Raw genomic sequence first — 56996 nt, 5'->3', positions numbered from 1 at the left:
CGTCGAGGAACTGCCGGTCGAGCCGGCCCGGGCCACCGGCGAGGTCAGCTCGCCGCCTCGGCTGCGGGTCGCGCCGCCGATGCCGATCAGCGCCCCGCGGGCGCCGTTCGTGGCCTCGGTGATCGGCCTGGTGGTCGTCGGCGTGATCGGCATCCTGCTGATCAACACCAAGACCAACGAGAACTCGTTCCGGATCGCCGACCTGCAGAAGCAGGGCGCGGTCCTGGACAGCCAGCAGCAGGACCTGCAGAACCAGCTGATCGACGCGTCCAGCGTCGGCAACCTGGACGCGGCGGCCCGGCGACTCGGCCTGGTCAAGGCCGACAACCTGGCCAAGCTGCGGCTGCCCGACGGCAAGATCATCGGCGTTCTGACGCCGGTCAACGGCCGGCCGGCGGTCACCGCGCAGGATGCTAAGACGGCCGGCGCGACGGACGCCGGTGCGGGCGAGGTCGCCCCGGTGAACGGGGCTACGACCGGGACCGGCCAGGCGAACGGCGCGGTCAACGGCCAGACGACGGACGGCACCGCCAACGGCACGGCGAACGGGCAGACGACGGACGACACGGCGAACGGGCAGACGGGCGGCACGGCGAACGGGGCGACGGTGGGCAACGGCCAGACGACGAGCGGCACGGGGCAGTAAGCCACCATGTCGCCGCGATCGGACGACACACCGCGCCGGGGCGATCAGCCCCGGCGCGGTACGTCTCGTGACCTTCCCGCCGGGGACACCGGCGCGGAGGAGACCGAGGAGAACGGCCGGGGCCGCGGCTTCGGCGGCATCGGCGACGCCCGCGCCTACACCCCGCGCGGGCGCACCATGGCCGAGCGCGACCAGCGCACCCGCTCACCGCGGGCCGGCCGCACCACCGACCCGTTCCGCCCGGCGCTGCAGGTGCTCGACGGCGGCCGCCCGCAGCGCGGACGCCGCCCGGCCGAGCCGGAACCGGCGCCGGAGCAGGCGAAACCGGCCGCCAAGACCGGCACCGGCCGGAGCGGCACGAGCAAGACCGGCACGGGCCGGACCGGGGAGAAGGGTGACACCGGGCGCCGGGAGCAGCCCGACTCGCGGCCGGCGACGCCGCGCACCCGCCGCCCGGAGCCGGACGAGCTCAAGCAGCGCCGCGCCCGGACCACGACCCGCGACGGGTCGCGCACGGCCGGCCCGGCATCGGCCGGCGCGGGGTCGGGCAAAGCGGCTCGTGCGGGTTTGGCGAAGGCGGGGCGGCCCGGCACTGCGGTTGGGGCGCTCCGGCCGCGTACCGGAAAATCGCCTGGCCCGAGCCGCGCCGTGCGTGCCGTGGTCACCGAGCCGCCGAAGCTTGCTAATCCGACCCGCCGCCTGCGGCTGGGGACCGTGCTCGCGCTCTCCCTGTTCGTGATGATCGGCGTGCGGCTGGTCGTGCTGCAGGTGGCCTCGTCGCCGGGCGACGCGGCGCGGTTGATCAAGCTGCGTGAGCAGCGGATCACCGAGGTCACCCTGCCGGCGCCGCGCGGCAGCATCCTGGACCGCAACGGCACCGTGCTCGCGCACAGCGTGGAGGCGCGTTACGTGGGCGTCGACCCGGTGCTGGTCAAGGACGTGGCAAAGACCGCAGCGACGCTGTCGCCGCTACTCGGCGTGCCGCAGTCGAAGCTGGTCGAGAAGATGAAGCGGCACACCCGGCCGGGTGGTGGCGAGTCCCGCTTCGAGTTCCTGGCGCAGGGTGTGGACATCTCGATCGGCGACCGGATCGCCGGGCTGAAGCTCGGCGGCATCGTGGTCAAGCAGGACGAGCGCCGCGACGTGCCGGGCGCCGACCTGGCCGCGAACCTGATCGGCTTCACCGGCGCCGACAACTCCGGCCTGGAAGGGCTGGAGGGCCGCTACGACTCGCTGCTGCGCGGCACCCCGGGCAGCCAGGAGTTCGAGATCGGCAAGGGCGACCTGAACAAGCCGATCCCGGGCGGATATCAGAAGTACGTCGAGCCGCAGCCGGGCACGTCGATCGAGCTCACCATCGACGCCGACCTGCAGTACGAGGTGCAGCGCATCCTCTGCGAGCAGGCCACCGACTGGAAGGCGACGATCGCCGGCGCGGTGGTGCTGGACGTGCAGACCGGTGAGGTGCTCGCGCAGGCCAGCTGCCCGACCTACAACGCGGCCAAGGCGCTGGACTACACGCCGGCCGACCGGGAGGACGTGCCGAGCGCGATCGTGGCCGACCCGGGCTCGATCCACAAGGCGTTCACGATCGGCGCGGCCCTGCAGGAGGGGCTCATCACCCCTGATTCGGCGATCACCGTCGGGCCGGCGATCGAGCGTGGCGGCTATCGCTTCCAGGACAGCCACATCCAGGTCAAGGGCACCAAGATGACGATCCCCGGCATCCTGGCGCTGTCGTCCAACGTGGGCACCATCCTGATCGCCGACAAGCTCGGCAAGCAGAAGCTGTACGAGTACCAGCAGAAGTTCGGGCTGGGCCGGGCCACCGGCGAGGGCGTGGCCGGCGAGGCGACCGGCAAGATCCTCACGCCGGACGAGTGGAGCGGGTCGGCGTCCGGTTCGGTGCCGATCGGGATGAGCGTGGACGCCACCCTGATCCAGATGGCGGCCGGCTACGGGACGATCGCGAACAACGGCACCTACATCCAGCCGCACCTGATCAAGGAGATGATCTCCGGCAAGAACGGCAAGGTGACGGCGGGCGCCACGCCGGAGACGCACCAGGTCCTCGACCCGGACGTCGCCACCGAGCTGCGGACCATGATGGAGGCGGTGGTCGACACCAAGGACGCCACCGGCACCCAGGCCGCGGTCACCGGTTACCGGGTGGCCGGCAAGACCGGCACCGGCAAGCGGCTCATCGACGGGCAGTACACCAGCAGCAACTACGGCTCGTTCATCGGCATGGCGCCGGCCGAGAACCCGCGCTTCGTGATCGCGGTCTCGGCCGAGGTGGCGCACGGCACCGGTGGCGACGTGGCCGCGCCCGCCTTCAGCAAGATGATGTCATTTGCCCTGCAACACTATCGGGTGCCGCCGTCCACGACGAAGGCGCCGACATTCCGCATTCATCCGTGACCGTGGCGTTTTCAACACTCGCCAGGCACGGGGTAGGGTCTGACGCCGTGCCCGGAGTTCCCCGTCCCGAGACCGTTGCGCCGCTCAGATTGACGCGCCTGGCCGCACTGTTGCCGGCCGAGCTGAGCGGCGAGGACGCCGAGGTCACCGGGGTTACGCACAGCAGTCGTGAGGTGCGTCCGGGTGATCTTTACGCGGCGCTGGCCGGTGCGAACCGGCACGGCGCGGAGTTCGCGGCGGACGCGGCGGCGGCCGGTGCGGCCGCGGTTCTCACCGACGCCGCGGGCCGCGACGCGGCCCGCGCGACCGGCCTGCCGGTTCTGGTGGCCGGCGACCCCCGCGCGGTGCTGGGCGCCGCTTCCGCGGCGATCTACGGCGACCCCTCGGCCCGGATCACGATGATCGGCATCACGGGTACGGCGGGGAAGACCTCCACGGCTTATCTCGTCGAGTCCGGGCTGCGCGCCGCCGGGCTGACCACCGGCCTGATCGGCACCGTCGAGACGCGTCTCGGCGACCTGGTGGTGCCGAGCGTGCGCACCACCCCGGAGGCCACCGACCTGCAGGCGATCCTGGCCGCCGCGGCCGAGCGGGAGGTCACCGCGGTGGTGATGGAGGTGTCCAGCCACGCCCTCGCGGTGGGCCGGGTCAACGGCATCGGGTTCGCCGTCGGCGGATACACCAACTTCGGCCTCGACCACCTCGACTTCCACAAGGACGCGGACGACTACTTCGCGGCCAAGGCGAAGCTGTTCGACGGTCGTTGCCGGGTCGAGGTCCTCAACTACGACGAACCCGCGCTGCGGCCGCTGTTCAAGCCGGCGACGATCAGCTACTCGGCGGCCGGCGACCAGGAGGCGTCCTGGTGGGCGTCGGCGGTGCGGCCGTCCGCTTTCGGTCAGCGGTTCGTGGCCCACGGGCCGGGCGGCATCGAGGTCGAGGCCGGGGTGTCGCTGCCCGGCCGGCACAACGTCGCCAACGCGCTGCTGGCCCTCGCCTCGCTGGTGGCGGCCGGGATCGACCCCGCGGTCGCGGCGCGCGGCATCGCGGCCTGCCCGGGCGTGCCGGGGCGGCTCGAACAGGTGGACGCGCCGGGCGACGTGCTGGGCGTGGTCGATTACGCACACAAGACGGACGCGATCGTGGCGGCCCTGGGCGCGCTGCGCGAACTGGCCACCGGGCGCGGCGGGCGGGTGATCTGCCTGATCGGCGCGGGCGGCGACCGGGACAAGGGCAAGCGGCCGGCGATGGGCGCCGCGGCCGCCCGCGGCGCCGACCTGGTGATCGTCACCGACGACAACCCGCGCACCGAGGACCCGGCCGCCATCCGCGCCGCGGTTCGGGCCGGGGCCGAGGAGTCCGGCTCCGCCGCGAAGATCATCGAGGTGCCCGGCCGGCGGGCCGCCATCGACGAGGCGGTGCGCCTGGCCGGGGCCGGTGACGTCATCGCGCTGCTGGGCAAGGGGCACGAGCGCGGTCAGGAGGTCAACGGGGAGATGCTGCCGTTCGACGACCGGATCGAGCTGGCCGAGGCACTGCTCGCCGCTGCAGGGGGACATTCTTGATCCGCATGACACTGGACGAGATCGCCAAGGTCACGGGTGGGCGGCTCGTCAACTCGTCGCCGTCGCTGTCCGTCTCCGGGCCGGTCGAGTACGACTCGCGCCGCATCCGGCCGGGCGGGCTCTTCGTCGCGTTCGAGGGCGAGAAGGTCGACGGCCACGAGTTCGCCGCGACGGCCGTCGCCAAGGGGGCCGCGGCCGTGCTGAGCACGCGCGACACCGGGCAGCCGGGCGTCGTCGTCGAGGAGCCGCTCGCCGCGCTGGCCGCCCTGGCCCGCGAGGTGGTGACCCGGCTGACCGGGCTGACGGTGGTGGGGCTGACCGGTTCCTCCGGCAAGACCACCACCAAGGACTACATCGGGCAGTTGCTGTCCCGGCTCGGGCCGACCATCGCGCCGGCCGGGTCACTCAACAACGAGCTCGGCTTTCCGTACACGGTGCTGCAGGCGACCGAGGAGACCCGGTTCCTGGTCCTGGAGATGGGCGCCCGGGGTATCGGTCATATCCGTTATCTCTGCGATATCGCCCGGCCGGATGTCGGGCTGGTGCTGAACGTGGGCGCGGCGCACATCGGCGAATTCGGCTCGGTCGAGGGGACCGCGCAGGCCAAGGGCGAGCTGGTCGAGGCGCTGATCCCGGCCGGCACTGCGGTGCTCAACGCGGACGATCCGCTGGTGGCCGCGATGGCGTCGCGCACGGCCGCCCGGGTGCTGTTCACGGGGGAGTCGCCGGACGCCGCGGTGCGGGCCACCGACGTGTCGATCGACGGGGCCGGCCGGGCGTCGTACACCTTGGGCTTTGCCGGAGATGCAGGAAATATCGTGCTGAAGGTGGCGGGGCGGCATCAGGTCGCCAACACCCTCGCCGCGGCGGCGGTCGCGCTCTCGCTCGGAATGACGTTCGACGAGCTGGTCACGGCGCTCGGTGAGATCGGGATCGTGTCGAGCCGGCGGATGGACGTGTTCACCCGGCCCGACGGGGTCACGGTGATCGACGACTCGTACAACGCGAACCCGTCCTCGACGGCGGCGGCGTTGCACGCGCTCGCGACGATGGCGGGGGGCCGCCGGATCGCGGTGCTGGGTTACATGGCCGAACTGGGTCATCACGAGGTGTCCGGGCACGTGGAGGTCGGCCGGCTCGCGGCCGAGCTCGGCGTGGACCGGCTGATCGCGGTGGCCGACAACGCCCGTCCGATTCTGGACGGCGCGAGCGAGGTGGGGGACTGGACGGGAGTGGCGATCTTCGCTGAAGATCAAGCCACTGCCCTCCGTGTCGTTCGGGGGGATCTGCGAGACGGCGACGTCGTTCTCGTGAAGGGCTCCAGGTACCGCACGTGGGACGTGGTCGATGGACTGCGTCCTGAGGAGGGTCGCCCGTGAGGGCAGTAATCGTTGCGGCCGCGGTCGCGTTCATCATCTCCCTGTTCGGCACGCCGGTGGCGATTCGCGTCTTCACCGCGCTCAAGGCCGGCCAGCCGATCCGATCCATCGGGCTGGCGAGCAACCAGGGCAAGAAGGGCACGCCCACGATGGGCGGGGTGGCGTTCATCATCGCCACCGTCTTCGCCTACGTGGCCGGGCACGTCGCCCTGACCACGCTGCCCGAGCGGCAGATCGCGCAGGAGGGGCCGACCATGACGGCCCTGGTGCTGCTCGGCCTGTTCGTCTTCTGCGGCGGGGTCGGCTTCATCGACGACTTCCTCAAGGTGCGCCGGCGCAACTCCGACGGCCTGTCCGCCAAGGGCAAGCTGCTCGGCCAGGCGCTCGTCGGCACCGGGTTCGGCATCGCCGCGCTCTACGTGGCGAGCACCAACGGCCAGACCGTGGCCAGCGAGCACATCTCGTTCATCCGCGACATCAGCTGGCTGAACGTCGGCAAGGTCGGCTCGGTGATCGTGTTCGTCTTCGTCATCACCGCGATGTCGAACGGCGTGAACCTCACCGACGGCCTGGACGGCCTGGCCACCGGGGTCTCGATCCTGGTGCTGGGCGCGTACGCGCTGATCGGGTTCTGGCAGTACCGGCACTGGTGCGCGGACAGCGCGTACGCGACCGCCAACGACTACTGCTACCAGGTCCGAGATCCGCTCGAGGTCTCGATGATCGCCGCGGCGGCCGCGGCCGCCTGCGTGGGCTTCCTGTGGTGGAACACCTCCCCGGCGCGGATCTTCATGGGTGACGCCGGCGCGCTCGCGCTCGGCGGCCTGATCGGCGGCCTCGCGGTGGCCACCCGCACCACCCTGCTGTCGATCATCATCGGCGGGCTCTTCGTCATCATCACGGTGACCTGGGTGATCCAGATCGTCTCGTTCCGGACCACCGGCCGACGTGTCTTCCGGATGGTGCCGTTGCACCACCACTTCGAGCTGGCCGGATGGAGCGAGAACAACATCGTGGTCCGGTTCTGGATCGTCGCGGGCATCTGCGTGGCGATCGCCCTGGGCCTGTTCTACTCCGACTTCCTGGCGGTAATGGGATAGATATCTCTTTGCGACACGCCACGGTCATGACACGGACTCGCATGTCGCCGGACAGATGATGTGTCCATGGCGGACGACCGAACGCAGAAGGCGGCTCGCCCGTCACTCAGCCGGCAGCTGCTGCCGGCCGTGCACGGGCTGCTCGCCCGCCCGCTCTCCTCGTACTACCTGCTGATCGCGAGCTCCGGCCTGCTGCTGCTCATCGGGCTCACCATGGTGTTCTCGGCGACCAGCGTGGAGTCCTTCTACAAGAGCGGGAACGCCTACTCGGCCATCGCCAGCCAGGCGGTCTATGCGCTGCTCGGCCTGGTCGCCTTCTGGATCTGCCAGCGACTGCCCTCCGGCACCCTGCGCGACCTGGGCAAATACATCCTGGGCCTGGCCGTGGTGCTGCTCGCGATCCTCGACCTGCTCGGCGCGCTGGAGTCGGTCGGCGTGCTCAGCGCGCCCAAGCTCGGCCCGGTCCACGCGAACCTGCTCTGGCTGTACTTCGGGCCGATCGGCCTGCAGCCCGCCGAGTTCGCCAAGCTCGGCATGGTGCTCTGGGGCGCCGACGTGATCGCCCGCAAGGGCCCGGCGCTCGGCCACTGGCGGGAGCTGTCCCGGCCGCTGTTCCCGGTGATCGCCCTGCTGTTCGTCCTGGTCGGGTACAACGACCTCGGCACCATGCTGGTGCTGCTGGCGCTGATCGTCGGCCTGCTCTGGGCGGCCGGCATCCGGCTGCGGGTGTTCGCCGCGCTCGGCGTGCTCGGCCTGGCCGGCATCGGCCTGCTCATCGCGGCGGCCTCCGGCGGCGCCGGTTCCGGCTCGGCCGACGCCGAGAACTACCGGGTGGCCCGGCTCACCGACTTCCTCCAGCCGCTCGAGAAGTGCGACCTGCAGGACAACTGCTACCAGCTGATCCAGTCCCGCTCGGCGATCTTCGAGGGCGGCTGGTTCGGGGTCGGGCTGGGCAAGGGCGTGCTCAAGTGGAACTGGCTGCCCGAGGCCTCCAACGACTTCATCTTCAGCGTGGTCGCCGAGGAGCTGGGCGTGGTCGGCTGCACGGTCGTGCTGGCCCTGTTCTCCGTTTTGGCGTACACCGGTTTCCGGATCGCCCGCCGCTCCGCCGACCCGTTCCGCCGCCTGGCCGCCACCGCCATCACCACCTGGCTGGTCTCCCAGGCGGTGATCAACATCGGCGGCGTGACCGGCATGCTGCCCATCACCGGCCTGCCGCTGCCGTTCATCTCCGCAGGTGGCAGTGCCCTGGTCGTGACGCTCGCGGCGATCGGCATGCTCGCCTCGTTCGCCCGCGCCGAGCCGGACGCGGCCAAGGCCCTGAACGCCCGTCCGCCCGCCCGATGGGTACGCCTACTATGGGCCCCGCTGCCGCCGCTCCCCCCGCAACGGCAGCCGGCCCCCAAGAGTGGCCGGGCACCCGCCGGCGTCGGGGGCGAGAGGAGACGGTGATGCTGCGGTCGGTAGTGCTCGCTGGAGGAGGCACCGGCGGTCACATCTATCCGCTGCTCGCCTTCGCCGATGCGATCAGGCGCCACTACCCCGATGCCCGGATCACCACGCTGGGCAGCCCGAAGGGTATGGAGAACGAGCTGATCCCGCCGGCCGGTTACGACCTGCGGGTCATCCCGGCGTTCCAGCTCCCGCGCTCGGTCAACCTGAACCTGCTGCGGACCCCGGACCGGATGTACAAGTCGTCGCACGCGGCCGGCAAGATCCTCGACGAGGTGCAGGCCGAGGTGGTGGTGGGCTTCGGCGGGTACGTGTCGGTGCCGGCCTACCTCGCGGCCTGGCGCCGTGAGCTGCCGATCGTGATCCACGAGGTCAACGTGCCGCCGGGCGTGGCCAACCGGATGGGCATGAAGTTCACCAAGAACGTCGCGGTGGGCTTCCCCAATCAGCCGCAGGCGGCCGAGTCGCTGAAGGATGCCCGGGTGGTCGGCGTGCCACTGCGCACCGCGATCACCCACCTCGACCGAGCCGCGCTGCGCCCGCAGGCGCTCTACCAGTTCGGCCTGCGCCCCGACCTGCCGGTGCTGTTCGTCTCGGGCGGCTCGTCCGGCGCCCGCACGATCAACCTGGCGGTGGCCGCGGCGGCCAAGCGGCTGGCCCACGCCGGCATCCAGGTGCTGCACGTGCAGGGCGGCCGCAACGACCCGTTCGAGGTGCCGGCCGACCTCCCCGTGCCGTACGTGGTGGTGCCTTATCTGTCGGACATGCAGCTGGGATACGCGGCCGCCGACCTGATGCTGTGCCGGGCCGGCGCGATCACGGTGGCCGAGACGACCGCGCTCGGCGTCCCCGCCGTCTACGTGCCGTACCCCTTCAGCAACCAGGAACAGAAGCGAAATGCCCTACCGGTGGTGGAGTCGGGTGGCGGCATCCTTGTCGACAACGCCGAAATGACCCCCGAGTGGATCGAGCAGCACGTCATCCCGCTGGCACGGGACCGGCAGCGGCTCGCCATGATGGGTGCGGCCGCTTCCCGATACGGGCGGCGCGACGGCGACGAAGCGCTCTTGGAATTCGTTCTGGAAGCGGTGGCACGGAGTCGATGAAGAGGATTGGCTCGATGAAGGGGACTGGACAGTGAACACCGCGGAGATGACCCCGGCCGGCACGCTGACCGCCGAAGAACTGGGCAGTGTGCACCTCATCGGCATCGGTGGGGTCGGCATGGGCGGTCTGGCCCGGCTGCTGCTCACCAGGGGCGTGCCGGTCTCCGGCAGCGAACTGCGCGAGTGGCCGGCCCTGGCCGCGCTGCGCGCGCTGGGCGGCACCGTGCACATGTCGCACGTGGCGTCGAACCTCGACGGCGTCGACACCGTCGTCTACTCCACCGCGATCCCGCACGACCACCTCGAGCTGGTCGAGGCGCGCAAGCGCGGCCTGCGCATCCTGCACCGCTCCGAGGCGCTCGCGGCGGCGATGACCAACCGGCAGACCATCGCGGTGGCCGGCACCCACGGCAAGACCACCACCACCTCGATCATGACGGTGATCCTGCAGCACGCCGGGCAGGACCCGTCCTTCGTGATCGGCGGCGAGATCTCCGAGGCCGGCTCGAACGGGCACCACGGCACCGGGCCGCACTTCGTGGCCGAGGCCGATGAGTCCGACAAATCGTTCCTCATCTACCGGCCGCACGTCGCGATCATCACGAATATCGAGGGCGACCACCTCAACAACTGGGGCGACCTCGACGGGCTCAAGGCCGGCTTCCTGCAGTTCGCCGAGCTGACCGACGCCGACGGCTTCGTGGTGACCTGCGCCGACGACCCCGGCACCCAGGGCCTCATCGCGGCGCTGCGGGCGGCCGGCCGCACGGTTTACACGTACGGCGAGAGCGACGACGCCGACCTGCGGATCAGCGAGGTCGTCTCGACCGTGAGCGGCGTGCGTTTCCAGGCCTGGCTGGACGGCAAGCCGCTCGGCGACATCAAGCTGGCGCTGCCCGGCCGGCACATGGGCCTGAACAGCGCGGCCGCGGTGCTCACCGCGCTGCGCCTGGGCCTGCCACTCGACAAGATCACCGAGGCGCTGGCCGCGTTCCCCGGGGTGCGCCGGCGGTTCGAGCGCAAGGGCATCGTCGCCGGGGTGCGGGTCTACGACGAGTACGCGTACCACCCGACCTCGGTCAAGGCCGCGCTGAGGACCCTGCGCGAGGTGGCCGGCGACGGCCGCCTGCTGGTGGTCTTCCAGCCGTACCGGGTCTACCGCACCCGCGACCTGCAGGCCGAGCTGGCCGAGGGCCTCGCCATCGCCGACGAGGTGATCATCATGGAGGTCTTTGGGCCGGGCGAGATGCGCGCGCCCGGCGAGGGCGGGGTGTCGCTGACCGCGGCCGTCGACCTGCCGGCCGAGCACAAGGTGTTCGTGCCCGACTGGCAGGACGTGCCGGCCGAGGTGGTGCGCCGCAGCCGGCCCGGCGACGTGGTGGTGACGATGGGCGCCCCGCCGATCTCGATGATGGGCGACGAGCTGCTGGCCGCGCTGGCCGCGGAAGCACCGGAGTAGGCGACCGTGAGCGGGGGCGGCGGGCGTAACTGGCGACTGGTCCGGGCGAACACCGATGCGGTGCCGTCCTCGGCCCGGCGTTTCATGGCGCGCGCCCGCCAGCGGCGGCTGCGCGCCGTCCTGCCGTGGGCGATCGCGGCCGGCGTGGCCCTGGTGATCGGCGGCCTGGTCTGGGTCGTCTACGGCACGCCGCTGCTGAGCGTGCGCAACGTCCAGGTGGTCGGCGTCCAGTTCCTCACCCCGCTGCAGGTCGAGGAGGCCGCCGCGGTGCCGATGGAGGAGCCGCTCGCCCGGCTCGACCTGGACGCGGTCCGCGGCCGGGTGCGCGGCCTGGCCGCCGTCGACCGGGTCACGGTGCGGCGCAGCTGGCCGTCCACGCTGGTGGTCGAGGTGGTCGAGCGCACGCCGGTCGCGGCCGTGCCGACCGCGCCGGGCCGGCTGACGCTGATCGACGCGAGCGGGGTGCCGTACCGCGAGGTGTCCCGGCAGCCGGACGGCCTGCCGTTGCTGCGCACCACCACACCGGGGCCGGCCGACGTGAACACCCGCTCGGCGCTGACCGTGCTCGGCGCGCTCAGCGCCGACCTGCGCGAGCAGCTGGTGGAGATCTCGGCAGCCGCGCCCGCGCAGATCAAGCTGCAGCTGACCAAGGACCGGCTGGTGCTCTGGGGCGACGACACCGAGAGCACCCTGAAGAGCCAGGTCGCCACGGTTTTGCTGAAGAAGGCCGACAAGCAGATCGACGTCAGTGCACCGTCTGTTCCGACGATTCGCTGATCAGCACACTAAAGGGACATCAGGGCACGAACGGCGTATTTTGCCAGAGGTTACGGCCGCGTCGGATATTCGCCACGTAAGCGGCCCTCGACACGCCGCGCCGGTCCTTGGTTGACGCCTGCCCTCCGCTTACGTTGCCTCCAGAGGCCGAATGGTTGACATAACCCTAAGCCTCTAGTAGAGGGTGAGGGTTACCTCGCCCTCCCTTGTACGGCAGCGGATGTCGAGTTGCGGTTCCTCCCGGATCGCATGGGGCCCACGACATCCGCCAACCCCGAAGGGAAGGCTGAGCCCGATGACACCTCCACACAACTACCTGGCCGTAATAAAAGTGGTCGGGATCGGCGGCGGCGGCGTCAACGCCGTGAACCGCATGATCGAGGTGGGGCTCAAGGGCGTCGAGTTCATCGCGATCAACACCGACGCGCAGGCTCTGCTGATGAGTGACGCCGACGTGAAGCTCGATGTCGGCCGGGAGCTCACCCGCGGCCTCGGCGCCGGCGCCCAGCCCGACGTCGGCAAGAACGCCGCCGAGGACCACCGCGACGAGATCGAAGAGGTGCTCAAGGGCGCCGACATGGTCTTCGTGACCTGCGGCGAGGGCGGTGGCACCGGCACCGGTGGCGCCCCCGTGGTCGCCAACATCGCCCGCAAGCTCGGCGCGCTCACCATCGGCGTCGTCACCCGGCCGTTCTCGTTCGAGGGCAAGCGCCGCCAGGTGCAGGCCGAGACCGGCATCGAAGAGCTGCGTAACCAGTGCGACACGCTCATCGTGATCCCGAACGACCGGCTGCTCGCTCTCGGTGACCGCGGCATCAGCATGATGGACGCGTTCCGTCAGGCCGACCAGGTCCTGCTCTCCGGTGTTCAGGGCATCACCGACCTGATCACCACGCCGGGTCTGATCAACCTGGACTTCGCCGACGTCAAGAGCGTCATGAGCAACGCGGGCAGCGCGCTCATGGGCATCGGCAGCGCCCGCGGCGACAACCGCGCGGTCGAGGCGGCCGAGCGGGCCATCTCCAGCCCGCTGCTGGAGCAGAGCATGGACGGCGCGCGCGGCGTGCTGCTCTCCATCGCCGGCGGTTCCGACCTCGGCCTGTTCGAGATCAACGACGCGGCCCAGCTCGTCACCGACGCGGCCCACCCGGACGCGAACATCATCTTCGGCGCGGTCATCGACGACGCTCTCGGCGACGAGGTGCGGGTCACCGTCATCGCGGCCGGGTTCGACGGCGGCACCCCGTCGTACAAGCCGGTCGAGACGTCCCGCAAGGTCGCGCCGGTGCAGTCGCCGCCGCCGGCGCCGGTGATCACACCGCAGGCGCCGCCGGCACAGACCCCGCGCCGGGTCCTGTTCGACGACGTGGACGTGCCGGACTTCCTCAAGAACGGCTCCTGAGGGCCCCGGTGACCGACGCGGTGACCGGCGCCGCGCGGCGTGCGCAGCTCGCCGCTTCCCTCACCGAGGTGCGGGAGCGGATAGCGCACGCCTGCACGGCGGCCGGTCGCCCACCGGACGCGGCCGCGCTGGTGGCGGTCACCAAGACGTATCCGGCGAGTGACGTCGTCCTGCTGGCCGGGCTCGGCGTCACCGACGTGGGGGAGAGCCGCGACCAGGAGGCGGCGCCCAAGGCGGACGAGGCTCGCGCGGCCGGCGCGACGCCCCGCTGGCACTTCATCGGCCAACTGCAGCGAAACAAGGCCAAATCAGTTGCCGGGTACGCCGATGTCGTCGAGTCGGTCGACTCGCAACGACTGGTGACGGCGCTCGATCGAGCGGCCGCCGGCCGTCCGGAACCGATCGAGATCCTGATTCAGGTGAGCATCGACGAGGATCCGACCAGGGGCGGCGCGGCCGGCGACGACCTGTGGCGGATATCCGACGCGGTGGCCGACGCGACGGCCCTGCGGCTCGGTGGCGTGATGGCGGTCGCGCCGCGGGACTGGGATCCGGACCGGGCGTTCGAGCGGCTGGCCGTCCTCTCCGGGCAATTGGTGGAGCGGCATCCGGCCGCGACGGCGATCTCGGCGGGCATGAGCGGCGACCTGGAAGCGGCTGTCCGGCACGGCGCGACACACGTCCGGATCGGCACTTCTTTGCTCGGAATGCGAAACCTGCTGCGGTAGCCTTGCGGCGGGCAGCAAACTACATAGGTGTTGTTTAACGCACGCCGCTCCGCATCGGACGGTCAGCGTGCGCTAGGGGGGAATGCGGTACGCCGAGGGGGCGCGGGCCGCGTGGCGGACAAGGTGGGGGACATGGCAGGTCGGGACAGTTTCGCCCGGATGCGGAATGGGGTGGGGGCATGAGCGAGCGCAGCGAGCGAATCGGCAAGCTCAGTGCGGACCTTGCTCTTGGCAGCTCGGAGCGAAGCGAGGAGCTGGCATGAGCGCTATTCGGAAGGCGGGCGTCTGGCTGGGCCTGGTCGAGGAGGACGACGACCGCGACTACGTCGAGCACGACTACCGCGAGCCCTCCTACCGCAACCGCGACCGCGATCGTGACCGCTACTCGAGCTCCCGCTACGAGGATGAGGACGACGAGGCCGACGAGGAGGAGCGGGCCGTGCCGCGTGCCCGCACCGAGCGCCCCCGGGTCTCCGAGCGGCTGTCCCGTGCCGACCTCGACCACGATCGGGTGGATTCGACCGAGCGCGCTCGGGTGCGTTCCATCACCCGCCCGAGCACGTCGAGCGAGCCGGACGCTCCGCTGAGCTACGCCTCCCGCGACAACCTGGCCCTGGCCCCGCAGCAGGCGCACCAGCCGCAGCCGCAGGCCCGCCCGATCGAGGAGGAGCAGCGGTACCAGATCACCACGCTGCACCCCACCACCTACCGTGAGGCGCGCACGATCGGTGAGCACTTCCGTGACGGTGTGCCGGTCATCATCAATCTCACCGAGATGGATGAGGGAGATGCCCGCCGACTGGTCGACTTCGCGGCCGGTCTAGCGTTCGGTCTTAGGGGTACGATCGAGCGCGTGACCAACCGGGTTTTCCTGCTCTCGCCGGCGAATGTCCAGGTCACCGCAGAGGACAAGGCCAAGATCGCTGAGGGTGGGTTCTTCAACCAGAGCTGACCCGGCACAGCTCACCCGACTGGGGGACCCTCAGACGTGCTGTCGATCCTGTTCCAAATCCTCTACCTTGTGGTCTATCTTTTCGTCCTGGTCCTGCTGGCCAGGTTCGTTCTGTCCGCGGTGCTCCAGTACGGACGGCGGTGGCAGCCCGGCAGGGGCGCGTCGGCGACTCTTGAAACGGTGTGGAGCGTCACTGACCCACCCCTCAAGGCGTTGAGGCGTGTGATCCCACCGCTGCGCATTGGTAACGTGAGCTTGGACCTGGCTTCCATCGTGCTGCTGGTTATCCTGTTCGTGCTCATGGAGTTCGTGCTCAAAAGCTTGATCAACACCTACAGCTAGACAGCAGCCCCCACCGCGGCCGCGACTGACCCGAGGAGTTTCGATGCCGCTGACCCCGGCCGACGTGCACAACGTCGCCTTCAAGAAGCCCCCGATCGGCAAGCGGGGGTACGACGAGGAGGAGGTCGACGCCTTCCTTGACGAGGTCGAGCGCGAGCTCGCCCGTCTGATCGAGGAGAACAACGAGCTGCGCGCCCAGGTGGAGCGCGGCGGCCGGGGTGGCGCGCCAGCCGTCTCGGGTGCCGACCCCCGTCTCGCCGCCGAGCTCAACGATGTCAAGGCGCAGCTGGACCGCGTCCAGCGGGACAAGGCGCAGGCCGAGCAGGCCGCTCGCCAGATGCAGGCCGAGCTGGAGCAGGTCCGGGCCCAGGGCCCGGTCGGCGCGCCCGCCGGCGGCACCGGCGACGGCGAGCAGCAGGCCCTGCGGGTGCTGATGATGGCCCAGCGCACGGCGGACGACCACGTGTCCGACGCTCGTCGCGAGGCCGACAAGCTTCTCTCCGACGCCCGGTCGAAGGCGGAAGAGGTCACCCGCGAGGCCCGTGCCAAGGCCGACGCGCTCGAGCGCGACGCGCGCCAGCGCCACCAGGAGGCCATGGGTGGTCTGGACGCCAAGCGCTCCGCGTTGCAGAAGCACATCGAGGAGCTCAAGCAGTTCGAGCGGGAGTACCGCACTCGACTGAAGGCGTACCTGGAGAGCCAGCTCCGCGACCTCGACGGTCGCGGCCAGGGTCTCGAGGCGGAGATGACGCGTGCCGACTCGGCCCGTGCGGTCGGCGGTTCCGGCGGTCTCGCCGCGGCCGGCCTCGCCGGGTCGTACGGCGGTTCGCGCACCGGCGCCATCGAGTCCGGACGCTGACCCACCAAACCCCCCGCCGCACTTCGACGAGGATGAGCCATGATCGTTGCTAGTTTGCTGCTCATCCTCGTCGCGGTGATGCTGCTTGTGTTGGGCCTCACCGGCGGTTCGAGCAACTTCCTGATCAGCTCGATCGTGGCCAGCCTGCTGGCCGCCGTCGCGCTGGTCATCGGCGCGCGCCAGAACGCCGGCGCCCGCCGCGCCGCGGCCGAGGCCGCTCCCGGCTCCGACGATTTTGCCGCCCCGCCCGAGCCGTTCGCAGCCGAACCGGCCGAACCGGCCGGCTTCGGCCCGTTCGCCGCCGAGCCGGAGTTCGCCGCCGATCCCCAGTTCGCCGCCGATCCCCAGTTCGCCGCGGAGCCGGAGTTCGCCGCCGAGCAGGACCGGCGCGAGTTCGCCGCCGAGCAGCAGGATCGGCGCGAGACCGTCCAGTTCGAGACGACCGCGGCCGCCGATGATCTCGATCGGCCCTACCTCGACGAGCCCTACGCCGACGACGCCTATCAGGCCGGTCGCCGGGACGCCGCCGCCGGCATGACCGCCGGCGCCTCGGGTGCGCGTCCCGCCGACGACCAGCCCGCCGAGCCCGACTACGAGCGCGCGGCCGACGTGATCAACTCCGCACGCAGCGAGAGCCCCGGTGAGAACGCCTGGCGCCGGGCCGACGCGCACGCCGAGCCGGCCGGCCCCGATCTGATCGATGAGGAGCTCGGCGAGGCCGACGAGGATGATCCGGCCGACGAGCCGTTGCCCCAGGTGGTGGCCCCCGCCGACGCGGTCCGGGTGGCCCGGCTGGACGCCGAGGTGCTGGTCGTCGACGGCCGCCCGCGCTACCACGTCGCCGACTGCCAGTTCCTGATCGGCAAGCTGAGCGAGCCGATCCCGGCCAACGAAGCGGTCGAGCTGGGCTTCAGCCCGTGCGGCCTGTGCCGCCCGGTCGACCGCCTGGTGGCGGCGGCCACCCGTCACTGAGGGAAACCCTCACCTGCACAATGGGGCATGGTCAACCGGCGCGCTGCTGAGAACGCGGAGCTCTCGATCGCCGTCCGGGTGCGCCCCGGCGCTGGCCGGGACCGGGTCGGCGGGCGTTACGAGGGTCCGCACGGGCCGGCACTGATCGTCGCGGTGGGCGCGCCGGCGGTCGACGGCAAGGCCACCGAGGCGGTGCGGCGTGCGCTTGCCGGCGCCCTCGGCGTACGCCCGGCGGCGGTGACGCTGAAGATCGGCGCGACCAGCCGGGACAAGATCTTCACGGTGGCCACGGCCGGCGACGAGACCCTCGCCCGCCTGGTCGCCCTGCGTGACGGCGCCGGATCGGCGTGACCGGCCACCTCGATCTGGCGCTGCTCGTCGGGGCCGCGGTGCTGCTGGTGGCGGTGTTCGCGGTGCGGGCCTCCACCCGCCTCGGTGTGCCCAGCCTGCTGGTCTACCTCGGGATCGGCATGATCATCGGGGAGGCCGGGCTCGGCATCCGCTTCGACGACGCCGAACTGACCCGCACGCTCGGCTTCTGTGCCCTCATCATGATCATCGCGGAGGGCGGCCTGACCGCCCGGTGGAGCGCGCTGCGACCGGTTCTCGGCCTGTCCGCCTCGCTGGCCACCGTGGGCGTGGCGGTCAGCGTCCTCGTCGTGGGCGTCGCAGCCCACCTCATCCTTGGTCTGAATTGGCGATTGGCGCTGCTTTACGGCGCCGTCCTCTCCTCGACCGACGCCGCCGCCGTCTTCGCCACGCTGCGGCGCCTGCGGCTGCCGCCGCGGCTGGTCACCACCCTGGAGGCCGAGTCCGGCCTCAACGACGCCCCGGTGGTGCTGCTGGTCATCCTGCTGAGCGCCACCGGGGGCGGCGGCCACCCCTGGTGGTACGAGTTCCTGATCGTCGCGTACGAGCTGGCCGCGGGCGCCGCGATCGGGTATGCGGTGGGCGCGGCCGGGAAGTGGACGCTGCGGCACGCCGCCCTGCCGTCGGCCGGCCTCTACCCGATCGCCGCGGTCGGCCTGACCGTCCTCGCCTACGCCGCCGGCGCCGTCGCCCACGCCTCCGGGTTCCTCGCCGTCTACGTGGCCGGCGTGGTGCTCGGCAACGGCCGCCTGCCGCACCGCCGGGCCGTGCTCGGCTTCGCCGACGGCCTCGCCTGGATCGCCCAGATCGGCCTGTTCGTGCTGCTCGGCCTGCTCGCCTCGCCCGGCCGGCTGCCCGGCGCGGTGGTGCCGGCCCTGGTCGTCGGTCTGGCCCTGGTGCTGCTGGCCCGGCCGCTCTCGGTGCTCGTCGCGGCGGTGCTGGCCCGGCCGGTGCGCGGCCCGCGCCGGCCGGGAAACCGGGTCGGCTGGCGCGGCACCGCGTTCCTGTCCTGGGCCGGGCTGCGCGGAGCGGTGCCGATCGTGCTGGCCACGATCCCGCTCTCGGCCGGCACGCCGGGCGCGGACGGCCTGTTCGACACGGTCTTCGTGCTGGTCTTCATCTTCACGCTGCTGCAGGCGGGCACGCTCGGCCGGGCCGCGAAGCTTCTCGGGGTGACCGCGCCGGCCGAGCCGCACGAGATCCACGTGGAGACCGCGCCGCTGGAGAACATGCACGCCGACCTGCTCCAGCTCGACGTGGCGCCCGGGTCGCGGCTGTCCGGGGTCTACATCGACGAGCTGCGCCTGCCGGTGGGCGCCTCGGTGACCCTGGTCGTGCGCGACGGCGCCGGGTTCGTGCCCGGCCCGGACACCCGGCTGCGCACCGGGGACGCCCTGCTCATCGTGGCCACCGCGGCGGCCCGGGACGTGGCCGAGCGGCGGCTGCGGGCGGTGAGCCGGCGCGGCCGGCTGGCCCGCTGGTTCGGCGAGGACGGCCGGGAGGATCCGGGCTAGATCACGAGTGGTCGGGTATCCGACGGGGGAACTGCGGCCTTTGCCGGATCAAGATCGGCCGGTCTTGTTGTCGCCGCCGGATACGTTCCGTATCCTTGCGAACCTCCGGAGTGCGCGGCTGGTAATCAGCCGCGCCGTTTGTGCAGGTGGGGCAAGATCTAACGGCGTGCCGGCGCCGGAGATGGGTAATTCCGGTCCAAGCGGCGCCGGGTCGAACACGACCGGCGCCGCATCACGAGACAGACCGCTGATCGCCGCGCCGGGGGGTGTGGCTGAGGGAGCGACGATGGCCAAGGCAACCGAAACCGCGAGCACCGCCAAGGCCGCCACGAAGCGGTCCCGCAGCGCCGCCGAGACCGAGAAGATTCGGGTCGCGCTGACCGAACGGCTCGACGAGCTGCAGCTGGAGTACGACACGTCGATCACCGAGCTCACCGAGCTCCAACGGGACCGGCTCGCCGACTCGGCCGGTGACGACGACGCCGACACCGGCACCAAGACGCTCGAGCGTGAGCAGGAGATCACTCTCGCGAACAATCTGCTCGAGCGGATCAATCAGGTGGAACGCGCCATCGACCGGCTCGGCGAGGGCAACTACGGTTGGTGCGAGCGGTGCGGCAACGCGATCCCGGTCGAGCGACTGGCGGCGTTCCCCTCCGCGACTCTTTGTGTGCATTGCAAGCAGTTGGAGGAACGACGCTGAACGCCGACGAGGCAGCGGGCACGACGGCCGTGGGCGAGCCGGAGGCGGGTCCCCGGCCCGGCTTCAGCGGCCGGGCCGTCGCGGTGCTGGGCGCGACCGCGGTGATCGCCGTGGCGCTCGACCAGTGGGTCAAATGGCTCTCCACCGAGCACCTCACCGAGGGCGAGCCGGTGCGCATCCTGGGCGGGCTGATCTATCTGTCGCTGCTGCGCAACAGCGGGGCGGCGTTCAGCATGGGCGAGAACCACACCTGGGTCTTCCCGGTGATCACCCTGGTGGTGATCGGCTGGATCGGTTACATGGCCACCCGGCTGCGGTCGGTGCCGTGGGCGATCTCGCTCGGCCTGGTGCTGGGCGGGGCCTTCGGCAACCTCGGCGACCGGCTGTTCCGCGCGCCCGGCCCGTTCCACGGGCACGTGGTCGACATGATCAGCCTCTTCGCGCCGTACGCGGAGAAGTTCGCGGTCTTCAACATCGCCGACAGTTGCCTGAGTGTGGGCGTCTGCCTCGCCGTACTCCTGGAATTGACCGGACGTCAGCGGGACGGCCGTCGCGCCGTCCGCAAGAAAGCGGAGCCCGCAGCGTGACCGTTCGTTCCCTGCCGGTGCCCGACGGGTTGGACGGCATGCGGCTCGACCAGGCCGTCTCGAGACTGTTCGGGCTGTCCCGCACCGCCGCGGCGCTGCTGGTCGAGGCCGGTGACGCGCTCGTCGACGGTTACCCCCGGCCGAAGTCCGACAAGGTCGCCGCCGGTTCCTGGCTCGAGGTCACGCTGCCCGCACCGATCCCGCCGCCGACCGTGGTGGCCGAACCGGTCACCGGGCTGACCATCGTCTACAGCGACGACGACATCGTGGTGGTGGACAAGCCGGTCGGCGTGGCCGCGCACCCGAGCCCCGGCTGGACCGGGCCGACCGTGGTCGGCGGCCTGGCCGGGATGGGGCAAAATGTCGCCACCAGCGGCGCGGCCGAGCGGCAGGGCGTCGTGCACCGGCTCGACGTCGGCACCACCGGGCTGATGGTGGTGGCCAAGAGCGAGATCGCCTACAGCGTGCTGAAGCGGGCCTTCAAGGAGCGCGAGGTCGACAAGCGTTACCACGCGGTGGTCCAGGGGCACCTCGATCCGCTGCGCGGCACCATCGACGCGCCGATCGACCGGCACCCCACCGCGGATTACAAGTACGCGGTGATGAACTCCGGCAAGCTGAGCGTCACCCACTACGACACGCTCGAGGCGTTCCGGTCGGCCAGCCTGATCGACGTGAAGCTGGAGACCGGCCGCACCCACCAGATCCGGGTGCACTTCTCGGCGATGCGGCATCCGTGCGCCGGCGATCTCACTTACGGCGCCGACCCCACCCTGGCTGCGAAGCTTCATCTGAACAGACAGTGGTTGCACGCCCGAGAATTGGGGTTCCTCCATCCCCGAACGCACGATGAGGTCCGGTTCGTCAGCGACTACCCTGAAGATCTCAAGTTCGCGCTTGACGTCCTTCAGGACGGAAGCTGATTTTCGGGGGAAACAGTCACGTGGGACCCGCGGACCCTGCGCGGGAGCCGATCGTGGACCGCGCGGCAGTGTTACGGATCGTCGGCGGCATGGCCGTCGTGCTGGCGGCTGCCGTGCTGGTGCTCGGCGTCATCTGGGCCACCCGCAACGACGTGGTGCTTCCCGGCGAGGATGATCCGGGCGACGTCGTCCGGGTCGGTGTCGTGCAGGGACAGACGGTCGGTGGTTATCTGCAGTCCACCCACACCGAGCTGGCCACCCTCACCGATCCCACCGGGCCGGCCGCCGGCGACACCTGGGCGCTGGTGAGCCTGTCCGAATACGTGGCGCCCGGCGCGCTCGCCGGCATCCTCGACGGCGCCCCGGTGGCGCAGGTCTACACCCGGGTGCCGCTGGCCGGGCAGCACACCCAGGTGGTGCGCATCCCGGTCTATCAGCTGCCCGGCGACGTGCTCGCCGGGATGCTCGGCGCCGCCCTGCAGCGCGACCAGGAAGAGGCGGAGTACCGCCAGCTCGGCCAGCGCCTCGGCGACGACGACGCGAACCAGCAGCGGGTCCGGGCGGCGTACGAGTCGGCCGCGCACACCGCCCGCACCGAGGCGCAGGCCTACCGGTCGGGCTGCTCCTGCGCGTTCGCGGCGGTCGTGCGGGCCACGCCGGCCGCGTTGCAGGCGGTCGCCGGCCGGCCCGGCGTGCGCGCCGTCGACCCGGCGCCCGAGGTGCGACGGCTCGATCGGGCCGAGTTCCGGCCGCCGTTGCCGGAGCAGGAGGGCACGATTCCGGCGGATCCGAGCGGATCTCCGATTCCTGTGCCAAACGACGGTTCGGCCATTGCCTCGCGGACGCCCGCGCCGATACTGTCTGCGTCCGGAGCGCCTGTGACATCCACCTCATCGGCCGCCTTCAAACCCTCGCCTGATTCGTCGGCCACGGCACCGGAGGAGCGCACTGCCGTGCCTTCAGCTACAGACGTGAGTGCTGCTCAGGGTGCGCCGGGCCCGTGACGATCACATCTCGAGAGCCGTCTGTCCGTTAAGTTCTCGTCCGCGAAACGTACGGATGGCCATCCGAGCGCGACCGTTGTGCCGTTGTTCGATCAAGGAGACCGACCAGGGTTGGTCGCTCGGGCAGTGGCCCGAATAGGGTTCGCTCCGTAGCCTGTCAGGGGCGAAGAACCAACCGCCGTTTCACCGTAGGTAGTGCAGGGAGGACGAGCCGTGGATGGGACCGAGACCGGCTGGGGCCGGCCTGCGGAACCAGCCCCGCGTTGGCGGGCGCTGCTCGACCGTGCCCGGCACGGCGCACGCGCCGCCGCCGAGGAGACCCCGGCCGAGCCGGAGCGCGAGATGCCACCGGCGCCGCCGCAACAGTTCGGCCAGCCCCTGCCCAGCCGCCGGCCGTACAATCCGCTCGATCCGCGCCCGGCCCAGCAGCCCGGCTACGAGCAGCGCCCGCCCGAGCCGCAGCGCCCGCCGGAGCAGCAGTTCGAGCCCCGGCCGATGCCGCAGCGGCCGATCAACCCGCTCGACCCGCGGCACCAGGCCCGGCAGGCCCCGCCGCCGCCGGCCCCGATCCCTGCGCACCCCGGTCCCCAGCCGGAGACCAACGGCCGCCGCGGTGTCCCGGAGCAGCCGCACAGCTTCTTCAGCCCGGCCCCGGCGCCGGCCCGGTCCACTCCGGTGGCCCCGCCCGCGCCGCCGGCCCCGCTGGCCCCGCCGCAGCGCGACTACCCGCAGATCCGGGCCTCCGCCGTGGCGCCCGTGCGGCCGTCCCCGGCCCCCGTGCCGGCGCCCGCCCCGACCTCGCCGGCCGGCGCCCGCATCGAGTGGCGGCAGACCGAGCCCGCCGGTGAGATGGACCGGGCCGTCGCGGTGCTGCGCCGCAAGCTCGGCAAGCCGCGGGTGCTGGCCTTCGCCAACCCCAAGGGCGGCGTGCACAAGACCACCGCCACCGTGCTGGCCGCGGCCACCATCGGCAGCGTCCGCGGCCGCGGCGTGCTCGCCTGGGACGACAACGAGCTGCGTGGCACGCTCGGCCTGCGGGCCGGCAGCGCCCGGCACGCCCGCACCATCAAGCACCTGCTCGCCGACCTGATGAGCATCGAGAACCTGCACGGTGACGGTCTGCTCAGCGAGCTCGACGCCTACCTGAGGCACGCCTCCGACGGGTCGTACGACGTGCTCGCCGGCGAGGAGAACCCGCGCTTCGCCCAGCGGCTCGACCAGGGCACCGTGCGCCGGGTGATGGACCTGCTGCGCCGCACCCACGACGTGATCTGCGTCGACACCGGCAACAACGTGGAGAGCGTCAACTGGCAGACCGTGATGCGCCAGGCCGACCAACTGGTGATCACCACGGTGCCCCGCGAGGACGCGGCGTTCACCGCCGACTGGATGCTCGACGTGCTCGACGAGAGCGGCATGGGTGACCTGGTCGCCAACGCCGTGACGTTGATCTCCTGCCCGTCGCCGGGGCCGCTGCCGATGCTGGCCGATTTCGCCAAGCATTTCGCCACCCGCACCCGTGGCGTCGCGGTCGTGCCATACGACCCGTCTCTCGAGGTCGGCTCCTCGATCGAGTACCAGGACCTCCAGCCGGAGACCAAGCAGGCGTGGCTCAAGGCGGCGTCCATGATGATCGAGCCGTTCGCCGAATGAACTCCGCGCGCCCCTCGAATCTTGTCGGTGGGTCGGACTAAAGTCGCTCGGGTCGTCACAACTTAAGGGGGCCCCGGGTGTCTGACTCGTTCGTGCATCTCCACGTGCACACCGAGTATTCGATGCTCGACGGAGCCGCCCGGGTCAAAGACCTGCTGGGCGAGGCGGCGCGGCTGGGCATGCCGGGCGCGGCCATCACCGACCACGGCAACATGCACGGGGCGTTCGACTTCTACACCCAGGCGAAAGCGGCCGGGGTGACCCCGGTGATCGGCGTCGAGGCCTATGTCGCCCCCGAGTCCCGGCTGACCAAGAGCCGCATCAAGTGGGGCCGCCCGGAGCAGAAGGGCGACGACGTCTCCGGCAACGGCGCCTACACCCACATGACCATGTGGGCGCGCAACGCGGTCGGCCTGAAGAATCTGTTCCGGCTCAACTCGCGCGCCTCGATGGAGGGCCAGCTCGGCAAATACCCGCGGATGGACTTCGACATCATCGCGGAGCACGCCGAGGGCATCATGGGCACCACCGGCTGCCCGTCCGGCGTCGTGCAGACCCGGCTGCGGCTCGGCCACTTCGACGAGGCGCTCGCCTCGGCCGCGCGCTACCAGGAGGCGCTCGGCAAGGACAACTACTTCCTCGAGATCATGGACCACGGTCTCGAGATCGAGAAGCGGGTGCGCGACGGCCTGCTCGAGATCGGCAAGAGGCTCAACATCCGGCCGCTGGTCACCAACGACTCGCACTACACCTTCGAGGAGCAGGCCGCCGCCCACGACGTGCTGCTGTGCGTGCAGACCGGCAGCAACGTGGCCGACCCCAACCGGTTCCGCTTCGACGGCAACGGCTATTTCGTCAAGTCGGCCGACCAGATGCGCGCGGTCGACTCCTCCGACGCGTGGCAGGAGGGCTGCCGCACCACGCTGCTGGTGGCCGAGAAGGTCGACATCACCGGCATGTTCACCTTCAAGAACCTGATGCCCCGATTCCCGATCCCGGAGGGCTACACCGAGGAGGAATACTTCCGCCACGTGGCGTACGAGGGGCTCCGCCGCCGCTTCCCGGACGGCATCCCGGAGACACACGTAACCCAGGCGGAGTACGAGCTCGGCATCATCATCCAGATGGGCTTCCCGTCCTACTTCCTCGTGGTCGCCGACTTCATCCAGTGGTCGAAGAACAACGGCATCGCGGTCGGCCCGGGTCGTGGCTCCGCCGCGGGCTCCCTGGTGGCCTACGCGATGGGCATCACCGACCTCGACCCGCTGCCGCACGGCCTGATCTTCGAGCGGTTCCTCAACCCCGAGCGCATCTCGATGCCCGATGTCGACATCGACTTCGACGAGCGCCGGCGCGCCGAGGTCATCAAGTACGTCACCGACCGCTGGGGCGAGGACAAGGTCGCGCAGATCGCGACGTTCGGCACGATCAAGGCGAAGGCCGCGATCAAGGACTCGGCCCGGGTGCTGGGTTACCCGTACTCGGTGGGCGACCAGATCACCAAGGCCATGCCGCCCGACGTGATGGGCAAGGGCATCACGCTCGGCGGCATCTTCAACAAGGACGACAAGCGGTACAGCGAGGCCGGCGAGGTCCGCTCGCTCTACGAGCAGAACCCCGACGTCAAGAAGGTGATCGACACCGCGCGCGGGATCGAGGGCCTGATCCGGCAGACCGGTGTGCACGCGGCCGGCGTGATCATGTCGGCCGAGCCGATCATCGACCACATCCCGCTGATGCGCCGGGCATCGGACGGCGTGATCATCACGCAGTTCGACTACCCGACCTGCGAGACGCTCGGCCTGCTCAAGATGGACTTCCTGGGCCTGCGAAACCTGACGATCCTCGACGACGCGGTCAAGAACATCAAGCTCAACCACAGCATGGAGATGGACCTTCTCCAGCTGCCGCTGGACGATCCGGCGGCCTACGAGCTGCTGGCCCGGGGCGACACGCTCGGCGTCTTCCAGCTCGACGGCGGGCCGATGCGGTCGCTGCTGCGGCTGATGAAGCCCGACAACTTCGAGGACATCTCCGCCGTCCTGGCGCTCTACCGGCCCGGCCCGATGGGCGTCGAGTCGCACACCAACTACGCGCTCCGGAAAAACAAGCTGCAGGAGATCACGCCGATCCACCCGCAGCTCGAGGAGCCGCTGCGGGAGATCCTCGAGCCGACCTACGGCCTGATCGTCTATCAGGAGCAGGTGCAGCGCGCCGCGCAGATCCTGGCCGGCTACACCCTCGGCCAGGCCGACCTGCTCCGCCGGGCGATGGGTAAGAAGAAGAAGGAGATCCTCGACAAGGAGTACGGCCCGTTCCGCGACGGCTGCCGCGAGCACGGCTACTCCGACGAGGCGATCAAGGCGGTGTGGGACGTCCTGGTCCCGTTCGCCGGCTACGCGTTCAACAAGGCCCACTCGGCGGCATATGGTCTGGTGTCCTACTGGACGGCCTACCTGAAGGCGCACTACCCGGCCGAATACATGGGTGGTCTGCTCACCAGCGTCGGCGACGACAAGGACAAGATGGCGATGTACCTGGCCGAGTGCCGGCGCATGGGCATCCAGGTCCTGCCGCCCGACGTCAACCAGTCCGCCGGCCCGTTCACCCCGGTCGGCACGGACATCCGGTTCGGTCTCGCGGCCGTCCGCAACGTCGGCCACAACGTGGTCGAGGCGATCGCCCGCTGCCGCAAGGAAAAGGGTGAATACCAGGACTTCTACGACTTCCTGTCGAAGGTGGACGCGGTCGCCTGCAACAAGAAGACGATTGAATCGCTGATCAAGGCGGGCGCGTTCGACTCGATGGGGCACAGCCGCAAGGGCCTGCTCGCCGTGCACGCCGAGGCGATCGACGCGTACGCGGACGTCAAGCGCAACGAGGCGGCCGGCCAGTTCGACCTGTTCGGCGCGTTCGGCGACACCGAGGGCGGCAGCGCGGCGACGGTGGCCATGCCGACCATCACCGACAGCGAGTGGGACAAGCGCGACAAGCTGGCCTTCGAGCGCGAGATGCTCGGCCTCTACGTCTCCGACCACCCGCTCGCCGGCCTCGAGCAGCTGCTGGCGAACGCGGCCGACACCACCATCGCCGCCCTCAACGAGGAAGGCTCCGTCCCCGACGGCCAGATCGTCACGCTGGCCGGCATCCTCACCGGCGTGCAGCGGCGGATCACCAAGCAGGGCCGCGCGTGGGCGTCGGCCACCCTGGAGGACCTGGCCGGCGGCGTCGAGGCGCTGTTCTTCCCGAACACCTACGAGGTGATCGGGCAGTACATCGCCGAGGACGCCATCGTCGTGGTCAAGGGCCGGGTCGACCGGCGTGACGACACGCCGCGCATCATGGCGATGGACATGTCGCTGCCCGACGTCACCCACAACCCGGACAGCAAGCCGATCGTCCTCACCATGCCGATCACCCGGTGCACCCCGCCGCTGGTGAGCGAGCTGAAGGAGATCCTGACCAGCCACCCCGGCGACGCCGAGGTGCACGTCAACCTGCAGAACGGCAGCCGCACCACGGTCCTGCGCCTCGGCGCCGTCCGGGTCGCGCCCACCCCCGCGCTGCGCGCCGACCTCAAGACGATCCTCGGCCCCTCCGCGGTCGCCTGACCACCGGACACCTGGCAGGATCGTAGGGTGAATCCGAACCAGGAGCCGCAGGGCTACGGCCTGGCCCATCCGTCCGGCCCGGAGGCCGGTCCCGAGCTCGAGGCCGAGGCCGGCCCGGCACCGTTGCGGTGGTGGGCGATGAGCCGCACCCCGCGCCGGCCGTGGCGGCGCACGGCGGCGGTCGCCGTTCTCACCGCAGCCGCGCTGTTCGTGCTCGGGGCCCCGTTCGGCCTCCTGTGGGCGTGGCTGGCGCCGTCCGTGCCGGTCCTGCAGACCGGCAACACCCTCGGCGGCATCGTCATCAACGACAACGCGCCCGAGGAGTATGTGGCCGCCGACGGCTGGTACACGTTGCTCGGACTGGGCTTCGGCCTGCTCGTCGCGATCGTCGTCTGGCTGCTGCTGCGCCGCGACCGGGGTCCGTTCCTGCTGCTCGGCGTGGTGGCCGGCACCCTCGGCGCCGGTTACCTGATCGGCCCGTGGATCGGCGAGATGGTCGGGCGCTCCGATTACCAGCACTGGAGCGAGACCGCCACGAAGGGCGCGGCCTACTTCGCCCCGCCCGAGGTGCACTCGACCGGGCCGCTGCTGGTGCCGGCGTTCGCCGCGGCGATCATGCTGACCCTGCTGTCCGGCTGGTCGAACGACCCCGACCTCGACCAGCCCGGCGCGAAGCCCGGTTACGGCCCGAACACCGCCGCCGAAGACGCCTGGGCGTCCCCGGAGCCGCTGGTCGAGGAAGCGGAGCCGGGCCGGCCCACGATCAGCTAAGGCCGGCGGTCAGTTAGGGCTGGCCGGCCGGGCCAGGTCGGAGAGCGGCACCGGCACCGCCCGCACCCGGGCCAGCAGCCCGGCCTCGCGGTTGAGCAGTTTCAGCTCGGTGCGCAGCCGGCTCGCCGTGTCGGGCGCCGCCAGCAGCAGTTGGCGCTCGTCGGTGGTCAGCTGGGCGGTCGCGGCGATCAGGTGGGACAGCACGGTCGGGTCGCCGGGGACCGCGTCGAGCACCTCGGAGTCGGGGCGCAGCAGGTCGAGGTAGGTGCGGAAGGCGGCCAGGGCGCGCGGCGCCAGCGCGGCGGCGACCTCGTCGGCCGACTCGTCCGGCAGCCACTCGACGGCGGCCGTCAGGTAGGGCTCGGCGCCCTGCTGGACGTCGGTGATCGAGAAGCGGCGGCGGCCGACGGTCATGATGTCGAAGCGCCCGTCCGGCAGCTCGGTCACCTGACGCAGCTCGGCGGTGCACCCGACCGGGTAAAGATCTTCGACCCGCACCGGGGCCACCTCGGGCTCCGGGTCGTCGTCGGAGGCCGGGGACGGCGCCTCGACCCCCCGGCGCAGCGTGACCACGCCGAACTCGTGCGGGCCGTCCTCGGGGCTGGCCACCAGCTCACGGACGAGCGAGCGGTAACGCTCCTCGAAGATGTGAAGCGGAAGCACAAGGCCGGGAAACAGCACCGTACCCAGCGGGAATACTGGTAGCCGGTCGCTCACGACCTCAGCCTATCGGCCGCCCCATCATGGTCAACCCTGACGCTGCCGCGTGCCGGATGTCTCAAGCCCTGGGCCCGGGCAACGGTCGGCTGGGGCGGCCGCCGGCGCGCCGCCTAGGATTGTCGCGTGCTGAAACTGACTGACCTGCGTGGCTCTGGCCGGGATCCCCGGGGCATCCTGCCCCGGGCTCAGCTCGACGTGTCGGTGGCCGTCGAGCGGATCCGGCCGGTGGTCGAGGCGGTCCATCAGCGCGGTTTCGACGCGATCCGGGAATACACCACGAAGTTCGACGGCGTCGACCTCCAGCGCCTGCGGGTGCCGGTGGAGGCCATCACGGCCGCCGGTGAGTCCCTCGAGCCGGAGATCCGCGAGGCGCTGCTCGAGTCGATCAAGCGGGCCCGCAAGGTGCACCGCGACCAGCGGCGACAGGACATCACCACCCAGGTGGTCGACGGCGGCTCGGTCACCGAGCGCTGGGTCCCGGTGCGCCGGGTCGGCCTCTACGTGCCCGGCGGCCTGGCGGTCTATCCGTCGACCGTGGTGATGAACGTGGTGCCCGCCCAGGAGGCCGGCGTCGACGCGCTGGTCGTGGCGTCCCCGCCGCAGAAGGAAAACGGCGGCCTGCCGGACGCCCGGGTGCTCGCCGCGTGCGCGCTGCTCGGCGTCGACGAGGTCTACGGGGTCGGTGGCGCCCAGGCGGTCGCGATGCTGGGCTACGGCTCGGACGGCGCCGGCGAGGGCGACCGGTGCGAGCCGGTCGACGTGATCACCGGGCCCGGCAACATCTGGGTCACCGCGGCCAAGCGGCTGCTGCAGGGCACGGTCGGCATCGACGCCGAGGCCGGGCCGACCGAGATCGCCATCCTCGCCGACGACACCGCCGACCCGCGGCACGTCGCGGCCGACCTGATCAGTCAGGCCGAGCACGACCCGCTCGCCGCCAGTGTGCTGGTCACCGACTCCGAGACGCTGATCGCGTCGGTCGAGGCCGAGCTCACCCACCTGGTCGCGGCGACCAAGCACGCCGAGCGGGTGCGCACCTCGCTCACCGGCGAGCAGTCCGGCGTCGTGCTGGTCGACGACCTCGAGCAGGGTCTGGCGGTGGTGGACGCCTACGCGGCGGAGCACCTGGAGATCCAGACGCGCGACGCCCGGCAGTGGGCCATGCGGGTCCGCAACGCCGGTGCGATCTTCGTGGGCGCCTGGTCGCCGGTGTCGCTCGGCGACTACGCGGCCGGCTCCAACCATGTGCTGCCCACCGCGGGCTGCGCGCGGCACTCCTCGGGCCTGTCGGTGCAGTCGTTCCTGCGCGGCATCCACGTCATCGAGTACGCCGAGGCCGCCCTGAAGGACGTCGCGAAGCACGTGGTCACGCTGGCCAACGCGGAAGATCTGCCGGCGCACGGCGAGGCCGTCCAGGCCAGGTTCCCGGCATGAGGATCGAGGATCTGCCGATCCGGGACGACCTGCGGGGCCAGACGCCGTACGGCGCGCCGCAGCTCGACGTCGCGGTCCGGCTGAACACGAACGAGAACTCGTACCCGCTGCCCGACGAGGTGGTGGAGGCGATCGGCAAGGCCGTGCAGGCCGAGCTGCGCGACCTCAACCGCTACCCGGACCGGGACGCGGTCGCCCTGCGCGCCGCCCTCGCCGACTACCTCGGGCACGGGCTGACGGTGGCGAACGTGTGGGCCGCCAACGGCTCGAACGAGGTGCAGCAGCAGCTACTTCAGGCGTTCGGCGGGCCGGGGCGCAAAGCGCTCGGATTCGGCCCGTCCTATTCGATGCACCCGCTGCTCGCGCTGGGCAGCGGCACCGAGTGGATCGGCGCGCTGCGCGACCCCGACTTCGGGCTGTCACCGGCGGCGGCCGTCGCGAAGATCGAGGAGCACGACCCCGACCTGGTCTTCCTCTGCTCGCCCAACAACCCGACCGGCACCGCTCTCGACCCCGCGGTGGTCACCGCGGTGCTCGAGCGGGCGCGCGGCGTCGTGCTGGTGGACGAGGCGTACGCGGAGTTCGCCCGGCCCGGCACGCCGAGCGCCCTCGCGCTGCTGCCCGAGCACCCGCGGCTGATCGTGAGCCGGACGATGAGCAAGGCGTTCGGGTTCGCCGGCGGCCGGCTCGGTTATTTCGCCGCGCACCCGGCGGTTGTCGAGGCCGTCCAGCTCGTGCGTCTCCCGTACCACCTCAGTTCCTTGACGCAGGCGGCCGCACGCGCCGCAGTGGCGCAACGTGACGCTCTGCTCGCGACGGTCGAGGCGATCAAGGAGCAGCGTGACCGGATCGTCGCCACGCTGCGTGAGCGTGGCTTCCAGGTGGCCGACAGCGACGCCAACTTCGTGCTGTTCGAGGTGGGTGGCGACCAGAAAGTCGCTTGGCAAAAACTGCTCGACCGCGGTGTATTGGTCCGCGACGTCGGCCTGCCGGGCTGGTTGCGGGTAACCGCCGGTACACCTGATGAAACTCAAGCATTCCTGGAGGCGCTGCGATGAGCCGGACCGCGCGGGTTGAACGCGTCACCAAGGAGACCAAGGTGCTGGTCGAGATCGACCTCGACGGCGCCGGCCAGGGTGACCTGAACACCGGGGTCGGGTTCTACGACCACATGCTCAACCAGCTCGCCAAGCACGGCGGTTTCGATCTGACCGTGCGCACCGAGGGCGACCTGGAGATCGACGCGCACCACACCATGGAGGACACGGCCATCGCCCTCGGCGAGGCCTTCTCCCAGGCGCTGGGCGACAAGGCCGGCATCCGGCGGTACGGCTCGGCCACCATCCCGATGGACGAGGTGCTCTGCCGGGCCGCCGTCGACCTGTCCGGCCGCCCGTACGTGGTGCACGACGAGCCGGAGCTGGCGCCCTACATCGGCCCGGTCTACCCGACCAGCATGACCCGGCACATCTTCGAGTCGTTCGGCTTCGCGGCCAAGGTGACCCTGCACGTCAGCGTGCTGCGGGCGGCCCGCGACGGCGGCAAGCCGGACGCGCACCACGTGGTCGAGGCGCAGTTCAAGGCGTTCTCCCGGGCGCTGCGTGAGGCCGTCGAGATCGACCCGCGCAACGCCGGCGCGCTGCCGTCGACGAAGGGCGTGCTCTGATGGCGGTGGCCTGCTTCATCGTTGCCGGGTTCCTGGTCGGCGGCGTGATCCAGCTGGCGAGGTCGGGCGCCACCAGGTTCAGCGTGGGCCTGGTCGGCGTGCTCGCCGTCCTCGCGGTCGCGGGCGGCGTCGCCTGGATGATCCCGGGGGGCGACTCGTGACATCGGTGGTGATCCTCGACTACGGCTCGGGCAACCTGCGGTCGGCCGAGCGGGCGGTGGCCCGCACCGGCGCCGACGTGACCGTCACCAGCGATCTCTCGGCGGCGGCCGCCGCCGACGGCCTGTTCGTGCCGGGCGTGGGCGCCTACGCGGCGTGCATGGCCGGGATCGAGGCGCTCGGCGCCGGGCCGGTGATCGCCGAGCGGGTCGCGGCCGGGAAACCGGTGATCGGGGTCTGCGTCGGCATGCAGATCCTGTTCGACTCGGGCGTCGAGCACGGGGTCGAGACCAAGGGCCTGGGCCTGCTCCCGGGCGTGGTCAGCAAGCTCGAGGCGACGCGGATCCCGCACATGGGCTGGAACACTGTCGACATTCCCGAAAAATCGGACTTGTTCGACGGGCTGAGCAGGGATGCCCGGTTCTACTTCGTCCACTCGTACGCGGCCCGGGATCTTGAGGCTCTGAAAAGAGCCGGCGCCGAGGTGACCACCGCGACCCATGACCAGCCCTTCGCCGCCGCGGTCGAGCTCGGCAGTCTGACTGCCGCCCAGTTCCACCCGGAGAAGTCGGCCGACGCCGGTTTTGAGCTGCTGCGCAACTGGGTGGCTGGGCTCTAGAGGTGTCGAAGGAACGGGCGCGGCGGCGCGCCGAGCGCCTCGCCGTCCTGGAGAAGGAGAAGGCCGCCCGCGCCCGCAAGGTGGCCCGCCGGCAACGTCGCCGGGAGGTGGTCCGCAAGCTGACCCCGCGCGTGGGCCGGCCCGGCCGCATCTATCGGAGCAGCACCCGCGAACGCATCGGGATGGCCCTGGTGCCGCTGCTCGCCATCGCCGCGGTCTGGCTGCTGGTGCCGGACGTGCCGCTGCGCATCGTGCTGTCCATCATGATCGTCATCGCCCTGCCGGTCCTGGTCGTCCTCGTCCGAGGCCGGCGGGCCTGATTTCCGTCAAGGAGAAACCGTGACCCTCGAGTTGCTGCCCGCCGTCGACGTCGCCGACGGCCAGGCCGTCCGCCTCGTGCAGGGCGCCGCCGGTTCCGAGACCGCCTACGGCGATCCGCTCGAAGCCGCGCTGGCCTGGCAGAACGACGGGGCCGAGTGGGTGCATCTGGTCGACCTGGACGCGGCGTTCGGGCGCGGCTCGAACGCGGCGCTGCTCGCGGACGTGGTGCGGCGGCTCGACGTCAAGGTGGAGCTGTCCGGCGGCATCCGCGACGACGAGTCGCTCACCCGGGCCCTCGCGACCGGCGCGGCCCGGGTCAACATCGGCACCGCCGCCCTGGAGGACCCCCAGTGGTGCGACCGGATCTGCGGCGAGTACGGCGACCGGGTCGCGATCGGCCTCGACGTGCGCGGCCGCACCCTGGCCGCGCGTGGCTGGACCAAGGACGGCGGCGACCTCTACGAGGTGCTCGCGCGGCTCGACAAGGCGGGCGCGTCCCGTTATGTGGTCACCGACATCACCAAGGACGGCACCATGCGCGGGCCCAACCTGGACCTGCTGCGTGAGGTGTGCGCGGCCACCGACAAGCCGATCATCGCGAGCGGCGGCGTGTCCACCCTGGACGACCTGCGCGCGCTGGCCACCCTCGAGCCGGTCGGGGTGGAGGGCGTGATCGCCGGCAAGGCGCTCTATGCCGGCGCGTTCACCGTGGCCGAGGCCCTAGCGGTGCTGGGCCCACGCTGATCGGAGAGCCTGCTCGGCCGCTTTGATGGCCGGGCGGGCCGCCGCGGCCTCGCGCCAGGCGACGACGATCCGGCGGCGGGGCTCCGGGGTGAGACGGACGACCCGGACACCCTCGGGGAGCGCCGGCCGCGCGAGCCGCGGGATGACCGCCACCCCGAGCCCGGCCGCGATCAGCGTCAGCTGGGTCTCGAACTCGACCACGTGGAAGTCGGGCTGGACCCCGGGCTGCACCCGGACCAGCCACTCGTGGCAGATGTCGCCCATCTTCGACGCGATCCACCGCTCGTCGCGGCACTTCGCGAGCGTCGTCGTGCCGGTGAGGCGGTGGCCGCTCGGCACGATCAGGTCGGCCACGTCCCAGCCGAGTTCGACGTGCGCGATGCCGGCCGGGTAGCGCAGCGCCACCTCGGGCCAGTCGTCCAGCACCGCGAGGTCGACGTGGCCGCGATGCAGCGCCTCCAGGCCCTCGTGCGGGTTGACCTCGATCAGCCCGGTGGCCAGTTGCGGATGCTCGGACGCGAGCCGGTGCAGCGCCCACGGCATCAGGGCCCGGCACGCGGTGGCGAACGCGGCCACGGTGAGCCGCCCGGTCACCGTGTCGCGGTGGGCGGCCAGGGCCGCCTCGGCCTCGTCGACGGTGGCGAGGACCCGCTCGGCGTGCCGGGCGAGGACCTGCCCGGCCTCGGTCAGGCGCAGGCCGCGCCCGTCCTTCTCGACCAGCGTGGCGCCGGTCTCCCGCTCGAGCTTGGCGAGCTGCTGCGACACCGCCGAGGGCGTGCAGTGCAGCGCCTGGCCGGCCGCCAGGACCGTCTTGTAGCTGGCCACGGCGTGCAGAGCGCGCAGCCGACCCAGATCAATCATGTAGTGAAGCTACAACATGGGTGAAGAACTATTCGATGGTGCTTAACGGTTTCGTCTTGAAAAGTGGAGACATGAAACCGAGAGACGTCGCCCTGGCGGTGGCCGTCATGGCGATCTGGGGCGTCAACTTCGTCGCCATCGAGACCGGCCTCGACCACTTCCCGCCGCTGCTGTTCAACGCGCTGCGCTTCACTCTCGCCGCGTTCCCGGCGCTGTTCTTCGCCGGCCGCCCGCAGGTGCCGTGGCGGTGGATCGTGGCGGTCGGGCTGATCCTCGGGGTCACCAAGTTCTCGCTGCTGTTCGCGGGCATGGCGGCCGGGATGCCGGCCGGCCTCAGCTCGCTGGTCCTGCAGAGCCAGGCGCTCTTCACCGTGCTGTTCGCGGTGGTGCTGCTGCGCGAACGCCCGCGCCCGGTGCAGATCGCCGGGCTCGCCGTCGCCCTGGCCGGCGTCGTCGTGGTGGCCACCCGGACGGGCGCGAACTTCGGCGCGTTCCTGCTGATCATCGGGGCGGCCGCGGCGTGGGGCCTGTCGAACATCGCCACCCGCAAGGCGTCCCCGCCGGACACGCTGCGCTTCATGGTCTGGGTCAGCGCGGTGGCGAGCGGGCCTCTCCTGGTGCTCTCGCTGCTCATCGACGGCCCGGCGGCCGACCTCGCCGCGCTGCGCGCGATCGACGGCAAGGCCATCGGAGCTTTGGCGTACGTCGCGCTGATCTCGACACTTGCGGGCTTCGGCGCCTGGGGCTACCTACTGAAGCGGTACGGCGCCACGACCGTTGCGCCCTTTTCCATGCTCGTCCCGCTGTTCGGCATGGCGTCGGCCGTCCTGGTGCTCGGTGAGCACCTGCACCCGACCGACCTGATCGGCGGCGTCCTGGTGATCGGCGGCATCCTGATCGGCCTGGCCCGGGCACCGGCGGCCCGGCCCGCGCTGGTTAGGGTGGATGCATGACGGTGGCGGTGCGGGTGATCCCTTGTCTCGACGTGGACGCGGGGCGGGTGGTCAAGGGGGTCAACTTCGTCGACCTGCGTGACGCCGGCGACCCGGTCGAGCTGGCCGCCGCCTACGACGCGGCCGGCGCCGACGAGCTCACCTTCCTCGACGTGACCGCCTCCTCCGACGATCGCGGCACCATGCTCGACGTGGTGCGGCGCACCGCGGAGAGCGTGTTCATCCCGCTGACCGTGGGCGGCGGCGTGCGCTCGCCGGAAAATGTCGACGTGCTGCTGCGGGCCGGCGCCGACAAGGTGGGGGTCAACACCGCGGCGATCGCCCGGCCGGCGCTGATCTCGGAGATCGCCGAGCGGTTCGGCAACCAGGTGCTGGTGCTCTCGCTCGACGTGCGCCGGTCGGCCTCCCAGCCCAGCGGGTGGGAGGTCACCACGCACGGCGGCCGGCGCAGCGCCGATCTCGACGCGATCGAGTGGGCGCGCGCCGTGGCCGAGCTGGGTGCGGGGGAGATCCTGCTCAACTCGATGGACGCGGACGGCACCAAGGCCGGGTTCGACATCGAGCTCATTCGGGCGGTGCGGGCGGTGGTCGACATTCCGGTCATCGCGAGCGGCGGGGCGGGAACGGTCGAGCACTTCCCGCCGGCGGTCGAGGCGGGGGCCGACGCGGTGCTGGCGGCCAGCGTCTTCCACTTCGGCGACCTCCGCATCGGCGAGGTCAAGGACAGCCTGCGGGCGGCCGGCCACCCGGTGCGCTGACTTTTCCTTATCGCCCGTCGGCGAGCCGCAGCGAATATTCGCGGACGGCCGTGTTGTAGGTGCGCTCGTCGAGCGCCCAGTCCGACTCGCCCGGCGTGGTCGCCCGGTTGAGCTGCGCCTGCAGCGTCATCACCGCGGAGGACAGGCCGCTGAACGGGCGGGTGCGCCACAGCTGCTCACCGGCCGGAGCGACCTCGATGATGTCGTCCTCGACCATGATCAGGCCGGCGCCGGCCAGGCGGCGCACCGACTCCTCGAGCTCGGGGCGGCTCGGCACGGAGTGGTGCAGGAAATCGGCGGCGGCGAGCACGTCGGCCAGGCTGGCCCCGGTCACCGGCAGGGCGGCATGCATCGCCCGGTCACGCTCGAGGCGCTCGGCGATGACTGCGGACACGAAGATCCAAGCATCGTTCCACTGCCAGCCGCCAGCCCCCATGTCGCAATGATGCCGCGCCGCGGGCCGCCCGGGAAGGAAATGTGTCCGGATGATCACCTCCCGGCGCCGGTCAGTCCACAGTGGCCAATCTCTCCGGGCGCGTTACCGGCACCATGCACAGCGGCAGGAAGAGGTGCACGAGCGGGCCGATGGCCAGGGCGTACCCGATCGTGCCGACTCCGGCCGTGCCGCCGAGCAGGAAACCGGCGCCGAGGACGATCAGCTCGATAGCCGTCCGGACCAGACGGATCGATAGTTTCGGGAATCGGTGCACGATGCCGGTCATCAGGCCGTCGCGCGGGCCGGTGCCGAAGCGGCTGCCGATGTAAAGCCCGGTCGCCAGGCCGTTGACCAGGATGCCGCCGACCAGGTAACCCACCCGGGCCGGGATGCCGTGCCCGGCCGGGAGCACCGCGAGGGCGCCGTCAACCGCGAAGCCGACGACGAACAGGTTGGCGATGGTGCCGAAGCCGGGACGCTGCCGGAGCGGGATCCAGAGCAGCAGGATCGGCACGCCGAGCAGGATCACGACCCAGCCGAAGCTGATCCCGGTCACCTCCGACAGCCCTTGGTGGAAGACGTCCCAGGGGGTGAGACCCAGGTCGGACTTCACCATCATGGCCATGCTCACGCCGTACAGCACCAGGCCGGTGAAGAGCTGGATCAGCCGCCTCGTGAGACGTCGATCTCCGTTGCCAGTTCGGGTCATGAGTGCCACTCTGAAGGCCAATTGCCCTCGGCTGAAGAGCCAATTTCTGGGAGGTGGCTGTGACGAGCACCGTAAGAGGCTCACAACTGGCCCGCCTGCTCGGTCAGTGGCACTCCCTGCCGGGCCGGCACCGCAGCCCCGACTACGCCGCTCTCGCCGCCGCCGTGCGCGGCCTGCTCAGCGACGGGCGGCTGCCGCTCGGCGTGCGCCTGCCCGCCGAGCGGGAGCTGGCCGAGGCCCTCGCGGTCAGCCGCACCACGGTCAGCGCCGCCTACCGGACCCTGCGGGAGACCGGGCACCTGACCAGCCGGCGTGGGGCCGGCAGCTGGACCACCCTGCCGAACGGGCACCGGGTGGCCACCTCCGGCCTGTGGGCGGCGGGCGACGACCGCGACATCATCGACCTCGGCGTGGCCGCCCACCGGGCGCCCGACGAGCTGCTCGCCGCGGCCCGGGCCGCCGTCGAGGACCTGCCGCGTTACCTGGGCAGCGCCGGTTACCACCCGACCGGGCTGGTCGAGCTGCGCGAGGCGGTCGCGGCCGGTTACACCGCCCGTGGGGTCGCGACCAGCGCCGAGCAGATCCTGATCACCGCGGGCACCCAGCAGGCGCTCGACCTGGTGCTGCGGATGTCCGTGCCGGCCGGCTCGCCGGTGCTGGTCGAGGCGCCCACCTACCCGAACGCGCTCGCCGCGCTGGCCGCCCGGCGGGCCCGGATCGCCACCCACGGCCTCGACACCGCCACCGGGTGGGACGCCGAGATGCTGCTGGGCGCCCTGCGGCAGGGGCGGCCGCGCTGCGCGTATGTGATTCCCGAGTTCCACAACCCCACCGGCCACCTGATGGACGCTGATCTGCGCGAGCGGCTGGTGGCCACCGCGCACACGGCCGGCACCGAGCTGATCGTCGACGAGTCGTTCGTGGACCTGCCGCTCGACGGCGGCGAGATGCCACCGCCGGTGGCCGTCTTCGACCGGCACTCCCGGGTCGTCTCGATCGGCGGGATGAGCAAGGCCTACTGGGGCGGCCTGCGGATCGGCTGGGTGCGGGCCTCGGCGCCGTTCGTGCAGCGCCTCGCGGCCATCCGGGTCGGCGTCGACATGGCCAGCCCGGTGCTGGAGCAGCTGGTCGGGGTGCGGTTGCTGGAGCAGTCCCAGCGCATCGTCGCGGCCCGCCGGGCCGAGCTGCGGTCCCGGCGGGACGTGCTGATCGCGGCCCTGCGCGAGCATCTGCCCGAGTGGACCTTCACGGTGCCGGGCGGCGGGGTGATGCTCTGGGCCGAGCTGGACGGGCCGATCTCCAGCGCCCTGGCCCGGGCCGCCGAGGACGTCGACGTCCGGCTCGCGCCGGGGCCGCGGTTCGGCCTCGACGGCACCCTCGAACGGTATCTGCGGTTGCCGTTCACCCTGCCGGAAGGTGTTCTGGTCGAGGCGGTGAAGCGGATCGCGTCGGTCCGCTACGACCTCGACCGCAGCTCCCGGCCGTCCTGGCGGGCCCCCGCCGTCATCGCCTGAGAGGGTCAGCGGGTCTGCTCCAGCCACGACGCGTAGAGCTTGGCGTAGATCGAGCCCTCCTCGGCGACCAGGGCCGCGTGCGGGCCGCGCTGCACCACCCGGCCGGCGTCGACCACGATCACCTCGTCGGCGGACTGGGCGGTGGACAGGCGGTGCGCGATCGCGACGGTGGTGCGGCCGCGGGTGACGGTGTCCAGGGCGCGCTGCAACCGCACCTCCGTCGCCGGGTCCACCGCGCTGGTGGCTTCGTCGAGGACGAGCAGGTCGGGGTCGGCGACGTACGCCCGGACCAGTGCGACCAGCTGCCGCTCGCCCACGCTGAGCGCCTCGCCGCGCTCGCCCACCGGGGTCTGCAGGCCGGCCGGCAGGCCGTCGGCCCAATCGGCCAGGCCGAGTTCGGCGAAGGCTGCCGACAGTTCGTCGTCGCTCAGCTCCGGTGCGGCGAACCGGACGTTTTCCGCGATGGTCGCGTCGAACAGGAAGCCGTCCTGCGGGACCATCACCACCCGGGACCGCAGCGAGGAGAACTTCACTGAGGTCAGCGGGGTGCCGGACAGCAGCACCTCGCCGGACGCCGGGTCCATCAGCCGGGTCAGCAGCTTCGCGAACGTGGTCTTGCCGCTGCCGGTCTCGCCGACCACCGCGACCTTCTTGCGGGCGGCCAGCGTCAGGTCGACGTCGGCCAGCACGATCGGCCCGCCGGGGTAGCGGAACGACACGTCGGCGAAGCGCACCGACAGCGGGCCCGGCGGCAGCTCGACGCCCCGGTCGTCGGGGTCGGCGACGTCCGGCTCCAGGTCGAGCACGTCGAGCACACGGCGCCAGCCGGCCACCGCGTTCTGCGCCTCGTTGAGCATGTCGGTGGCGATCTGCACCGGCTGGATGAACAGGGTGACGAGGAACAGGAACGCGGTCAGCTCGCCGACGCTGAGACCGCCGTCCACGCCCATCAGGGTGCCGATCACGACTACCGCGGCCAGGGCCAGACCGGCGCCGATCTCGCCCGAGGAGAAGCTGGTCACGCTGGTGCGCAGGGCCTTCTGCTGGGCGGAGCGCAGGCTTTCGATCGAGGTGTCCAGGCGCTGCCCGGTGCGGCCGCCGACGCCGTACGCCCGGATGACCGTCGCGCCGACGACGCTCTCCGCGACCGCGCCCAGCATGACGCCGGTCCGCTCGCGGACCGAGCGGTAGACCGCGGCGAGCCGCTTCTGGAAGAGCCGGATGATCACCACGGACGGACCGAAGGCGAGCAGTACGACGATGGTGAGCTGCCACGAGTAGAAGAGCATGACCAGCGTCGACACCAGCAGCTGGCCGGAGGAGAGCAGCAGCTGCACGCCGCCGAACTGCAGGAACAGGGAGATCTGGTCGACGTCGCTGGTCACCCGGGACACCATCGAGCCGCGCCGCTCGGACTGCTGGTGCAGCATCGACAGATCGTGGATGTGCCGGAACGTCCGGGACCGCAGGGCGCCGAGCGCGGTCTCGCTGACCGTGAACAGCCGGCGGGTCATCAGGTAACCGGCGATCGTGGAGATCACCAGCGCGACGAAGGTGATCGCCACGACCCGGATGACGAAGCCGAGGTCGGGGCCGCCGGCGCCGCGGATGCCGTGGTCGATGCCCTGCTGGACGGCGATCGGGACGGCGACCCGGCCACCCATCTGCACGAGGGCGAGCGCGATCGTGCCGGCCATGCCGGGGCGCAGCTCGGGGGAGAGCGACAGCCCCCGCTTCACCGTGGCGAGCGTGCCTTCCGCGGTGGTCATGCTGCGCTCACCTTTGGCCTGCCCTTCTGGCCCTCGCCTGCGACGCCGTTGCTCGGCGCGGCCGGGTGCCGCTCGGTGCAGGCGTTCATGCCTCGACCCTTTCCTGCTCGGCCTTCTCGTACGCGGTGACCAGGTCGGCGTAGCCCTCGTTGGTGGCGAGCAGGTCGGCGTGCGTGCCGGTGGCCACCACCTTGCCCTGCACCAGGTAGACGACCTCGTCGGCGAGCGCGATCGTGGCCCGGCGGTACGCGACCACCAGGATCGACGCGCCCGCGTCCCCGGAGCGCAGCGACCCGAGGATGGCCGCCTCCACGCGGGGGTCGACGGCGCTGGTCGCGTCGTCGAGGATCAGCAGCCGGGGATGGCCGGCGAGGGCCCGGGCCAGGGTGATCCGCTGGCGCTGGCCGCCGGAGAGCGAGGTGCCGCGCTCGCCGACCGCGGTGTCCAAGCCGTCGGGCAGCTTCTCGACGAAGCCATCGGCCTGGGCCAGGCGCAGCGCCGACCAGGCGTCGGCGTCGTCGAGGCCGTCGCGTTCGAGGTTGACGTTGCCGCGCACGGTGTCATCGAAGACGAACGGGATCTGCGGGACCAGCGCCGCGGCCCGGGCCAGCCCGGCCTCGGTCAGGTCCGGGGCCGGGACGTCGTCGATCGTGATCGTGCCGTCCGCCGGGTCGATCAGGCGGATGGCGAGGGACGCGATGGTGGACTTGCCCGATCCGGTCGGCCCCACCAGGGCAACGGTCTTGCCGGCCGGCACTTCGAAGCTGACATCGTGCAGGACGAGCGGGCCGTCGTCGTACCGGAAATCGATGTGGTGGAATTGAAGTTTTGCCGGATTTGTCGCAACAAGCTCGCGGGTCCCGTAGCGCAAATCGCCCGTTGCTGATAAAACGGCCTGCACCCGCTCCCAGCCCGCCACACTTCGCGGCAACTCGGCGACCACCCAGCCGATCGCCCGCACCGGGAAGGCCAGCACGGTGAACAGGAACGACACCGTGACCAGCTCGCTCACGCTGATCGCGCCGTTCTCCAGGCGCCAGGCGCCGAGCAGCAGCACGGCCAGCGTGCCGACGCTGGGCAGGCTGTCCATCACCGGGTCGAACAGGCCGCGCAGCCGGCCGACCGAGATCAGCGCGTCACGCAGCTCGGCCACGAAGACCGCGAAGCGCTGCGACTCGTCCTCCTCGCGGCCCATCGTCTTGACGACCAGGGCGCCGTCGAAGCTCTCGTGCGCCACCGCGCTGACCTTCGCGCGCATCTGCTGGGCGCGGATCTGCCGGGGCGACATGTAGCGCGAGTAGATGACGTTGAGCCCGAACAGCGACGGGAACAGCGCGACGCCGACCAGGGCGAGCACCCAGTCGGTGAGGAACAGCGCGATCACCGCCGCGAAGACCATGACGATGGTGCCGACCGCGAACGGGAACGGCGCGATCGGCACGAACGCGGCCTCGACGTCGGAGTTGGCGTTGGACAGCAGCGTGCCGGTGGCGTGCTTCTGATGCCAGGCCGGTGGCAGCGACAGGTAGCGGCGGGTCACCGCGCGGCGGTAGCGGGCCTGCAGCCGGAACTGCATGAAGCCGGCCCCGAGGCGGCGGCCGAAGATGCTGGCCACCCGCAGCACGCTGAGGCCGAGGAAGATCGCGGCGACCAGCACGAGCGACCCGGTGCTCGCCCGATGGTCGGCGAACGCGGGCACGACGACATCGCCGATCACGCCGCCCACCAGGTACGAGTTGGCGATGATCAGCAATCCGAAGACGCTGCTGCCGACCGCCCCGATGGTGAACAGGCGCGGCTCGGTCCGGATCGCCTGGCCGAGCACCCGCAGACCCCGTCCCAGCACGTCGCGGCTGGCCCTGCTGTGGCTCATTTCCTACCTGACTGGTAAGGGTGTGCCGGTAGAACCGGCCTTACCGACCCATCCTGCCGAACGGCCGCCGTCGTTTACACATGTGACCATGTGTCTACCATCACGTTCGTGACTGCCTTTGCTAAGAGCGAGCGTCATCAACTCGCCGATCTCCTGCTCCGGCTCGGCCCGGACGCACCGACCCTGTGTGCCGGCTGGACCACCCGTGACCTGGCCGCGCACCTGGTGGTGCGGGAGCGGCGACCTGATTCGGCCATCGGCATGCTGGTGCCGCCGCTACGCGAGCGGGGCGAACAGATCCGGCTGGCCAAGGCGGCCGAGCCGTTCGAGCTCGTCGTCGACCAGGTGCGCAATCCGCCCTGGTGGAGCCCGGTCAGCAACCCGCTGGTCGACGAGCTGGCCAACGCCGGTGAGTTCTTCATCCACCACGAGGACGTCCGGCGCGCCGCCGACGGCTGGGAGCCGCGCGACCTGAGCCGGGAGCAGGACGCGGCGCTGTGGCGCGGCGCCCAGTTCGCCGGGAAGATGGCCCTGCGCCGGGTGAAGATCCCGGCTCGGGTGGTCGAGTCCGGTGGCCTGGGCGAGTTCACGGTCGGGCCGGATCCGCAGGTCACGGTGCGTGGCTCGGCCGGCGAGCTGGCCCTGTTCCTGTCCGGCCGGCAGGGTGCGGCCCGGGTGGAGACGGACGGCCCCGACGAGCGGTTGCGGACGGTCCGCCTGGGTCTCTGATTGGCCCAACCGGATGCGGCGGAATTGGTCCGAACAGCGAGCCAATTTCGCCGTACGTTCGCGGTATGAAGCTTTCCGTGGCGCAGGGGACCGCGCTCAGCGTCGGCGCCGTCCTCGGCACCGGCGTGATCTCCATGCCCGCCCTCGCCGCCGAGGCGGCCGGACCGGCCTCGCTGGTCGCCTGGCTCGCCCTGATCCTGCTGTCGGCCCCGCTCGCCTGGACGTTCGCGGTGCTCGGCGCCCGCCACCCGGACAGCGGCGGCGTCTCGACCTACGTCCGGCTGGCGTTCGGGCCGAGCGCGGCCGCCGCCGTCGGCTGGTGTTTCTACTTCGCGGTGCCACTGGGCGCGCCCGCCGCGGCCGCGTTCGCCGGCGGTTACGTGGCCGACGTCGTCGGCGGCGGCGACACCACCGTGCTGATCACGTTCCTGTTCGTGGTCGGCCTGGTCTACGTCATGAACTGGTTCGGGCTGCGGATCTCCGGCCGGGTGCAGCTGGTGCTGACCGGCGTCCTGGCCGTGCTGCTGCTGATCACCGTGGTGACCGCGCTGCCGCACGCCCGGATCGGCAACCTGACCCCGTTCGCGCCGCACGGCTGGGCCGGGATCGGGGTGGCCGCGGCCGTGCTGGTGTGGGGTTTCGCCGGCTGGGAGGCGGTGTCGTCGCTGTCGCCCGACTACCGCAACCCGCGCCGGGACGTGCCACGGGCGACCGCGGTGGCGGTGGTCGTGGTCGGCGGCCTCTATCTCGCGGTCGCGGTGACCAGCGTGCTGGTGCTCGGGCCGGCGCTGGGGGACAGCCGGGCGCCGCTCGCCGACCTGCTCGCCGTCGGTGTCGGCGGGCCGGTGCGGGCGATCACCGCCGTGGTCGCGGTGCTGCTCACCATCGGGGCGGTCAATGCGTACCTGGCCGGGGCGTCCCGGCTCGGCACGGCCCTGGCCCGGGACGGCGCCCTGCCCGCCCGGGTCTTCGGCACCCAGCGCCGCTCGTTGACGTTCGTCCTGTTCGCCAGCCTCGGCTCGGTCCTGCTGCCGTTCCCGCTGCACACCTCGATGCTGCTGGTCACCGGCTGCTTCACGCTGGTCTACGTGCTCGGCACGGCGGCCGCGCTGCGACTGCTGCCGCGCGGCGCGTCCCGCGCCTGGGCGGCCGTCGCGTTCGTGGCGGTGATCGGGCTGCTCGTGCTCACCGGGCCGCCGGCGCTGCTGAGCCTGGTGGTGGCGGCCGGCGCGATCGGCTATCAGGCGTGGCGGGCCAGGAGGTCCGCGAAGATCGCGAGCCCCTCGTCGATCAGCGACGGGTCGGTCGCGCCGAACCCGAACACGAAGCCGGCCTGCGAGGTGGCGTAGGAGTATTCGGCCAGGTCCTCCACCGCCACACCGGCCGCGGCACACGCGGCGACCACCGGCGCCGCTTGAGTTCCGGCGTCCAGCAGTGCGGTCACGTGCAGGCCGGCCGCCGACGGCAGCACCGCGAGGCCGGGCATCGCGGCCAGCGCGGCGGCGATCCGGGCGTGCCGGCGGCCGTACTCACGGCCGGCCCGGCGCACGTGCCGGGCCAGCTGGCCGTCGTCGATGAACCGGGCCAGCGCGGCCTGGATCGGCGGGGAGCCGTAACCGTCGCCGAGCTGGCGGGCCGCGGCGAGGGCGTCCCGCAGCCCCGGCGGGGCCAGCACGAAACCGGTGCGCATCGACGGCAGCATGCTCTTGGAGAACGTGCCCGCGTAGATCACCCGGCCGGCCGTGTCCAGGCTGTGGAGCGGCTCGAGCGGCCGGGCCCGGTAGCGGAACTCGCTGTCGTAGTCGTCCTCGACGATCGCGGCGGCCCGCCGGCGCGCCCAGTCCAGCAGCTCGCGGCGGCGGGCCAGGCTCATCGCCCGGCCCAGCGGGAACTGGTGCGACGGGGTCGCGTAGACCAGCCGGCAGCCGGCCGGCAGCGCCGTCACCACCAGGCCCTGCTCGTCGACCGGCACGCACGCGACCCGGCAGCCGAGCGACTCGAACAGCATCCGGGCCGGCGGATAGCCCGGATCCTCGACCGCCACCGCGTCACCCGGTCGCAGCAGCACCCGGGCGATCAGGTCGAGCGCGTGCTGGGTGCCGTTGGTGATCACCACGTCGTCGGGGCCGGCCCGCAGCGACCGCGACACGCCCAGGTAGCGGGCGATCGCCGCGCGCAGGGCCGGATGCCCGGCCGGCGACGCGTACATGGCCGGGTTGTTCGCGCCGAGCCGCATTTCCGCGGTCACCAGGCGCCGCCAGGTGTCGAACGGGAACAACGTCGCGTCCGGGATGCCGGTGCGGAAGTCGTATCGCGGTGGCCGCTGATCGCCGCTGGTGGGGCGCGGTTTCCACGGCTCGCGGGGCCGCAGCGGGTCGGCCGGCGCCCGGCGCGGGCCGGGGGCCGCCGGGGTCGGCGCGACGAACGTGCCGGAACCCACCCGGGACACCAGGTAGCCCTCGGCGCCGAGGCGCTCGTAGGCGGTGGCCACGCTGCCGCGGGACACGCCGAGGTCGGCGGCCAGCGCCCGGGTCGGCGGCAGCCGGTGCCCCGCCGGGAGCCGGCCGTCCACGATGGCGGCCCGCAGCGCCCGGTAGACGAGCACCGTCTTCTCGCCGTTGCCGCCGGGTTCGAGAACGAGATCCACTCGCCCATTCTGGTATGAGCAAGGCGATATGCCGGCGTACGGCCGGACGCCACCTAATCTGTTGATCATGCGGAGCGGCGGTCGCCGCATTGGCGGGCCACGAGCCCGTAGGCGGCCGCCGACCGACTTGCGAGAATCGGTTCCGGTAAATATGTTGCGCTAGGTGACCGGGCTGCTACCCATCGGTGCCGAACGGTGAGCGGCCTGTGGCGTAACCGGGAGTTCAATCTCCTCTGGACCAGCCAGTCGCTCTCCGACCTCGGCGCGTCGATCGCGCAGCTCGCGGTCCCTTTGCTCGTGCTGGAGCTGACCGGCTCGCCGGTCAAGGCGGGCGTGGTCGGCACCACCGCACTCCTCGCCCGGCTCGCCGCCCGGCTGCCCGCCGGTGTCCTCGCCGACCGGATCGACCGTCGGCGCACGCTGCTGTTCTGCGATCTCGTCCGGCTGCTCGCGTTCGCCGCGCTCGCCGCCGCGATCGCCACCGGCCGGGCCGGCCTCGCCGTGATCATCGTGGTGGCGGTGCTCGACGCCGTCGGCAACGCCCTGTTCAGCACGGTCGAGTACGCCTCGCTGCGCAGCATCGTCCCGCCGGTGCAACTGCCGGCCGCGGTGGCCCGCAACGAGGCCCGGGCCTACGGCGCGTCGCTCGCCGGCCCGCCGCTGGGTGGCCTGCTCTTCGGTGTCGCGCCGTTCCTGCCCTTCCTCGGCAACGCGGTGTCCTATCTGTTCTCGCTGACCGGCGTCGCGCTGATCCGCCGGCCGATGCAGGCGCGCCGCGACCCCGACCCGCCCGGGCACGCGGCCGCGCTGGCCGAGGGGCTGCGCTTCGTCTTCGGCAACCCGTTCCTGCGGGCCGTGCTGGCCATCGCCGCGCCGTTGAACTTCGCGCTCAACGGCGCGGTCTTCACCATCATCGTCACGCTGCAGCAGCACCAGGTGCGGCCGGGCGTGATCGGCCTGACCGAGACGATCGTCGGGGCCGGCGGCCTGGCCGGCGCGCTGGCGGCGCCCGGCCTGCAGCGGTGGTTCCCGTTCCCGCGGCTGATCCGCTCGATCTGCTGGGCGTCGGCCGCCGTGCTGATCCCCAGCGCCTGGCTGACCACCAGCGTGGCCGCCGCGGTGCCGCTCGCCCTGGTCATCTTCATCGGGCCGGCCTGCAACGCGGCGCTCTTCGGCTATCAGGCCGCGATCACCCCGGACCACCTGCAGGGCCGGGTGCTCAGCGTGATCTTCATGTCCGCGATGTCGGCGTCGGCCGCCGCGCCGCTGCTGGCCGGGCTGATCGTGACGGCCTGGGGCAGTCAGGTCGCGATCGGCGTCTTCGCGGCGGCGGTGGCCGGGTCGGCGCTGATCGCGAGCCTGGCCGCGGGCATCCGCGACATGAAGCCGATCGACCAGGTCAGCGCCGTCTGGCCAGCTCGGACCGATCGATGAAGCAGCCGGCGCCGACCGGTCGCGTACAGGCAAATGCCCCGGCGATCGCCGCGTCGCGCAGGCATTCCTCGTCGCCGTCACCGGCCAGCCAGGCCGCCAGGAAGGCGGCGGCGAAGGCGTCGCCGGCGCCGTTGGTGTCGGTGACCGGCGCGCCCGGGTCCGCCGCCGGCTGATGCACGGCGCCGTCCCGGGTGTGCAGCGTGGCGCCCCGCGCGCCGTCGGTGACCAGCACCCGCGTCGCCACGCCCTCGGTCAGGATCCGCTCGGCGGCGCCGCCGGCGAGTTGCACGGCGCTCACGAAGACGAGATCGGCGCCGAGCGCGAAGTCCAGCTGATGGGGATTGGTGCCGTCCCAGTCATGCAGATCGGTGGAAATCGTCAAATTCAACGCGCGCAGCTCGGGAAGGAGGTGCCGCCCAAAATCCATGATCGTCAGGTGCACGTGCCCGAATTGTCCGAGGAGTGGCTCGTAGAGCGACGGCGGCAACCGGAATCCGGGCACGTCCCGGCCGTCATAGATGGAGAGCCGGCGGCCGTCCGGGGCCATCAGGTTGACGGCGCGCCGGGTTCCCGCCGGCGACACCGCCGTGTGCAGGGGAATTCCCCACTCGGCGAACGCCGCCGCCACCCGTCGCCCGGCGTCGTCATTGCCGATCGTGTCGGCCACCGCGACCGGCACGCCCAGCGTGTGCAGCGCGAGCGCCACGCAGGTGCCGGTGTGCGACACGTCGTCGTGGATGGGGCCGGTGGGCCGGGCCGAGTCCGCCCCGAGCACCGGCAACCCGGCCACCGGGACGACGGTATCGATCCCGGTTCCACCCACCACGAGAACGCCCATGCAATCGGACGTTACCGGCCAGTCGGTCGATAGACTCGTCGGTACTGGCTCTCCGGCCGCACTTTCAATACCCTCCGGTAACTAGTACGCAATAATCCCCCAGTCCAGGTTCGTAAGGCGGCGCCCGATGGCTCTCGACGTTCCCTACCGCTCGATCCCCGACATGTTCTTCAAGCGCGTGGCGGCGACCCCGAACGGTCAGGCGTTCGCGACGCCCAACGCCGACGACACCGGCATGGTCTGGCACACCTGGTCCGAGGTGGGGGAGCGGGCCACGCGCATCGCCGCCGGCCTGCGGGCGCTGGGTGTGGGCCTGGAGGACCGGGTCTCGATCCTGGCCGGCACCAGTTACGAGTGGATCCTGGCCGACCTCGGCATCAACTGCGCCGGCGCCGCGACCACCACGGTCTACCCGACCACCGAGCCGGAGGACGCGAGCTACATCATCGCCGACTCCGGTTCCCGGGTGCTGATCGCGGAAAATCCGAAGCAGGCCCTCAAGATCTCCGGCGCCACCACCAGCGTCACCCACGTGGTGCTGCTCGCCGGGCAGGCCGACGCCGGCGCCACCCCGCCGCAGCTGACCCTGGCCGAGCTGGAGGAGCGCGGCGAGGCCGCGCTGCGCGACAACCCGAAGCTGATCGAGCAGGTCCTCGACGAGGTCGGCCCCGACCACCTGGCCACCCTGATCTACACCTCCGGCACCACCGGCAAGCCCAAGGGCGTGCAGCTGCTGCACTACGGGTGGACCTGGGAGGGTGTCGCGCAGGAGGACCTGGGCCTGTTCGAGGCCACCGACCTGCAATACCTCTGGCTGCCGCTGTCCCACTCGTTCGGCAAGACGCTGCTGTGCGGCATCATCCACGTGGGCGTGCCGACTTATGTCGACGGCCGCGTCGACAAGCTGGTCGACATGCTCTCGGTGGTCAAGCCGACGCTGATGTGCGCGGCGCCCCGCATCTTCGAGAAGGTCTACAACAAGACCGTCACCACCGCGCTCGGTGGCGGCGGCGCCAAGGCCAAGATCTTCACCTGGGCGGTCGGCGTCGGGAAGCAGAAGGTCGCGCTCGACCAGGCCGGCAAGCCGGTGCCGGCCGGCCTGAAACTGAAATACGGCGTGGCCGAGCGCCTGGTCTTCTCGAAGCTCCAGGAGCGGCTCGGCGGCCGGCTGCGGGTGCTGGTCAGCGGCTCGGCGCCGCTGAGCCGGGACATCGCCGAGTTCTTCGCGGCCGCCAACCTTCCGATCATGGAGGGGTACGGCATGACCGAGAGCAGCGCCGCCAACTTCGTGAACCGGGCCGGCAAGCTCAAGATCGGCTCGGTCGGCCAGGCGCTCGGCGATCTGGAGTGCAAGATCGACTCGGACGGCGAGATCCTGCTCCGCGGCGCGCCGGTGATGCGGGGTTACCACAACCTGCCGAAGGAGACCGAGGAGACGTTCACCTCCGACGGCTTCCTGCGCACCGGCGACATCGGCGAGCTCGACGCCGACGGCTACCTCCGCGTCACCGACCGCAAGAAAGACCTGGTCAAGACGTCCGGCGGCAAATACATCGCCCCCTCGGCGATCGAGGGCATGTTCAAGGCCGTGTGCCCGTACACCTCACAGGCCGTGGTGGTCGGCCAGGCCCGCAACTTCGTCACGATGCTGATCTCGCTCGACGAGGACGCGATCGTCTCGTGGGCGGCGGGCGGCCCGCTCGACGGCAAGAGCTACGCCGAGATCTGCACCGCCGCCGAGACCCAGCAGCTGATCGATGGTTATGTCGCGGAGCTCAACGGCAAGCTCAACAAGTGGGAGACGGTGAAGAAGTTCGCCATCCTCCCGCGTGACCTGAGCATCGAGGCCGGCGAGATCACCCCGTCCATGAAGATCAAGCGGCGCAGCGTGGAGTCCAACTTCTCCGCCGAGATCGACAAGATGTACGAGGGCAGCCTCGCCCAGATCTGACGCTTGTGTGGGCCTCCGCGGAGGCCCCCACAAGAACCATCAGCGAGCGTAGAACTCGACCACGAGCTGCTCGTCGCACATCACCGGGATCTCCTTGCGCTCCGGCAGCCGCAGCACCGTGGCGCGCAGGTCCTCGAGCGCGGTCGAGAGATACGGCGCCGTCGGTCCGTCCAGGTGCGCGCCGGCCGCGGCGATCTGGAACGGCGGCTTCTGCCGGCTCTTCTCCTTCACCTGCACGACCTGGCCCGGCTTGAGCCGGTAGGCCGGCCGGTCGACCTTCTCGCCGTCGACCGTGAAGTGGCCGTGCACGACGAGCTGGCGGGCCTGGTAGATCGTGCGGGCCATGCCGGACCGGACGACGATCGCGTCGAGCCGGCGCTCGAGCAGGGTGACCATGGTCTCGCCGGTCTTGCCCTCGGCGCGGTGGGCGTCGTCGTACGCCCGGCGCATCTGGGTCTCGCTGATGTTGTACTGGTGCCGCAGGCGCTGCTTCTCCAGCAGGCGAACCTGGTAGTCGGAGGCCTTACGCCGCGAGCGCCCGTGCACGCCCGGCGGGAACGGCCGCTTCTCGAAGTACTTCACGCACTTCGGCGTCAGCGGTATGCCGAGGGCACGGGAAAGCTTGGCTTTAGGCCTTGAGTTGTTCATGAAGTCTCCGGGAGTCTCTTGCGCTCGAGGCAGGTGTTACGGTTAGCCTCACCTTACTAAGGCAAGCCTAACCGTTGCTCGGAGGTACCACGCATGCAGCCCAGCCACGCCGAGGTCGCACGGACCCTCGCTGCCGGGCACCTGCCCGCCGTCGCGCACGTCGCCTGCGGGCCCGGGCCACTCCCGGTGCGCCACGTGACCGACGCGCACGGCCGGGTGCTGCTGCTGTCGCCCGCCGACGGCGCGTTCGCCCTGGCCACCCGCCCGCAGCCGGGCGCCGACGACATCGCGATGGTCCTCGACATCACCGACGTGCCGCCGATGGCCGGCTCGCCCGCACTGGGCCGGGTGTGGGTTTCCGGCTGGGTCACCACCGTCGAGGGGGACGAGCTGCGCCAGGCCGTCCTCGACTACGCCGACGTCGACGCCACCGGCGACCTGCTCGACGTGGGCGACACCAAGGTGCTGCACCGGATGGACATCGCCGAGGTGCGTTACGAGCGCAACGAGAACCTGGTCGACGTCGACCCCGACGAGTTCGCCGAGGCCACCCCCGACCCGCTGCGGCAGATCGAGTTCGACCTGATCGCCGATCTGGCCGACCACCACCTCGACGAGATGAGCGCCTACGTGCGCCGCCAGCTCGGTTCGGCGTTCCAGCCGAAGAGCGAGCCGCGGGTGGTGCGGCTGGACCGTTACGGCTTCATGGTCCGCCTCGACGACAAGCTGGCCCGGCTCGGCTTCCCGCGCCCGGTGACCGACCGGCACGACCTGGCGCACCTGCTTCACCCGGTGCTCTGCCACCGCTGCGGTCACTAAATTTTGGGCAGCGGCCCGTCCAGGAAGCGCTGCACGTTCGGCCCGATCGCGGCGACCAGCACCTCGGGGTCGAGGCCGGCCAGCGGCTCGATCTTCAGGACGTACCGCGTCACCATCAGCCCGGCGATCTGGGTGGCCACGAGACCCGACCGCAGGGGCGCCTCGGCCGGGTCGTCGATCAGCTCGCTCACGGCCCGGCGCAGGATCTGGGTGACCACGAACTCGCGCAGCAGCCGCGCCGTCCACTCGTTGCTCAGCGCCGAGCGGAAGACGGCGAGGGCCGCGGCCCCGGCCGGCGAGTCCCACACGCTCAGCGCCAGCCGGACCAGTCGCTCACCGGCGGCGTCCCGCGGGCCGGAAAGTGCCTGCGGGATCAGCTCACCCGGGTTGATCGGCGCGTTCATCACCGCGAGGAACAGCTTCTCCTTGGTGCCGAAATAGTGGTGCACCAGGGCCGGATCGACGCCGGCGTCACCCGCGATGGCGCGGATCGACGCCCCGTCGTAACCCTTCTCGGCGAATGCCTGGCGGGCGGCCTCCAGAATGGACGACCGGGTGTCCTGATTGCCCGGCCGACGCCCGCTGCGCTTCACCAATCAAGACTCCTAAGCTGTGCGCCGCCGCAGCGTGGCGGCGGCCAGGATCAGTGCCACCAGCGCCGCGCCGGCCACGATGACCAGGTCGCGCCACATCGTGGCGTCGGCGTCGGCGCGGGTCAGTGCCTCGACCGCATAGGTGAGCGGCAGCGCGTCGCTGATCGCCTGGAGCCAGCCGGCCATCTGACCGCGCGGCACGAACAGCCCGCACAGCAGGATCTGCGGCACGACCACCACCGGTAGGAACTGTACGGCCTGGAACTCGGTGCGGGCGAAGGCGCTGCACAGCAGGCCGAGCGCCACCCCGAGCACGGCGTCGACCACCGCGATCAGCAGCACCAGGCCGGTGTTCGTCGTGGTGTCCAGCCCGAGCAGCCAGTAGGCGACGCCGGTCGCGACCGCCCCCTGCACGGCCGCCGCGAGGGAGAAGGCCAGCCCGTACCCGAAAAGCAGGTCGGTCTTGCGCAGCGGCGTGGTGAGCAGCCGTTCGAGGGTGCCGCTGGTGCGCTCGCGCAGCATCGCGATGCTGGTCACCAGGAACATGATGGTGAACGGGAAGATCCCCAGCATGACCAGGGCGACCCGGTCGAAGGTGCGCGGCGCGTCGGAGTACATGAAATAGAGGAGCGCCAGCAGCACCGACGGCACCACCAGCAGCAGGGCCACGGTCCGCCGGTCGTGCCGCAGTTGCCGCAGGATGCGCCCGGCGGTGCTGAGCGCGATCATGCCGCCACCTCCGCCTGCTCGCGGATGAGCCGCAGGAAGGCCTCCTCGAGATCGTCGGTGCCCGCGGATGCCCGGATCGCGGCCGGCGTGCCGTCACCGATCAGCAGCCCGTCCCGGATGAGCAGCAGCCGGTCGCAGCGCCCGGCCTCGTCCATCACATGGCTGGACACCAGCAGCGTGGTGCCGCCGGCGGCCAGCGCGTGGAACCTCTCCCACAGATCGGCCCGCAGCACCGGATCCTGCCCCACGGTCGGCTCGTCGAGCACCAGCAGCCGCGGCTTGCCGATCATCGCGCACGCGAGCGACGCCCGGCTGCGCTGCCCACCGGAAAGATTCCCGACGAGCTGCCCCGCCGCGCCACCCAGCCCGACACCGGCGACGGCTTCCTCGGCCGCGGCCGCCCCGAGCCCGTAGAGCGAGGCGAAATACCGCGCATTTTCCCGCACCGTCAGATCCGCATAGACGCTCGGCGCCTGCGTCACATAACCCACGCTGCGGCGCAGCGCGGCACTCCCGGCCGGCTCACCGAGCACGGTCACCGTCCCGGATCTCACGATCTGCACCCCGACCACCGCCCGGATCAGCGTGGTCTTCCCGCTTCCGCTCGGCCCGAGCAGCCCGGTCACACTGCCCGCCGGCACGTCGCAGCTGATCCCGTGCAACACCCGCCGCCGTCCTCGCTCCACCACGAGATCACGGACTTCGATCATCACGTCCTCCAATTTCATCACGCGTTGAGTTCAACGCTAGATGAATTCCACGACCAGAAGAAGACCCCATCGCAAATACGGCCTGGCCCAGCCCCGTGACCACCGAAAAGCCAGGACCCCGGCCCCGGCCGCCGCGGCCCACCGGCCCGCCGCGTCCCCGGCCTTCCCCAGCCAAGCTCCGCCCCGGCGACGACACCGCAGCCGCCGCCGAGTCATGCCAGGTCGCGGCCGTCGGGGTGAGTTCGGTGTCGTGCTGGGCCGCCGGTTCGCGGTTGCCGAAGTCAGTTCGGCGTCGCCGGCTCGCGTCGGCCGCGGGTCAGTTCCGTGGCGTGCTGGGCCGCCGGTGCGCTGCCGGCGCGGTCAGTTCCGTGTCGTGCTGGCCTGCAGGTTCTCGATCGCCACGTCCAGCGCCGCCTCGAGGTTGCCGATCTCACCGGTGCTCAGGAAGACGACCACGCCACCCTGGATGCCGGCGATCAGCGCGGCCGCCGCCCGCCCGGCGTCGACCGAGGACGCGATCGCGCCGGTCGACTGCATCGCCCGGATCCCCGTGACGACGGCCTCCTGCCAGCGCCGGAGCAACTCCCGGGTGACCGCCTGGGCGCCGGGGGAGCGGCCGCTCATCTGCCCGAGCAGCGAGTTGAGCGGGCACTCCGGCCCCTGCGCCAGATAGCGCCGCACCACGCTGTCCCGCCACGCCTGCCAGGACGGCCAGGAGGTGAGCTCACCGAGCATCGGCTGCTGGTCCTCGAGCACCTGATCGGCCTCGTGCCGGGCCACCGCCAGGAGCAACTCCTCCTTGCCACCCGGAAAGTAGTGGAACAGCTGACTCTTGCTGGTGCGGGTGCGGGCCATCACGTCCTCGAGCCGGGTAGCGGCGGCCCCCCGTTCCCGAATCTCCGCAGCCGCCCCGACAACGATGCGCGTGCGCGTCTGCTCCCCCTTGCGGGTCAGCACGGTCATGGACAGCCCTCCACTTCTGGACTTGCGAGTCCAATCCTAGCGACGCAGTCTGGTCCTCGCGAGGCGCGACCAGGTCTTGTCGGCGGCGCGACCAGGTCTTGTCGGCGGCGCGACCAGGGTCGTGTCGGCGGCGCGACCAGGTCTTGTCGGCGGCGCGACCAGGGTCGTGTCGGCGGCGCGACCTCGGCCCGGCCGGTGGCGCGTCTGGGGTCTTGCCGACGGCGAGGCCTGGGTCTTGCCGTCGGCGTGATCCGCGCCTCGCGGAAGCAGATTGACGAATGGAGACAGCACCATGACCGCATCCCTGAACGGCCGGACCGCTCTGGTCACCGGCTCCACCGATGGCATCGGCGCCGCCATCGCCCGCACCCTCGCTGACGCCGGCGCGCACGTCGTGGTGAGTGGGCGGGACTCTGCCCGCGGCGAGAAGGTGGTGGCCGGCATCGCCGAGCGCGGCGGCAGCGCCACCTTCGTGCGGGCCGATCTGGCCGAGGGCGGCCCGGCCGTGCGCGCCCTGGCCGACGCGGCCGGCCCGGTCGACATCCTGGTCAACAACGCCGCCCTGCTGATCACCCCGGCGCCGACCGCCGACGTGCCCGAGGAACTGATCGACCGGGCCCTCGCGGTCAACGTGAAGGCGGCGTTCCTACTCACCGGCGTGATCGCCCCGGCCATGGCGGCGCGCGGCGGCGGCGCCATCGTCAACATGGGCTCGATCAACGGCCTCGGCGGCACCGCGCACTCCGCGCTCTACAGCGTCACCAAGGCCGCGATGCACTCACTGACCATGTCGTTCGCCGACGAATACGCCTCCCAGGGCGTCCGCGTCAACGCCGTCGCCCCTGGCCCGACCATGACCGACAAGGTGGCCGGCATGGGCGAGCACATCACCGCCATGGTGGCCCGCTTCCCGTCCCGGCGGGCCAACACCCCCGACGAGGTCGCCCGGGCCGTGCTCTTCCTGGCCGGCGACGACGCCGCGAACGTCCACGGCGCCGTCCTCCCGGTCGACGGCGGGGCCGCCGCGAAAGCCCTCTGACGACCACCCGAGCCCGAAGGCCACGCGCGCAGCCCCGACCCCAATTTCCTGAAATCCTGGAAATCGGTGTGATGCCGGGCGTGGCAGATTCTCTAGAGCGCCAGGATGCGGTCGAGGAACTCGCGGTAGCCCCGCATCGCCATCCGCATGCTCTCGGTGTCCGGGGTGACGTTGCCGCGCAGCGGGTCCAGCTCGTCGCGCTCGGCCAGCAGCGCCTCGGTCAGCTCGTTGACCGCGTCGGTGAGCAGGTCGTGCGCCCGGGTCAGCGCCCGGACCGGGTCGTCGACGAACTCGGCCTTCACCTCGTGCCAGGCGGCCCGGAAGTGCCGGGTGGCGTCGTCGTCCCAGAAGGCGATGTGCCCGGCCTCGACGTCGCCGGGGCGCATCGGCTGGTCGTCGAAGCCCTCGTCGTCGTCGATGTCCGGCGCGGCGCGGCGGCCGCGGCGGGCCGGCTCGGCGTCCTCGAGGGTGTTCGAGCGGCGCGGCGCCGGCGGGCGCAGGTCCTCGTCCCACGCGCGGCGGGCGGCCTCCTCGGCGGCGGTGCGCACGGCGGCGACGGCCTCGGCCGCGGACGGCCGCGGCGCGCCCGGGTCGAAGGTCTCGGCCGGCACGGACGGCGGCGTCACGGTCGGCCGCAGGCCGTCCAGCTCGATGGCCGGCTTCACCGGCGCGGACGCCTGCGCCGGCCCGGAGACTTGGACCGGCGCGGAGTTCTGGGCCGACCCGAACGTCGAGGCGGATCCGAACGTCGGAGTCGCTCCGAAAGTCGGGGTCGCTCCAGAAGTCGGAGCCGATCCGAACGTCCCGGTCGAGCCGGAAGTCGGAGCCGATCCGAACGTCCCGGTCGAGCCGGAAGTCGGAGTCGACCCGAACGTCGGGGTCCCGCCGGAATTAGGGGCTGAGCCGGGAGTCGGAGTCGACCCGAATGTCGGGGTCGCGCCGGAAGTCGGGGCTGAGCCGGGAGCCGGGGTCGACCCGAATGTCGGGGTCGCGCCGGAAGTCGGGGCTGAGCCGGGAGCCGGGGTCGACCCGAATGTCGGGGTCGCGCCGGAAGTCGGGGCTGAG

Annotated in this window: 53 protein-coding genes and 1 pseudogene (1 of these 54 cut by a window edge); 40 read left to right on the top strand and 14 right to left on the bottom strand. The window is 71.5% G+C overall.

Annotated elements, in window-relative coordinates:
* The 24 genes and pseudogenes from AB0E90_RS04675 to AB0E90_RS04560 all read left to right on the top strand — a co-directional run.
* Positions 1–646, top strand: the 3' portion of a protein-coding gene (locus tag AB0E90_RS04675) for a hypothetical protein (protein ID WP_360399086.1). The gene continues 365 nt to the left of window position 1, outside the view; the window shows 646 of its 1011 coding nt (coding positions 366–1011); its start codon lies beyond the left edge, outside the window; it ends in the stop codon at positions 644–646.
* 6 nt (positions 647–652) lie between these two features.
* Positions 653–3067: a penicillin-binding transpeptidase domain-containing protein gene (locus AB0E90_RS04670; protein WP_360399083.1), complete on the top strand. Its 2415-nt coding sequence runs from the start codon at positions 653–655 to the stop codon at positions 3065–3067.
* 47 nt (positions 3068–3114) lie between these two features.
* Positions 3115–4632 carry a UDP-N-acetylmuramoyl-L-alanyl-D-glutamate--2,6-diaminopimelate ligase gene (locus tag AB0E90_RS04665; RefSeq protein ID WP_360399080.1) on the top strand — a complete coding sequence of 506 codons (1518 nt, stop codon included), beginning with the start codon at positions 3115–3117 and terminating at the stop codon, positions 4630–4632.
* A complete protein-coding gene (murF, locus tag AB0E90_RS04660) occupies positions 4629–6011 on the top strand; it encodes a UDP-N-acetylmuramoyl-tripeptide--D-alanyl-D-alanine ligase (RefSeq protein ID WP_360399077.1) in 1383 nt (460 codons plus the stop codon). The genes AB0E90_RS04665 and murF overlap by 4 nt, the downstream gene beginning before the upstream one ends.
* Positions 6008–7111, top strand: coding sequence for a phospho-N-acetylmuramoyl-pentapeptide-transferase (gene mraY, locus AB0E90_RS04655; protein ID WP_360399074.1), 1104 nt, complete (start codon positions 6008–6010; stop codon positions 7109–7111). Before murF ends, mraY begins: the two co-directional genes overlap by 4 nt.
* Before the next feature lie 66 nt (positions 7112–7177).
* The gene (locus AB0E90_RS04650; protein WP_360399071.1) at positions 7178–8563 is read left to right on the top strand and encodes a putative peptidoglycan glycosyltransferase FtsW; all 1386 of its coding nucleotides are present in this window, start codon (positions 7178–7180) and stop codon (positions 8561–8563) included.
* A complete protein-coding gene (murG, locus tag AB0E90_RS04645) occupies positions 8563–9669 on the top strand; it encodes an undecaprenyldiphospho-muramoylpentapeptide beta-N-acetylglucosaminyltransferase (protein ID WP_360399068.1) in 1107 nt (368 codons plus the stop codon). Before AB0E90_RS04650 ends, murG begins: the two co-directional genes overlap by 1 nt.
* A 31-nt stretch (positions 9670–9700) precedes the next feature.
* Complete coding sequence (murC, locus tag AB0E90_RS04640; RefSeq protein ID WP_360399065.1) at positions 9701–11128, top strand: UDP-N-acetylmuramate--L-alanine ligase; 1428 nt, start codon at positions 9701–9703, stop codon at positions 11126–11128.
* A 6-nt stretch (positions 11129–11134) separates the two neighbouring features.
* A complete protein-coding gene (locus tag AB0E90_RS04635; RefSeq protein ID WP_360399062.1) occupies positions 11135–11905 on the top strand; it encodes an FtsQ-type POTRA domain-containing protein in 771 nt (256 codons plus the stop codon).
* A gap of 295 nt (positions 11906–12200) precedes the next feature.
* Entirely contained in the window at positions 12201–13307 is a 1107-nt protein-coding gene (gene ftsZ, locus AB0E90_RS04630) for a cell division protein FtsZ (protein WP_360399059.1), read from the top strand.
* 8 nt (positions 13308–13315) lie between these two features.
* Entirely contained in the window at positions 13316–14035 is a 720-nt protein-coding gene (locus AB0E90_RS04625; RefSeq protein WP_360399056.1) for a YggS family pyridoxal phosphate-dependent enzyme, read from the top strand.
* A gap of 259 nt (positions 14036–14294) precedes the next feature.
* Entirely contained in the window at positions 14295–14987 is a 693-nt protein-coding gene (locus tag AB0E90_RS04620) for a cell division protein SepF (protein WP_360399053.1), read from the top strand.
* Between the two features lie 36 nt (positions 14988–15023).
* Positions 15024–15329 (top strand): YggT family protein, encoded by a 306-nt coding sequence (locus AB0E90_RS04615; RefSeq protein WP_360399050.1) that lies wholly within the window; start codon positions 15024–15026, stop codon positions 15327–15329.
* A gap of 43 nt (positions 15330–15372) precedes the next feature.
* On the top strand, positions 15373–16188 hold the full coding sequence (locus AB0E90_RS04610) for a DivIVA domain-containing protein (protein WP_360399047.1): 816 nt from the start codon (positions 15373–15375) through the stop codon (positions 16186–16188).
* Between the two features lie 39 nt (positions 16189–16227).
* Positions 16228–16407, top strand: a pseudogene (locus AB0E90_RS04605) (hypothetical protein); the annotation flags it as partial.
* 780 nt (positions 16408–17187) lie between these two features.
* Positions 17188–17511 (top strand): DUF167 domain-containing protein, encoded by a 324-nt coding sequence (locus AB0E90_RS04600; RefSeq protein ID WP_360399044.1) that lies wholly within the window; start codon positions 17188–17190, stop codon positions 17509–17511.
* The gene (locus tag AB0E90_RS04595) at positions 17508–19043 is read left to right on the top strand and encodes a potassium/proton antiporter (protein WP_360399041.1); all 1536 of its coding nucleotides are present in this window, start codon (positions 17508–17510) and stop codon (positions 19041–19043) included. Before AB0E90_RS04600 ends, AB0E90_RS04595 begins: the two co-directional genes overlap by 4 nt.
* A 286-nt stretch (positions 19044–19329) precedes the next feature.
* On the top strand, positions 19330–19746 hold the full coding sequence (locus tag AB0E90_RS04590) for a TraR/DksA family transcriptional regulator (protein ID WP_360399038.1): 417 nt from the start codon (positions 19330–19332) through the stop codon (positions 19744–19746).
* A gap of 29 nt (positions 19747–19775) precedes the next feature.
* On the top strand, positions 19776–20333 hold the full coding sequence (lspA, locus tag AB0E90_RS04585; protein ID WP_360399486.1) for a signal peptidase II: 558 nt from the start codon (positions 19776–19778) through the stop codon (positions 20331–20333).
* Between the two features lie 38 nt (positions 20334–20371).
* Positions 20372–21256: an RluA family pseudouridine synthase gene (locus AB0E90_RS04580; RefSeq protein WP_360399483.1), complete on the top strand. Its 885-nt coding sequence runs from the start codon at positions 20372–20374 to the stop codon at positions 21254–21256.
* 53 nt (positions 21257–21309) lie between these two features.
* On the top strand, positions 21310–22260 hold the full coding sequence (locus tag AB0E90_RS04575) for a hypothetical protein (protein WP_360399035.1): 951 nt from the start codon (positions 21310–21312) through the stop codon (positions 22258–22260).
* Between the two features lie 213 nt (positions 22261–22473).
* A complete protein-coding gene (locus AB0E90_RS04570) occupies positions 22474–23913 on the top strand; it encodes an AAA family ATPase (protein ID WP_360399032.1) in 1440 nt (479 codons plus the stop codon).
* A 77-nt stretch (positions 23914–23990) separates the two neighbouring features.
* Complete coding sequence (gene dnaE, locus AB0E90_RS04565; RefSeq protein ID WP_360399029.1) at positions 23991–27524, top strand: DNA polymerase III subunit alpha; 3534 nt, start codon at positions 23991–23993, stop codon at positions 27522–27524.
* Positions 27525–27551: 27 nt separating this feature from the next.
* Positions 27552–28295: a hypothetical protein gene (locus AB0E90_RS04560; protein WP_360399026.1), complete on the top strand. Its 744-nt coding sequence runs from the start codon at positions 27552–27554 to the stop codon at positions 28293–28295.
* A 9-nt stretch (positions 28296–28304) separates the two neighbouring features.
* Here the strand turns inward: AB0E90_RS04560 and AB0E90_RS04555 are convergent, their stop codons facing one another.
* Positions 28305–29012: an LON peptidase substrate-binding domain-containing protein gene (locus AB0E90_RS04555; RefSeq protein ID WP_360399023.1), complete on the bottom strand. Its 708-nt coding sequence runs from the start codon at positions 29010–29012 to the stop codon at positions 28305–28307.
* A 126-nt stretch (positions 29013–29138) separates the two neighbouring features.
* Between AB0E90_RS04555 and hisD the strand changes: the two genes are divergently transcribed.
* From hisD to priA, 7 genes are read left to right on the top strand one after another with little or no spacing between them, the layout of a single operon-like run.
* Positions 29139–30449, top strand: coding sequence for a histidinol dehydrogenase (gene hisD, locus AB0E90_RS04550; RefSeq protein ID WP_360399020.1), 1311 nt, complete (start codon positions 29139–29141; stop codon positions 30447–30449).
* Positions 30446–31507 (top strand): histidinol-phosphate transaminase, encoded by a 1062-nt coding sequence (locus AB0E90_RS04545; RefSeq protein ID WP_360399017.1) that lies wholly within the window; start codon positions 30446–30448, stop codon positions 31505–31507. The genes hisD and AB0E90_RS04545 overlap by 4 nt, the downstream gene beginning before the upstream one ends.
* Entirely contained in the window at positions 31504–32115 is a 612-nt protein-coding gene (hisB, locus tag AB0E90_RS04540; RefSeq protein WP_360399014.1) for an imidazoleglycerol-phosphate dehydratase HisB, read from the top strand. The genes AB0E90_RS04545 and hisB overlap by 4 nt, the downstream gene beginning before the upstream one ends.
* Entirely contained in the window at positions 32115–32276 is a 162-nt protein-coding gene (locus AB0E90_RS04535) for a hypothetical protein (RefSeq protein ID WP_360399011.1), read from the top strand. Before hisB ends, AB0E90_RS04535 begins: the two co-directional genes overlap by 1 nt.
* On the top strand, positions 32273–32893 hold the full coding sequence (gene hisH / locus AB0E90_RS04530) for an imidazole glycerol phosphate synthase subunit HisH (RefSeq protein ID WP_360399008.1): 621 nt from the start codon (positions 32273–32275) through the stop codon (positions 32891–32893). The genes AB0E90_RS04535 and hisH overlap by 4 nt, the downstream gene beginning before the upstream one ends.
* 2 nt (positions 32894–32895) lie before the next feature.
* Positions 32896–33213: a hypothetical protein gene (locus tag AB0E90_RS04525; protein WP_360399005.1), complete on the top strand. Its 318-nt coding sequence runs from the start codon at positions 32896–32898 to the stop codon at positions 33211–33213.
* Positions 33214–33232: 19 nt separating this feature from the next.
* Positions 33233–33958, top strand: a complete 726-nt coding sequence (gene priA, locus AB0E90_RS04520; protein ID WP_360399002.1) for a bifunctional 1-(5-phosphoribosyl)-5-((5-phosphoribosylamino)methylideneamino)imidazole-4-carboxamide isomerase/phosphoribosylanthranilate isomerase PriA — start codon at positions 33233–33235, stop codon at positions 33956–33958.
* On the opposite strand, the gene AB0E90_RS04515 is transcribed toward priA, so the two are convergent.
* On the bottom strand, positions 33935–34819 hold the full coding sequence (locus tag AB0E90_RS04515; RefSeq protein ID WP_360398999.1) for a LysR substrate-binding domain-containing protein: 885 nt from the start codon (positions 34817–34819) through the stop codon (positions 33935–33937). The two genes, priA and AB0E90_RS04515, sit on opposite strands and share 24 nt — an antisense overlap.
* A gap of 71 nt (positions 34820–34890) precedes the next feature.
* Between AB0E90_RS04515 and AB0E90_RS04510 the strand changes: the two genes are divergently transcribed.
* Both AB0E90_RS04510 and hisF read left to right on the top strand, forming a co-directional pair.
* Entirely contained in the window at positions 34891–35772 is an 882-nt protein-coding gene (locus AB0E90_RS04510; RefSeq protein WP_360398996.1) for an EamA family transporter, read from the top strand.
* A complete protein-coding gene (hisF, locus tag AB0E90_RS04505; protein WP_360398993.1) occupies positions 35769–36530 on the top strand; it encodes an imidazole glycerol phosphate synthase subunit HisF in 762 nt (253 codons plus the stop codon). The genes AB0E90_RS04510 and hisF overlap by 4 nt, the downstream gene beginning before the upstream one ends.
* Positions 36531–36537: 7 nt before the next feature.
* Here the strand turns inward: hisF and AB0E90_RS04500 are convergent, their stop codons facing one another.
* Together AB0E90_RS04500 and AB0E90_RS04495 are read right to left on the bottom strand one after the other, a co-directional pair.
* Entirely contained in the window at positions 36538–36966 is a 429-nt protein-coding gene (locus AB0E90_RS04500; protein WP_360398990.1) for a hypothetical protein, read from the bottom strand.
* A gap of 70 nt (positions 36967–37036) precedes the next feature.
* The gene (locus AB0E90_RS04495; RefSeq protein ID WP_360398987.1) at positions 37037–37675 is read right to left on the bottom strand and encodes a hypothetical protein; all 639 of its coding nucleotides are present in this window, start codon (positions 37673–37675) and stop codon (positions 37037–37039) included.
* A gap of 59 nt (positions 37676–37734) precedes the next feature.
* Here AB0E90_RS04495 and AB0E90_RS04490 point away from each other — a divergent pair, with 59 nt between their 5' ends.
* On the top strand, positions 37735–39189 hold the full coding sequence (locus AB0E90_RS04490; protein ID WP_360398984.1) for a PLP-dependent aminotransferase family protein: 1455 nt from the start codon (positions 37735–37737) through the stop codon (positions 39187–39189).
* A gap of 5 nt (positions 39190–39194) precedes the next feature.
* Here AB0E90_RS04490 and AB0E90_RS04485 read toward each other — a convergent pair whose 3' ends face one another.
* Positions 39195–40958, bottom strand: coding sequence for an ABC transporter ATP-binding protein (locus AB0E90_RS04485; protein WP_360398981.1), 1764 nt, complete (start codon positions 40956–40958; stop codon positions 39195–39197).
* A gap of 85 nt (positions 40959–41043) precedes the next feature.
* Positions 41044–42831 carry an ABC transporter ATP-binding protein gene (locus AB0E90_RS04480; RefSeq protein WP_360398978.1) on the bottom strand — a complete coding sequence of 596 codons (1788 nt, stop codon included), beginning with the start codon at positions 42829–42831 and terminating at the stop codon, positions 41044–41046.
* A 108-nt stretch (positions 42832–42939) separates the two neighbouring features.
* Here AB0E90_RS04480 and AB0E90_RS04475 point away from each other — a divergent pair, with 108 nt between their 5' ends.
* Together AB0E90_RS04475 and AB0E90_RS04470 are read left to right on the top strand one after the other, a co-directional pair.
* Complete coding sequence (locus AB0E90_RS04475; RefSeq protein ID WP_360398975.1) at positions 42940–43560, top strand: TIGR03085 family metal-binding protein; 621 nt, start codon at positions 42940–42942, stop codon at positions 43558–43560.
* Positions 43561–43625: 65 nt separating this feature from the next.
* Positions 43626–44909, top strand: coding sequence for an amino acid permease (locus AB0E90_RS04470; RefSeq protein ID WP_360398972.1), 1284 nt, complete (start codon positions 43626–43628; stop codon positions 44907–44909).
* On the opposite strand, the gene AB0E90_RS04465 is transcribed toward AB0E90_RS04470, so the two are convergent.
* Positions 44801–46207, bottom strand: coding sequence for a PLP-dependent aminotransferase family protein (locus AB0E90_RS04465; RefSeq protein ID WP_360398969.1), 1407 nt, complete (start codon positions 46205–46207; stop codon positions 44801–44803). The two genes, AB0E90_RS04470 and AB0E90_RS04465, sit on opposite strands and share 109 nt — an antisense overlap.
* Before the next feature lie 195 nt (positions 46208–46402).
* Between AB0E90_RS04465 and AB0E90_RS04460 the strand changes: the two genes are divergently transcribed.
* Positions 46403–47641, top strand: a complete 1239-nt coding sequence (locus tag AB0E90_RS04460; protein WP_360398966.1) for an MFS transporter — start codon at positions 46403–46405, stop codon at positions 47639–47641.
* Here AB0E90_RS04460 and AB0E90_RS04455 read toward each other — a convergent pair.
* On the bottom strand, positions 47607–48479 hold the full coding sequence (locus AB0E90_RS04455) for a carbohydrate kinase family protein (RefSeq protein WP_360398963.1): 873 nt from the start codon (positions 48477–48479) through the stop codon (positions 47607–47609). The two genes, AB0E90_RS04460 and AB0E90_RS04455, sit on opposite strands and share 35 nt — an antisense overlap.
* A gap of 127 nt (positions 48480–48606) precedes the next feature.
* Here AB0E90_RS04455 and AB0E90_RS04450 point away from each other — a divergent pair, with 127 nt between their 5' ends.
* Positions 48607–50430, top strand: coding sequence for a long-chain fatty acid--CoA ligase (locus AB0E90_RS04450; RefSeq protein WP_360398960.1), 1824 nt, complete (start codon positions 48607–48609; stop codon positions 50428–50430).
* A gap of 39 nt (positions 50431–50469) precedes the next feature.
* On the opposite strand, the gene rpsD is transcribed toward AB0E90_RS04450, so the two are convergent.
* Positions 50470–51078 carry a 30S ribosomal protein S4 gene (gene rpsD, locus AB0E90_RS04445; RefSeq protein ID WP_360398957.1) on the bottom strand — a complete coding sequence of 203 codons (609 nt, stop codon included), beginning with the start codon at positions 51076–51078 and terminating at the stop codon, positions 50470–50472.
* A gap of 93 nt (positions 51079–51171) precedes the next feature.
* Between rpsD and AB0E90_RS04440 the strand changes: the two genes are divergently transcribed.
* Positions 51172–51897: a DUF2470 domain-containing protein gene (locus AB0E90_RS04440; protein WP_360398954.1), complete on the top strand. Its 726-nt coding sequence runs from the start codon at positions 51172–51174 to the stop codon at positions 51895–51897.
* Here AB0E90_RS04440 and AB0E90_RS04435 read toward each other — a convergent pair.
* From AB0E90_RS04435 to AB0E90_RS04420, 4 genes are all read right to left on the bottom strand, one after another.
* On the bottom strand, positions 51894–52493 hold the full coding sequence (locus AB0E90_RS04435) for a TetR family transcriptional regulator (protein ID WP_360398951.1): 600 nt from the start codon (positions 52491–52493) through the stop codon (positions 51894–51896). The genes AB0E90_RS04440 and AB0E90_RS04435 overlap by 4 nt on opposite strands.
* Positions 52494–52502: 9 nt before the next feature.
* The gene (locus tag AB0E90_RS04430; RefSeq protein ID WP_360398948.1) at positions 52503–53219 is read right to left on the bottom strand and encodes an ABC transporter permease; all 717 of its coding nucleotides are present in this window, start codon (positions 53217–53219) and stop codon (positions 52503–52505) included.
* The gene (locus AB0E90_RS04425) at positions 53216–53947 is read right to left on the bottom strand and encodes an ABC transporter ATP-binding protein (protein ID WP_360399480.1); all 732 of its coding nucleotides are present in this window, start codon (positions 53945–53947) and stop codon (positions 53216–53218) included. The genes AB0E90_RS04430 and AB0E90_RS04425 overlap by 4 nt, the downstream gene beginning before the upstream one ends.
* A 342-nt stretch (positions 53948–54289) precedes the next feature.
* Positions 54290–54892 carry a TetR/AcrR family transcriptional regulator gene (locus tag AB0E90_RS04420; protein ID WP_360398945.1) on the bottom strand — a complete coding sequence of 201 codons (603 nt, stop codon included), beginning with the start codon at positions 54890–54892 and terminating at the stop codon, positions 54290–54292.
* Between the two features lie 292 nt (positions 54893–55184).
* On the opposite strand from AB0E90_RS04420, the gene AB0E90_RS04415 reads away from it, so the two are divergent.
* Positions 55185–55931: an SDR family oxidoreductase gene (locus AB0E90_RS04415; protein ID WP_360398942.1), complete on the top strand. Its 747-nt coding sequence runs from the start codon at positions 55185–55187 to the stop codon at positions 55929–55931.
* A 92-nt stretch (positions 55932–56023) separates the two neighbouring features.
* Here the strand turns inward: AB0E90_RS04415 and AB0E90_RS04410 are convergent, their stop codons facing one another.
* A complete protein-coding gene (locus tag AB0E90_RS04410) occupies positions 56024–56596 on the bottom strand; it encodes a hypothetical protein (RefSeq protein ID WP_360398939.1) in 573 nt (190 codons plus the stop codon).
* Positions 56597–56996 lie beyond the last annotated feature (400 nt).

The organism is Actinoplanes sp. NPDC026619 (assembly GCF_040638295.1).
Classification (GTDB): domain Bacteria; phylum Actinomycetota; class Actinomycetes; order Mycobacteriales; family Micromonosporaceae; genus Actinoplanes.
Note: the sequence above shows the minus strand (reverse complement) of the source record. Positions and strands in the feature narration are given on the sequence as shown.

What these genes read in the sequence shown, in the direction of transcription:
- AB0E90_RS04515 (WP_360398999.1), bottom strand. Translation starts at nt 34,819, where the DNA reads ATGATTGATCTGGGTCGGCTGCGCGCTCTGCACGCCGTGGCCAGCTAC.
- ftsZ (WP_360399059.1), top strand. Translation starts at nt 12,201, where the DNA reads ATGACACCTCCACACAACTACCTGGCCGTAATAAAAGTGGTCGGGATC.
- AB0E90_RS04430 (WP_360398948.1), bottom strand. Translation starts at nt 53,219, where the DNA reads ATGATCGCGCTCAGCACCGCCGGGCGCATCCTGCGGCAACTGCGGCAC.
- AB0E90_RS04590 (WP_360399038.1), top strand. Translation starts at nt 19,330, where the DNA reads ATGGCCAAGGCAACCGAAACCGCGAGCACCGCCAAGGCCGCCACGAAG.
- AB0E90_RS04440 (WP_360398954.1), top strand. Translation starts at nt 51,172, where the DNA reads ATGCAGCCCAGCCACGCCGAGGTCGCACGGACCCTCGCTGCCGGGCAC.
- hisF (WP_360398993.1), top strand. Translation starts at nt 35,769, where the DNA reads ATGACGGTGGCGGTGCGGGTGATCCCTTGTCTCGACGTGGACGCGGGG.
- AB0E90_RS04480 (WP_360398978.1), bottom strand. Translation starts at nt 42,831, where the DNA reads ATGAGCCACAGCAGGGCCAGCCGCGACGTGCTGGGACGGGGTCTGCGG.
- AB0E90_RS04580 (WP_360399483.1), top strand. Translation starts at nt 20,372, where the DNA reads ATGCGGCTCGACCAGGCCGTCTCGAGACTGTTCGGGCTGTCCCGCACC.
- AB0E90_RS04470 (WP_360398972.1), top strand. Translation starts at nt 43,626, where the DNA reads ATGAAGCTTTCCGTGGCGCAGGGGACCGCGCTCAGCGTCGGCGCCGTC.
- AB0E90_RS04670 (WP_360399083.1), top strand. Translation starts at nt 653, where the DNA reads ATGTCGCCGCGATCGGACGACACACCGCGCCGGGGCGATCAGCCCCGG.
- AB0E90_RS04500 (WP_360398990.1), bottom strand. Translation starts at nt 36,966, where the DNA reads ATGGGGGCTGGCGGCTGGCAGTGGAACGATGCTTGGATCTTCGTGTCC.
- AB0E90_RS04415 (WP_360398942.1), top strand. Translation starts at nt 55,185, where the DNA reads ATGACCGCATCCCTGAACGGCCGGACCGCTCTGGTCACCGGCTCCACC.
- AB0E90_RS04485 (WP_360398981.1), bottom strand. Translation starts at nt 40,958, where the DNA reads ATGACCACCGCGGAAGGCACGCTCGCCACGGTGAAGCGGGGGCTGTCG.
- AB0E90_RS04620 (WP_360399053.1), top strand. Translation starts at nt 14,295, where the DNA reads ATGAGCGCTATTCGGAAGGCGGGCGTCTGGCTGGGCCTGGTCGAGGAG.
- AB0E90_RS04510 (WP_360398996.1), top strand. Translation starts at nt 34,891, where the DNA reads ATGAAACCGAGAGACGTCGCCCTGGCGGTGGCCGTCATGGCGATCTGG.
- AB0E90_RS04420 (WP_360398945.1), bottom strand. Translation starts at nt 54,892, where the DNA reads ATGACCGTGCTGACCCGCAAGGGGGAGCAGACGCGCACGCGCATCGTT.
- AB0E90_RS04450 (WP_360398960.1), top strand. Translation starts at nt 48,607, where the DNA reads ATGGCTCTCGACGTTCCCTACCGCTCGATCCCCGACATGTTCTTCAAG.
- AB0E90_RS04455 (WP_360398963.1), bottom strand. Translation starts at nt 48,479, where the DNA reads ATGGGCGTTCTCGTGGTGGGTGGAACCGGGATCGATACCGTCGTCCCG.
- rpsD (WP_360398957.1), bottom strand. Translation starts at nt 51,078, where the DNA reads ATGAACAACTCAAGGCCTAAAGCCAAGCTTTCCCGTGCCCTCGGCATA.
- AB0E90_RS04425 (WP_360399480.1), bottom strand. Translation starts at nt 53,947, where the DNA reads ATGAAATTGGAGGACGTGATGATCGAAGTCCGTGATCTCGTGGTGGAG.
- AB0E90_RS04650 (WP_360399071.1), top strand. Translation starts at nt 7,178, where the DNA reads ATGGCGGACGACCGAACGCAGAAGGCGGCTCGCCCGTCACTCAGCCGG.
- AB0E90_RS04600 (WP_360399044.1), top strand. Translation starts at nt 17,188, where the DNA reads ATGGTCAACCGGCGCGCTGCTGAGAACGCGGAGCTCTCGATCGCCGTC.
- AB0E90_RS04545 (WP_360399017.1), top strand. Translation starts at nt 30,446, where the DNA reads ATGAGGATCGAGGATCTGCCGATCCGGGACGACCTGCGGGGCCAGACG.
- AB0E90_RS04495 (WP_360398987.1), bottom strand. Translation starts at nt 37,675, where the DNA reads ATGACCCGAACTGGCAACGGAGATCGACGTCTCACGAGGCGGCTGATC.
- AB0E90_RS04535 (WP_360399011.1), top strand. Translation starts at nt 32,115, where the DNA reads ATGGCGGTGGCCTGCTTCATCGTTGCCGGGTTCCTGGTCGGCGGCGTG.
- AB0E90_RS04610 (WP_360399047.1), top strand. Translation starts at nt 15,373, where the DNA reads ATGCCGCTGACCCCGGCCGACGTGCACAACGTCGCCTTCAAGAAGCCC.
- hisB (WP_360399014.1), top strand. Translation starts at nt 31,504, where the DNA reads ATGAGCCGGACCGCGCGGGTTGAACGCGTCACCAAGGAGACCAAGGTG.
- murG (WP_360399068.1), top strand. Translation starts at nt 8,563, where the DNA reads ATGCTGCGGTCGGTAGTGCTCGCTGGAGGAGGCACCGGCGGTCACATC.